This is a genomic window from Desulfosoma sp., from assembly GCA_037481875.1.
Classification (GTDB): Bacteria; Desulfobacterota; Syntrophobacteria; order Syntrophobacterales; family DSM-9756; genus Desulfosoma.
This window is the reverse complement of sequence record JBBFKY010000002.1, coordinates 167,264-224,934: the sequence shown is the minus strand read 5'-3', so window position 1 is coordinate 224,934 and position 57,671 is coordinate 167,264. Positions and strand designations below refer to the sequence as shown.

General features: G+C 52.7%; 54 protein-coding genes and 1 pseudogene (1 of these 55 cut by a window edge). 34 read left to right on the top strand and 21 right to left on the bottom strand.

Features of this window, described 5'->3' with window-relative positions; translation table 11 throughout:
• On the bottom strand, positions 1–535 hold the 5' portion of the coding sequence (locus WHS46_03845; protein MEJ5347805.1) for a lysophospholipid acyltransferase family protein. Its footprint begins 239 nt before the window's first position; only the first 535 of its 774 coding nucleotides appear in the window; it begins with the start codon at positions 533–535; the stop codon falls past the left edge of the window.
• Positions 536–914: 379 nt separating this feature from the next.
• Positions 915–1,352, bottom strand: a complete 438-nt coding sequence (aroQ, locus tag WHS46_03840) for a type II 3-dehydroquinate dehydratase (protein ID MEJ5347804.1) — start codon at positions 1,350–1,352, stop codon at positions 915–917.
• A 287-nt stretch (positions 1,353–1,639) separates the two neighbouring features.
• Between aroQ and WHS46_03835 the strand changes: the two genes are divergently transcribed.
• Both WHS46_03835 and WHS46_03830 read left to right on the top strand, forming a co-directional pair.
• On the top strand, positions 1,640–2,200 hold the full coding sequence (locus WHS46_03835; protein MEJ5347803.1) for a shikimate kinase: 561 nt from the start codon (positions 1,640–1,642) through the stop codon (positions 2,198–2,200).
• Positions 2,201–2,282: 82 nt separating this feature from the next.
• Positions 2,283–3,608, top strand: coding sequence for an SEC-C metal-binding domain-containing protein (locus tag WHS46_03830; GenBank protein ID MEJ5347802.1), 1,326 nt, complete (start codon positions 2,283–2,285; stop codon positions 3,606–3,608).
• A gap of 31 nt (positions 3,609–3,639) precedes the next feature.
• Here WHS46_03830 and WHS46_03825 read toward each other — a convergent pair whose 3' ends face one another.
• Positions 3,640–5,172, bottom strand: coding sequence for an ATP-binding protein (locus WHS46_03825; GenBank protein MEJ5347801.1), 1,533 nt, complete (start codon positions 5,170–5,172; stop codon positions 3,640–3,642).
• A 487-nt stretch (positions 5,173–5,659) separates the two neighbouring features.
• Here WHS46_03825 and WHS46_03820 point away from each other — a divergent pair, with 487 nt between their 5' ends.
• The 7 genes from WHS46_03820 (at position 5,660) to WHS46_03790 (ending at position 11,409) form a co-directional block, all read left to right on the top strand.
• Positions 5,660–6,013, top strand: coding sequence for a hypothetical protein (locus WHS46_03820; protein ID MEJ5347800.1), 354 nt, complete (start codon positions 5,660–5,662; stop codon positions 6,011–6,013).
• Between the two features lie 10 nt (positions 6,014–6,023).
• The gene (locus WHS46_03815) at positions 6,024–6,383 is read left to right on the top strand and encodes a hypothetical protein (protein ID MEJ5347799.1); all 360 of its coding nucleotides are present in this window, start codon (positions 6,024–6,026) and stop codon (positions 6,381–6,383) included.
• Positions 6,384–6,515: 132 nt separating this feature from the next.
• Entirely contained in the window at positions 6,516–7,133 is a 618-nt protein-coding gene (gene cbiM / locus WHS46_03810) for a cobalt transporter CbiM (GenBank protein ID MEJ5347798.1), read from the top strand.
• Complete coding sequence (cbiQ, locus tag WHS46_03805; protein ID MEJ5347797.1) at positions 7,130–8,059, top strand: cobalt ECF transporter T component CbiQ; 930 nt, start codon at positions 7,130–7,132, stop codon at positions 8,057–8,059. The genes cbiM and cbiQ overlap by 4 nt, the downstream gene beginning before the upstream one ends.
• A 54-nt stretch (positions 8,060–8,113) precedes the next feature.
• Complete coding sequence (locus tag WHS46_03800; protein MEJ5347796.1) at positions 8,114–9,829, top strand: energy-coupling factor transporter ATPase; 1,716 nt, start codon at positions 8,114–8,116, stop codon at positions 9,827–9,829.
• 249 nt (positions 9,830–10,078) lie between these two features.
• Complete coding sequence (locus WHS46_03795; GenBank protein ID MEJ5347795.1) at positions 10,079–10,996, top strand: ADP-ribosylglycohydrolase family protein; 918 nt, start codon at positions 10,079–10,081, stop codon at positions 10,994–10,996.
• Positions 10,997–11,043: 47 nt separating this feature from the next.
• Positions 11,044–11,409 (top strand): hypothetical protein, encoded by a 366-nt coding sequence (locus tag WHS46_03790; GenBank protein MEJ5347794.1) that lies wholly within the window; start codon positions 11,044–11,046, stop codon positions 11,407–11,409.
• A gap of 758 nt (positions 11,410–12,167) precedes the next feature.
• On the opposite strand, the gene WHS46_03785 is transcribed toward WHS46_03790, so the two are convergent.
• The 3 genes from WHS46_03785 to WHS46_03775 all read right to left on the bottom strand — a co-directional run bounded on the left by WHS46_03785 (position 12,168) and on the right by WHS46_03775 (position 14,365).
• Entirely contained in the window at positions 12,168–12,662 is a 495-nt protein-coding gene (locus tag WHS46_03785; protein ID MEJ5347793.1) for a hypothetical protein, read from the bottom strand.
• Between the two features lie 551 nt (positions 12,663–13,213).
• Positions 13,214–13,870, bottom strand: coding sequence for an HD domain-containing protein (locus WHS46_03780; protein ID MEJ5347792.1), 657 nt, complete (start codon positions 13,868–13,870; stop codon positions 13,214–13,216).
• Between the two features lie 18 nt (positions 13,871–13,888).
• Entirely contained in the window at positions 13,889–14,365 is a 477-nt protein-coding gene (locus tag WHS46_03775; GenBank protein ID MEJ5347791.1) for a hypothetical protein, read from the bottom strand.
• Positions 14,366–14,624: 259 nt separating this feature from the next.
• Here WHS46_03775 and ilvB point away from each other — a divergent pair, with 259 nt between their 5' ends.
• The 11 genes from ilvB to coaD all read left to right on the top strand — a co-directional run bounded on the left by ilvB (position 14,625) and on the right by coaD (position 25,097).
• Complete coding sequence (gene ilvB / locus WHS46_03770) at positions 14,625–16,346, top strand: biosynthetic-type acetolactate synthase large subunit (GenBank protein MEJ5347790.1); 1,722 nt, start codon at positions 14,625–14,627, stop codon at positions 16,344–16,346.
• Positions 16,343–16,849: an acetolactate synthase small subunit gene (gene ilvN / locus WHS46_03765; protein ID MEJ5347789.1), complete on the top strand. Its 507-nt coding sequence runs from the start codon at positions 16,343–16,345 to the stop codon at positions 16,847–16,849. Before ilvB ends, ilvN begins: the two co-directional genes overlap by 4 nt.
• Before the next feature lie 23 nt (positions 16,850–16,872).
• Complete coding sequence (gene ilvC / locus WHS46_03760) at positions 16,873–17,874, top strand: ketol-acid reductoisomerase (protein MEJ5347788.1); 1,002 nt, start codon at positions 16,873–16,875, stop codon at positions 17,872–17,874.
• Positions 17,875–18,235: 361 nt separating this feature from the next.
• Entirely contained in the window at positions 18,236–18,913 is a 678-nt protein-coding gene (locus tag WHS46_03755) for a phosphatidylserine decarboxylase family protein (GenBank protein ID MEJ5347787.1), read from the top strand.
• Entirely contained in the window at positions 18,898–19,734 is an 837-nt protein-coding gene (gene pssA / locus WHS46_03750) for a CDP-diacylglycerol--serine O-phosphatidyltransferase (GenBank protein ID MEJ5347786.1), read from the top strand. The genes WHS46_03755 and pssA overlap by 16 nt, the downstream gene beginning before the upstream one ends.
• Positions 19,735–19,758: 24 nt before the next feature.
• Positions 19,759–21,021 (top strand): 3-isopropylmalate dehydratase large subunit, encoded by a 1,263-nt coding sequence (leuC, locus tag WHS46_03745; protein ID MEJ5347785.1) that lies wholly within the window; start codon positions 19,759–19,761, stop codon positions 21,019–21,021.
• Between the two features lie 196 nt (positions 21,022–21,217).
• Entirely contained in the window at positions 21,218–21,757 is a 540-nt protein-coding gene (locus tag WHS46_03740; GenBank protein MEJ5347784.1) for a 3-isopropylmalate dehydratase small subunit, read from the top strand.
• Positions 21,758–21,764: 7 nt separating this feature from the next.
• Complete coding sequence (locus tag WHS46_03735; protein MEJ5347783.1) at positions 21,765–22,793, top strand: aspartate-semialdehyde dehydrogenase; 1,029 nt, start codon at positions 21,765–21,767, stop codon at positions 22,791–22,793.
• Between the two features lie 43 nt (positions 22,794–22,836).
• Positions 22,837–23,439 (top strand): 16S rRNA (guanine(966)-N(2))-methyltransferase RsmD, encoded by a 603-nt coding sequence (gene rsmD, locus WHS46_03730; protein ID MEJ5347782.1) that lies wholly within the window; start codon positions 22,837–22,839, stop codon positions 23,437–23,439.
• Positions 23,440–23,580: 141 nt separating this feature from the next.
• The gene (locus WHS46_03725; protein MEJ5347781.1) at positions 23,581–24,144 is read left to right on the top strand and encodes a hypothetical protein; all 564 of its coding nucleotides are present in this window, start codon (positions 23,581–23,583) and stop codon (positions 24,142–24,144) included.
• A gap of 452 nt (positions 24,145–24,596) precedes the next feature.
• Positions 24,597–25,097: a pantetheine-phosphate adenylyltransferase gene (coaD, locus tag WHS46_03720; protein MEJ5347780.1), complete on the top strand. Its 501-nt coding sequence runs from the start codon at positions 24,597–24,599 to the stop codon at positions 25,095–25,097.
• A 776-nt stretch (positions 25,098–25,873) separates the two neighbouring features.
• Here the strand turns inward: coaD and WHS46_03715 are convergent.
• Entirely contained in the window at positions 25,874–26,776 is a 903-nt protein-coding gene (locus WHS46_03715; protein MEJ5347779.1) for a lytic murein transglycosylase, read from the bottom strand.
• Positions 26,777–26,943: 167 nt separating this feature from the next.
• Between WHS46_03715 and WHS46_03710 the strand changes: the two genes are divergently transcribed.
• The 5 genes from WHS46_03710 (at position 26,944) to WHS46_03690 (ending at position 32,397) form a co-directional block, all read left to right on the top strand.
• On the top strand, positions 26,944–29,844 hold the full coding sequence (locus tag WHS46_03710) for an insulinase family protein (GenBank protein MEJ5347778.1): 2,901 nt from the start codon (positions 26,944–26,946) through the stop codon (positions 29,842–29,844).
• A gap of 83 nt (positions 29,845–29,927) precedes the next feature.
• Entirely contained in the window at positions 29,928–30,290 is a 363-nt protein-coding gene (locus WHS46_03705; protein ID MEJ5347777.1) for a metalloregulator ArsR/SmtB family transcription factor, read from the top strand.
• Between the two features lie 593 nt (positions 30,291–30,883).
• On the top strand, positions 30,884–31,123 hold the full coding sequence (locus WHS46_03700) for a thioredoxin family protein (GenBank protein ID MEJ5347776.1): 240 nt from the start codon (positions 30,884–30,886) through the stop codon (positions 31,121–31,123).
• Positions 31,124–31,414: 291 nt separating this feature from the next.
• Positions 31,415–31,939: a (Fe-S)-binding protein gene (locus WHS46_03695; protein ID MEJ5347775.1), complete on the top strand. Its 525-nt coding sequence runs from the start codon at positions 31,415–31,417 to the stop codon at positions 31,937–31,939.
• Between the two features lie 26 nt (positions 31,940–31,965).
• Positions 31,966–32,397 carry an arsenate reductase ArsC gene (locus WHS46_03690; protein ID MEJ5347774.1) on the top strand — a complete coding sequence of 144 codons (432 nt, stop codon included), beginning with the start codon at positions 31,966–31,968 and terminating at the stop codon, positions 32,395–32,397.
• Between the two features lie 25 nt (positions 32,398–32,422).
• Here the strand turns inward: WHS46_03690 and WHS46_03685 are convergent, their stop codons facing one another.
• The gene (locus WHS46_03685; protein MEJ5347773.1) at positions 32,423–33,799 is read right to left on the bottom strand and encodes a permease; all 1,377 of its coding nucleotides are present in this window, start codon (positions 33,797–33,799) and stop codon (positions 32,423–32,425) included.
• Between the two features lie 313 nt (positions 33,800–34,112).
• Between WHS46_03685 and arsB the strand changes: the two genes are divergently transcribed.
• From arsB to WHS46_03670, 3 genes are all read left to right on the top strand, one after another.
• Positions 34,113–35,396 (top strand): ACR3 family arsenite efflux transporter, encoded by a 1,284-nt coding sequence (arsB, locus tag WHS46_03680; protein ID MEJ5347772.1) that lies wholly within the window; start codon positions 34,113–34,115, stop codon positions 35,394–35,396.
• A 131-nt stretch (positions 35,397–35,527) separates the two neighbouring features.
• Complete coding sequence (locus WHS46_03675; GenBank protein ID MEJ5347771.1) at positions 35,528–36,031, top strand: rhodanese-like domain-containing protein; 504 nt, start codon at positions 35,528–35,530, stop codon at positions 36,029–36,031.
• A 216-nt stretch (positions 36,032–36,247) separates the two neighbouring features.
• On the top strand, positions 36,248–37,717 hold the full coding sequence (locus WHS46_03670; protein MEJ5347770.1) for a cation diffusion facilitator family transporter: 1,470 nt from the start codon (positions 36,248–36,250) through the stop codon (positions 37,715–37,717).
• Positions 37,718–37,757: 40 nt separating this feature from the next.
• Here WHS46_03670 and WHS46_03665 read toward each other — a convergent pair.
• From WHS46_03665 to WHS46_03650, 4 genes and pseudogenes are all read right to left on the bottom strand, one after another.
• Positions 37,758–38,683, bottom strand: a pseudogene (locus tag WHS46_03665) (ABC transporter permease).
• 134 nt (positions 38,684–38,817) lie between these two features.
• Entirely contained in the window at positions 38,818–39,189 is a 372-nt protein-coding gene (locus tag WHS46_03660; GenBank protein MEJ5347769.1) for a hypothetical protein, read from the bottom strand.
• 82 nt (positions 39,190–39,271) lie between these two features.
• Positions 39,272–39,658: an ATP-binding cassette domain-containing protein gene (locus tag WHS46_03655; GenBank protein ID MEJ5347768.1), complete on the bottom strand. Its 387-nt coding sequence runs from the start codon at positions 39,656–39,658 to the stop codon at positions 39,272–39,274.
• Between the two features lie 16 nt (positions 39,659–39,674).
• Positions 39,675–40,493: an alpha/beta hydrolase gene (locus WHS46_03650; protein MEJ5347767.1), complete on the bottom strand. Its 819-nt coding sequence runs from the start codon at positions 40,491–40,493 to the stop codon at positions 39,675–39,677.
• On the opposite strand from WHS46_03650, the gene WHS46_03645 reads away from it, so the two are divergent.
• Positions 40,413–41,591 (top strand): DUF3108 domain-containing protein, encoded by a 1,179-nt coding sequence (locus WHS46_03645; protein ID MEJ5347766.1) that lies wholly within the window; start codon positions 40,413–40,415, stop codon positions 41,589–41,591. The two genes, WHS46_03650 and WHS46_03645, sit on opposite strands and share 81 nt — an antisense overlap.
• 126 nt (positions 41,592–41,717) lie before the next feature.
• Here WHS46_03645 and WHS46_03640 read toward each other — a convergent pair whose 3' ends face one another.
• Positions 41,718–42,152 (bottom strand): thioesterase family protein, encoded by a 435-nt coding sequence (locus WHS46_03640; protein ID MEJ5347765.1) that lies wholly within the window; start codon positions 42,150–42,152, stop codon positions 41,718–41,720.
• Between the two features lie 58 nt (positions 42,153–42,210).
• On the opposite strand from WHS46_03640, the gene WHS46_03635 reads away from it, so the two are divergent.
• The gene (locus tag WHS46_03635) at positions 42,211–42,762 is read left to right on the top strand and encodes an SRPBCC family protein (GenBank protein ID MEJ5347764.1); all 552 of its coding nucleotides are present in this window, start codon (positions 42,211–42,213) and stop codon (positions 42,760–42,762) included.
• A 567-nt stretch (positions 42,763–43,329) separates the two neighbouring features.
• Here WHS46_03635 and WHS46_03630 read toward each other — a convergent pair.
• The gene (locus tag WHS46_03630) at positions 43,330–44,289 is read right to left on the bottom strand and encodes a sulfite exporter TauE/SafE family protein (protein MEJ5347763.1); all 960 of its coding nucleotides are present in this window, start codon (positions 44,287–44,289) and stop codon (positions 43,330–43,332) included.
• A 611-nt stretch (positions 44,290–44,900) separates the two neighbouring features.
• On the opposite strand from WHS46_03630, the gene WHS46_03625 reads away from it, so the two are divergent.
• The gene (locus WHS46_03625; GenBank protein ID MEJ5347762.1) at positions 44,901–46,004 is read left to right on the top strand and encodes a TOBE domain-containing protein; all 1,104 of its coding nucleotides are present in this window, start codon (positions 44,901–44,903) and stop codon (positions 46,002–46,004) included.
• A gap of 392 nt (positions 46,005–46,396) precedes the next feature.
• Positions 46,397–48,235, top strand: coding sequence for a hypothetical protein (locus WHS46_03620; protein ID MEJ5347761.1), 1,839 nt, complete (start codon positions 46,397–46,399; stop codon positions 48,233–48,235).
• Between the two features lie 47 nt (positions 48,236–48,282).
• Here WHS46_03620 and WHS46_03615 read toward each other — a convergent pair whose 3' ends face one another.
• The 7 genes from WHS46_03615 to WHS46_03585 all read right to left on the bottom strand — a co-directional run bounded on the left by WHS46_03615 (position 48,283) and on the right by WHS46_03585 (position 55,693).
• Complete coding sequence (locus WHS46_03615) at positions 48,283–48,630, bottom strand: DUF4405 domain-containing protein (GenBank protein ID MEJ5347760.1); 348 nt, start codon at positions 48,628–48,630, stop codon at positions 48,283–48,285.
• A 257-nt stretch (positions 48,631–48,887) separates the two neighbouring features.
• A complete protein-coding gene (locus WHS46_03610) occupies positions 48,888–50,006 on the bottom strand; it encodes a metallophosphoesterase (GenBank protein ID MEJ5347759.1) in 1,119 nt (372 codons plus the stop codon).
• A 4-nt stretch (positions 50,007–50,010) separates the two neighbouring features.
• Positions 50,011–50,508 (bottom strand): hypothetical protein, encoded by a 498-nt coding sequence (locus tag WHS46_03605; GenBank protein ID MEJ5347758.1) that lies wholly within the window; start codon positions 50,506–50,508, stop codon positions 50,011–50,013.
• An 11-nt stretch (positions 50,509–50,519) separates the two neighbouring features.
• Positions 50,520–52,367, bottom strand: a complete 1,848-nt coding sequence (locus tag WHS46_03600) for an ABC transporter ATP-binding protein (GenBank protein ID MEJ5347757.1) — start codon at positions 52,365–52,367, stop codon at positions 50,520–50,522.
• A 6-nt stretch (positions 52,368–52,373) separates the two neighbouring features.
• Positions 52,374–54,149 (bottom strand): ABC transporter ATP-binding protein, encoded by a 1,776-nt coding sequence (locus WHS46_03595; GenBank protein ID MEJ5347756.1) that lies wholly within the window; start codon positions 54,147–54,149, stop codon positions 52,374–52,376.
• A 7-nt stretch (positions 54,150–54,156) separates the two neighbouring features.
• The gene (locus WHS46_03590) at positions 54,157–54,813 is read right to left on the bottom strand and encodes a queuosine precursor transporter (GenBank protein ID MEJ5347755.1); all 657 of its coding nucleotides are present in this window, start codon (positions 54,811–54,813) and stop codon (positions 54,157–54,159) included.
• A gap of 286 nt (positions 54,814–55,099) precedes the next feature.
• Complete coding sequence (locus tag WHS46_03585) at positions 55,100–55,693, bottom strand: flavodoxin family protein (protein ID MEJ5347754.1); 594 nt, start codon at positions 55,691–55,693, stop codon at positions 55,100–55,102.
• A gap of 92 nt (positions 55,694–55,785) precedes the next feature.
• On the opposite strand from WHS46_03585, the gene WHS46_03580 reads away from it, so the two are divergent.
• Both WHS46_03580 and WHS46_03575 read left to right on the top strand, forming a co-directional pair.
• Positions 55,786–56,562, top strand: a complete 777-nt coding sequence (locus tag WHS46_03580; protein ID MEJ5347753.1) for a hypothetical protein — start codon at positions 55,786–55,788, stop codon at positions 56,560–56,562.
• A complete protein-coding gene (locus WHS46_03575) occupies positions 56,559–57,311 on the top strand; it encodes an NAD-dependent deacylase (GenBank protein ID MEJ5347752.1) in 753 nt (250 codons plus the stop codon). Before WHS46_03580 ends, WHS46_03575 begins: the two co-directional genes overlap by 4 nt.
• Positions 57,312–57,671: the final 360 nt, after the last annotated feature.

Sequence of the window (57,671 nt, the reverse complement as noted above, 5' to 3'; positions counted from 1 at the left end):
GGTCTGCGAACGGCTTCGGAATTAGGGTGCCGTCCCAACTGGGCAAGCGCCAGGCCTTGCTGGCGGCAAGACTCACAGGAACAAGAGGGAGTCCGGTGATGGAAGCCAACCATACGATTCCTTTTTGAGCTTGTAGTGGTGGGCCTTGGGAACCGTCGGCGATCAGCCCTGCAGGGCAACCTGTTCGAGTCCATCGAAGCATGGCACGCAGGGCTTGAGCTCCTCCACGATGGGAGGAGCCTCGAACGGTCCGAAAACCAAGGCATTCCACAAGCCTCGAAGCCCATTCGCCGTCTCTGGATCGACTGACCATGACGATGCCGTTCAAATGCCGAAAAAAGTAAATCACCGAAGGAAAAGCAAAGTGCCACGTGGTCAAAAGACCGCAAGGACGCCCTTCCAGGACCGAGTGAAGATGATTTCGGCCCAAAAGGAGGAAGCGACATGTTCGATACCATGCCGAAAGAAGTGACGCTCCCCAACAAGGCAGACGCCGTAGCAGAGGATGATCGGGCGATAAAATGTCCCGTCGCACGGATGGGCCCTCAAAGGTTTGAGAAGCAAAACCTATGTTTTCCGCACCCTTCTCCTAGCCGAATCGAGAAGGGGACGTCAAGCAAGAGAAGACGCGGCGCCACAAGCGCGTCTAAGAACGAAGTTTTTCCTGGAAGTTCGAGCGTTCAGCTCAATCCCATGGTGGGCTGAAGGCTTGCGCTCCCAGGGAAAAGCCCCGTCTAGGGTTTTTAAGGGCCAGACGCGCCTCGCCTCTACCATTAACGGCATGCGACGCAGGGGTCATTATGCGCTCTTCGACAAGTTCCTAAGGGCACGGCTCGCCGTGCCTTTGCACTTTTGCTCGGAACGACTCATTCCAAGCTTTCTGACAGCATCCTGGGTGCTGGTCCGATCAACCGTCAAACCAATAGGGACACGGCGGCTCGAAGCCCCAAGAGATAACTTTGTACCCCAAAGCCTGAAATGAGCCCGCTCACCACTGGGGCCAGAACAGATTGCCGCCTAAATGGTTCTCGAGCGTCGATATGGGACATGTGCACTTCCACAATGGGAATGGAAAGCATTTCCAGAGCGTCTCTCAGAGCGTAGCTGTAATGGGTCCAGGCGCCGGCGTTGATCACAATGGCGTTTGTGCCGTCGTCCAAAGCGGCGTGAATGCGTTCCACCATTTCTCCTTCCCTGTTGGTTTGAAATGTTTCCACATGCACTCCCAAAACCGCTCCCAGTTCCACCAAGGCTTGATCGATCTCAGTCAAGGTCCAAGTCCCGTAATGCTTGGAATCCCTTCGGCCAAACATGTTGAGATTGACCCCGTGGAGCACCAAAATCTTTTTCATATGCTGAGACCTCCTTGTGTTCTGATACTCATTTTCATTCGAGACTTTTCTTGTATCTTAGGCAGCTTGTTTACGTCTAAGGAATTTTTGGCTATGGAAAGTCTGCAAGAGTGTGTCTTGAGTGAGAAACTATTGTTGAAGGTTTTTCGACAATGAGGAAAGGCAATGGGTTTCCTGGGAGCGCGGGCCGCCGGCCCGCTCATTGTCAGGGCGGGATAGCCGTTCTGGAACGAAAAAATGGTTCTCAGACAAGCTCTTAGGAATCGGTCCTGAAAGGGGAATGGTTGATGCCGCTAGCACAACGTATAGCCCTCATCGGTTTTCGAGCTTCAGGGAAAAGCACCGTCGGCCCCTTGGTTGCCGAATTCCTGGGTTGGACTTTCGTGGACATGGATGAGGAACTGTCCCGTTCCTTCGGATCCTCCATCGCGGAATGGGTGGAAAGATTCGGTTGGGAAAGATTTCGTGACGAAGAGGCTCAACTTCTGGAAAAGCTCTCCCGCCGGGTGGCCATCGTGGTGGCTACGGGAGGCGGTATTGTGGAAAAGGAAATAAACAGCCAACGGTTGCAAAACGAATTTTTTACCGTATGGCTTCGTTGTGACCTTGTAACCCTTCAAGAACGCCTTGCTACGGATAAAAAATCGAGCACACAAAGACCGTCGCTGACCGGACGGCACATCCTGCAAGAAACCGCAGAAATACTCCAAAAAAGAAATCCATGGTATGCCGCCTCGGCACATCTAACGCTCCATACAGACACCGCGGCTCCCAAAGATCTTGCATCTGAAATCATTCGAGTCTACAAAGCCTTAGCCGATTTTGACAGAACCGTTTCCAGATGGTAGACATGGTGTGAAGTGGTGAATCATGAAATGATGAAGGTGTGAATCGTGAAGGTGTGAGCCATGAAATGAAAGGATTTTGCTGATGGCAGAGACTTTTAGGCCAGCATCCTCGGGTACCACGGAACCAACTCCAAGTCCGTGGCAGCCTGTTTACGATATTTTTCAAGGAGTGAGCCGCGAAACGGTTTGTGCACGCTACGGCCTTCGTGAACAAGATTTGGACAAATTGATCGCCGACTACAAGATCTCGCGACGTCAGATGGCCCTGGCCGACGAATTGGTCGTGCGCAGGGTAGGGCGCAACGATCCTTGTCCTTGCGGCTCCGGAAAAAAATACAAAAAATGCTGCATGCCTCTTCACGAAGAAGCGCGCAAGACTTTGCCCAAAGACGAGCTCCAAAAACTTGAAGAGCGTGTCCAACAAAGGGAAAAACTCCAGAAAGACATTCATACGGGATTTCAAGCTCTTATGGATGAATCCTACGGCAAGGCTCGAAAGCTTGCCGAGCAGCTTCTGGTGACATTCCCGGAAGATGACCGCCTCCACGATATGCTCGTCGCCGCCTGCCTTGGGCAAGGAGACTACGATGCGGCCTTCTATCGGGCCCGCACTCGGTACCAGGTGGCGGTTGAAGAGAAAGAGTTCTTTCAGGAAAACGGCTACCACAAAAGGGAAGGGATAGAACGCACGCAGCTGGTGCATTTTTATTCACCCAGCACCTGGCTTGAAAAGTTATGGATCGCTCAGCGAGCCCGCACCTACGCCAAGGAATTTCCTCAAGACGGTGATAACCGCAAGGCACAGCGCGTGGCTAAACTCAAGGCCGCCAACGACCTCAATCGGTTCCCTCAAAAGGATATGGAAGGTTTCGAAGCGCGCCGTACGGCTCTGGCTTCCGTCGTGGAAGAGATTCAAAGGGACGGCGCGGCGGCGGTCCCGTATCTTCTTCCTTTATGCTACAACTTTTCCTGGGCGAGTTTGTTTGTCCCGGAACTGATCCATTCCGCAGGACATTCGGAATCGATCCGCCTGTTGGCCGAACTGTCCATGTTTCGCTTCCCTTATTTTTCTCAGATGTGCTTGAAATATCTTGAGGAAATAGGGGAAGCCTCGGTACCGGTCATCGAGAAGACTCTTTTTGAAAACACGGCCTTTGACGAATTGAAAACCGGCCTACTCATGGTTCTGGGCGCCATTCCTACGGAACCTAGTTTTCAGATTCTCGTAAGGATGACCGAGCATGAGAACCCCTACGTGGTCAACTGGGCAGCGCAAGCCCTTGGACGACAAAAGAATCCCAAGGCCTTGGCGCCTTTGGAAAAGGCTAAGGAAAGGCTTGGGGCTCTGAGTAAGATTCAAGGGGCTATTCAAGATCTGGTGCAGAGTATGGAAGGCAAGCCTACCTAGAAGCATATGGAAGAGGCGCCGCGTGATGGTTTCAATGTTCTTTTTTTCCAAGCACGCGGCGAATCATTTCCGCCATGTCCTTGATGGCGTAGGGTTTGGGTAAGGCGCCCTGGAACCCGTAGAGCCGGTAATTGTCCAGAATAGGATCCGCCGAATACCCGGTATAGATCACTGCTTTGACCTTTGGGTCAATGCTCAACAGCTGAGCTATCGTGGGAATACCGCCCATGCCCCCTTTGACGGTGAGATCCAGAATCACCATGTCAAAGGGTTCCCCGGCTTCCATGGCTTCCTTGTACTTGGCGATGGCTTCTTTGCCGTGTCGCGCGGTTTCACACTGGTAGCCAAGGTGGTCCATCACAGCTTCCGCCAATTGTCGGAGCATGGGTTCATCGTCCATGACCAGGATCTTGGCACGCAACGGACCTTCCATTTCGGCCAGACGCGCCTCAAGGGATCGACTTTCAGGAACCGCCGGCAAATAGATGGTCACGGTCGTTCCCGCCTGTTCCTGCGTCGTGATGCCAATATAGCCTCCATGGCTCTGCACAATGCCCCAGGCAACGGAAAGGCCCATGCCCATGCCTTTTTGCGTGCCTCGAGGTTTGGTGGAAAAATAAGGATCAAAGACGCGATCTAGAATATCCGCTGGAATCCCAGGACCTTCATCCTGAATGTCAAACCGAACATAACATCCGGGTTTGATGTGGAGGCACAAGGGATCCTCGGGCTTGAGTTGCACGTTTTGCAGGCGTACCAGAATTCGTCCCCCCACAGGGCTGGCGGCTCGAGCGTTGTCCAGCACATTCACCAAAAGGGTGCGCAAGAGCTGCGGGTCGCCTTTCAAGCTCCACAGGCCGTTTGAAAACATCACCTGGCTGGTTACGGGCTTTCCCGACAAGGTCGTTCGGCAAGCCTCTTCGGCCAAAGACCCGGCATGAACGGTGGTTATTTCTTGCAGGCCGCTTCGAGCGAAACACAAAAACTTAAAAGTCAAATCTCGGGCTTCCATGGCCGCCAGGTTGGCGCTACGCAGCATGGGAGTGATGGGATCTTCCGGACGGCACTTGCTTAGGGCCAAATCCAGATTGCCTAATATGATGGAAAGAATATTGTTCCAATCATGGGCGATGCCGCCCGCCATGGTGGACACGGCTTCCAGCTTGGTTCGGTTGGCGATATCCGCTTCCAATCCCTTCCGTGTCGTGATGTCCCTCAAAACCCAGCCCATGAGACCCTGATGTTCCCGTGGAAATTCAAAGGCGCTTATTTCAACCCATAGCAAAGCGCCGTTCGCACTTCTTAGGCGGTATTCCCCGTAACGCGAAGGTAACCTCCTTTGTTCCGAAGCTTCAGCCAAGGCTCGCGTCACGTCGTGTTGACGCAAAAGAAGGCTCACGTGTGATTTTTGTAACTGTTGCTGGTCGTATCCCACAAGGCGGCATGCCGAAGGGTTGGCGTAAACAATAATTCCTTGGGGATCCACAAACAGGACCGCATCACGAGTCAAGTGAAAAAAATCCCGTAGGATCTCTGGAGCTGGATCCAGCCGATCTTGATTCATAAGGTGCACACCTCGTGCACATGAATTTTCCTCTTTATTTGAAGGCATAATTTATAGAGGAAGGCTCAAAAACGCAAGCGATTTTCGCCCGCTGCAATACACCCTTACAGGAAACCCAAGAGCCTTGTTCGAAGTTTGGGGGTGCTTGGAGCCTTCATGAGGTGTAAATCCTTCTTTCCGCCGGCTTGACGGGGCCTGGACTTCGTATTAATGTCCTCGTACTTTAAGATTCCGAGAGAACTCGGAGTTCTTGGGCCGAAGCCCAGCAAGAGCACAAGGCTCAAAGGTTGACCTCATCCCTTACGAAAGCGGTCATGAAGGCCGGCGTCTCGAGGGGGACGTGCGGCCTTTTTTGCGTTCTCCAGGACTTTGCGGCCCCCGCAAAGCACCAAAGCGATGCCCTCGACTGTCCGTGCGGGGTGCTACCGAGCCGTTCCTGAGCCTTGGGTCAAAACTTTGACCTCGATCGGTGAAAGGGGAGGACACCATGGTTGCGAGACGTCAGAGCAGATTACTTAAAACCTTTTGTGTGGCCGGCTGTTTCCTGGTGATGCTCACGGTCTTGGCTTCGGTTCCCGCCTGGGCTCATAAGGTCAACCTTTTTGCCTATGCGGAAGGCGGCGTCGTTTATGTGGAAAGCTATTTTTCTGACGGTTCCCCAGTGGTCCAGGGAAGCCTTCGTGCTATGGACGCCAAGGGTGCCCAAATCTTTGAAGGAAAAACGGATCAGCGAGGAAAGGCTCAATTTCAAGCCCCTCCGGAAAAACAGGATCTCACCATTGAACTCAATGCTTCCATGGGCCATCGAGCGGTGTTCACCCTGAAAAAAACCGACTGGTGAGGGTGCGTCCATGAGAAACTGTCTGTTTGCATTTTTGGTCTTGTGTTTGGCTTTGATCAGTTCGACAGCTTACACACAGCAAACGGTACCGACCGGCACGGAATCGCAGGATGCGAAGGGTTTACCTTCGGCCGACAAGCCATTTCAAGGGCAACAGGAGGCCCTGCGCCTTTTGGAGGCGCTCCAGTCGCAGCAGAGGGAAATGGGCCAGGAATTGCGGGCTATTAAAAGGGAGATTGCAGCCTTGAAGACGGCCATGCAGGAACCCGACTTTAAAGACATTGTGGGAGGAATCGGCTATATTTCTGGAATTTTTGGGATCGCCTTTTATCTGCATGCCCGTCGGGAACGTCGGCGTCAAGCCCCATAAGATTCGGACGTTTTCCTATGGGCTACCGTCCTCAAGGCTTAAGTGATGTGTTGTTGCCGTGGCTTGTGGCGACAGGCATGGTTACCGAAGATGTAGACAACGCTTCTATGACGAAAGAAAAGGTACTGTATCATGCATCTTTCCGACGGTGTGCTTCCCACGGTCGTGGCCGTGGGATCCTTTGTGGCTTCCGGATTGTGTGTCGCCCTGAGCGTTAAGAAAACGGAAGGCGAAGATCTGCCTAAGATCGCCGTCATGACTTCGGCCTTTTTTGTGGCCTCCCTTATTCATTTGCCTCTTGGCCCTACCAGTGTTCATCTTTTGCTTCCCGGCCTGGTGGGGATTCTCACGGGCTGGAGCGCCTTTTTGTCCATTTTCCTGGGATTAGTGCTGCAGTCCTTGCTCTTTCAGTTCGGAGGACTTACGGCTTTGGGGGCTAACGCTCTGATGATGGGTCTTCCTGCGTGGTGGGCTTCATGGTTCTATCGGTTCCTTCAGCGAAGTCTTGGTGGGAGAGCGGCCATCGCGGGGGCTTTAGCTGCGGCCCTCGCTGTAACGTTGGCGGCTTTGATTCTTGCGGGCCTTTTAGCAACAGGGGGTGAGGATTTCTTTGGCGTGGCCAAGATTGCCGTCGTCGCTCATGCGCCCGTGCTAGTTATTGAAGGGGTGGTATCGGGAGGCGTGGTGAGTTTTCTTCAAAAGGTAAAACCGGAACTTCTTATGGCGAGCTTGGGGCGGAGGAGCCTGTGAACCCGATCCTCATCCGATGGCAATGGGTGGCGGCAGGATTGGTGGGAAGTGCCGCAGTTTTTGCCGCCGCCTGGTTTTACGGGCATGTGGCGCGCCGAAGAAAGCTTTCCCGGTGTGAAGCTTCGACAGAATGGGAAGTGGATAGCCCTTTGCCTGAACTGGACGTTGAGGGAACGCACCGTTCTTTTTTTCATCACTGGGACCCGCGCTTAAAGATTCTTTCCCTTTTCTTTTTCGCCTTCATGACGGTCTCCCTCCAACACTGGACAGGTCTCCTTATCTGTTTGACCATAGCCACCGGTTCCATCTTAGCGGCTCGAACACCCATGCATCGGGCACGGCAGCGCCTTGCAGCCATCAGTGGTTTTCTGTTCATGCTTGCCCTCATCATGCCTTTAACGGTTCCGTTTCACGAAGGGGATCGTCATGTTGTTCTGGAGGGCCTTCCTTCGGTGGCTCTGAATCTTCGAGGTCTGGATCTGGCGGCGCGCATCGGCACCAAAGCTGTCATTGTGGCTCTGATGATGGAACCTTTGCTAAGGACGACGCCGTTTCCGGTCACCGTGGCGGCTTTACGAAGGCTGGGGGTTCCTGTGATCTTGTGTCAAATGCTTCTTCTGATGTACCGATATGTCTTTGTGTTTCGACATGAGATGCAGCGTATGTGGGTTGGTATGACCGTTCGAGGGTTTGGCGGTCGAACCGGAATGGAAACCTTCCGCGACCTCGGTTGTTTTTTGGGCATGCTTTTTGTCCGCAGCATGGAACGCACCCAAAGGGTCTATGAAGCTATGCTGTGCCGGGGTTATACAGGAACTTTTCCATCAACGGTACGGTTCGCGGCAAAGCCTAAAGATTGGATATGGGCTTTGACTTGGACGGCGGTGTCTCTGGGCGTGTTCTTGGGTGACCGGTGGCTTGGGTGAGAGACACCACTTTTTGCCCTTAAATGACCGGATGCTTTTCTTTGGGGATTCGACATGCACTGGCAATGGGTACCGGTTGCTTTGCAGACTTCTGGGGAATCGGTTCTTTTTCAACTTGAAGACGTCTCCTACACCTATCCGGGAAGCCGGACCGCGTTGCGCGGTGTCTCGCTGAATATCGGTTACGGAGAAAAAATCGCTCTGGTAGGCCCGAACGGTTCCGGAAAAACTACCTTGGCCAGAATACTCTGCGGTCTTATCAAACCGACGGAAGGCCGTCTCTGGTTCGACGGCCGGCCTGTCGAACACGAGGATCTTTCTTCCCTAAGGCGGCAAGTGGGGCTGTTGTTTCAAGATCCCGACGATCATCTTTTTTGCACTCGATTGGCGGACGATGTGGCGTTCGGTCCCTTAAACTACGGGGTACCTCAGGAAAAGGCTGCGGCCATAGTCACCGAAATGTTGGACCTGGTCGGCTTAAAACGCTACGAAAGCAAGGCGCCTCATCACTTGAGCTACGGCCAACGAAAGAGGGCGGCCTTGGCTTGCATTCTCGCCTGTGAACCTTCGGTGCTCATCCTCGATGAACCTACAGCCAACTTGGATTCCAAAAACACGGACAAGCTGTTGGAAGCGCTTCATCGTTTTTCGGGAACACTCATTTGCATCAGTCATGACCTGATGTTCCTCTATGGCTTATGCCGTAGGGCTGTGGTGCTCGATCATGGCATCCTTCAGCACGACACGGATTTCGATGCCCTGATTTCGCATCGATCCTCTCTCAGAGAACACGGGCTCGATTTCACCTTTCGTTTTCAATGCTGCCGAAAACCCTATGAGAATACAGGAGAACCTAAGGAGGATTGTTCCCATCATCACCGGGCCATAAAAAGCGATTCTGGAAAAACTCAGAAGCTCCATCCTATGCCGGTTTCCATGAGGGCTTCATGCCGTGACAACCATGATTCGGACCTGAGCCCCGGGCACGATGTTCCGGTTTTGGAACTGGAGGACTATTCCTATCGATATCCGGACGGGACATGGGGACTTCGGAAGGTTTCCCTGAAGGTTCATGACGGCGAACGTATTGCCCTTTTGGGTGAAAACGGCGCGGGAAAATCCACGCTGGCCTCGGTCCTTGTAGGGGTTCGTACAGGTTCCGGAGAGTATCGGTTCCAGGGACGCTTTGTCGACAGACGTCTCAAAAAGCAGCTGTGGCGTTCGGTAGGTATGGTTTTTCAGGATTCCATGGACCAGATGGTTACGGCTGCGGTTTATGACGAAGTGGCTTTCGGATTGAAATATTTGGGTGTGAAAGAGCCGGAATTGGGACGTCGAGTGCGGGAGGCTCTACACCGGGTGGGGATGGACGGGATGGAAGATCGGGTTCCTCATCACCTTAGTGCGGGGGAACGGAAGAGATTGTCCCTTGCCGCCGTTCTGGCCATGGAACCTCGTGTCCTCATTTTGGACGAGCCTACAGCCAATTTGGATCCGGAAAGCGAGGAAAAACTTCTACGTATTCTGGATGAACTTTCAACGACACTCATCCTCATCAGTCACGACATCTGCTTTGTGTCATCTCTGACCGATCGCGCGCTGGTGCTGCACAAGGGTTGCCTGGTTCAGGATCTTTCAACGGAACATTTCCTCATGGACGAAGGGCTTCAGTCGCGTTATGGATTAGACGTGACGTACCACAATCGCTGTTGCCGACAGATTCTGGCCATGCACCACGTGAAGCGCGAGGAGGCTGTTCCTAAAACTTAGAATGAGCCATGCCAGGCCAAGACGTAGGGACATGGCGCGCCGTGCCCCGACGTCTCGGACCTTTTTTCCTGGGAGCGCGCGCGTCCCGCCCGCACAAACGGCGGGCCGGAGGCCCGAGCCCCTAGAAAAAAGCACAGTTTCGGGCTTTTAGGGGCGAGTGGCTCCTTGCCCCTGCCTTGCCATGGCAAGGGAACTGGGTATTGCGAGTTCTCGAACGGGCTTCTGAAGGATGGAATGAAAGGAATGCCGATGGACGATAAAAGACATGGAATGTTATGGGCGGCATTCGCGGCGGATGCCTTAGCTTTGGGAGCCCATTGGATTTATGATCCAAAGGTGATCAAGCAACAGTTTGGGCGCCTGGAACAATTCAGGGCGCCTGGACCAGATTCGTATCATCCGGGAAAATCGGCGGGAGACTTCACCCACTATGGAGATCAGATGCTTGTCCTTTTGGAATCCATAGCCGCATGCCAAGGACGTTTTGACCTTCAGGATTTCGCTATCCGTTGGCAAGGCCTTTTCAAGCACTATAAAGGCTATGTCGACAAAGCCACCAAGGCAACCCTTCAACGCTTCGCCGAAGGTCACGGACCGGAGGGCTCGGGCTCTACGTCCACGGATCTTGCCGGAGCCGGCCGTATCGCTCCCGTGATTTTTGCCTTGTCGGATCGCCCCGAAGTATGTGTGGCAGCGGCCCGTGCTCAAACAGCCATGACGCACAACCATCCCATGGTTATTGACGCCGCCGTCTATTGGACTTGGGTGACTCAAAAGGTGTTGAAGGGACAACATCCTGAAGACGCTTTGGAAAGCGCTTTACAGGAACTTTTGCTTCCTGAAGCTTTCACATCATGGGTTGGCCATGGATTGGAAAGTGCTTCCATGGAAACAGAAGCCGCTGTATTGGATTTCGGGCAAAGTTGCGCTGTGGATGGAGCCTTTCCATCCGTAGTGCATCTTATAGCCAAGTATGCAGACGATCTTCGCGAAGGTCTGATTCAAAACGTCATGGTAGGCGGTGATTCCGCTGGTCGAGGCCTTCTGGTGGGCATGGTCTTGGGAGCGCATCACGGGTTTCGGGCAATTCCCGAGGAATGGATCCATGGGCTTCAAGCGGGAGAAAAAATTCAAAGGTGCATTGAAGAAATCGACCGGGCTCGTTAAAGGAAAAAGCGAGCCCAATGACACGTGGTGAGAGGCAAAGAAAATCCATGACACGTGAAGGTGATTTGGTCCTCGTTTACATAGAGGGAAAACCGGCGTTTTTTGCTCGGATTGAAAAGATATCCCCGGACCTCAAACCGGAATGGTGGCAAGTGAAAATGCTGGTCCTTCAAGTGCCTTTGGTCACCGTGACCTGGATTCTTCGGGAACCTTACATTAACGGGGAAGAATTCACCATGGGTGGGCATCCCGTGCGCCTGATCAAGGTGGAAGCCCCTGCGGAAGATGGGTCGGCTTTTCAGGAAGAAGAAAGAGAACCCGTTGAAGGCTCGGGCGGCCGTGACAGTTCGACGCGGGATTCTTCCACCAAGGTGGTTTCCTTGCTGGACCGCAAGCCTAAAAAGAAGTCTTAGTGTTGATCCCTTTTTTCCTGCGATGACGTCCGGTCCACATGTTTCAAGAGGAAAGTTGATTACGGATTTTTCCTTGGCTGGTCCGCAGCCGTAGGGCGCATGGAGGCGTGGCTGAAACGCGGCGTCAGCCGCATTTGGTTTTCACCGAAGATGTTCCAGGCGTGTTTGCCTAAAAGGATTTCTAGCGGTGATGCTGCGATTCCTTCATGAAGAGCATGGTTTCTTCTCAACACCTCGAGCAAGGAGGAAGCATGAGCAGGCGGAGGAAAAGGACCGTGGATATTCGAGGGTTGCGGGGAATTGACTAAACGGCTGGATACCAACCGTGGTTGTTCCAAAACGCATCGGAAGACAGCGTCTGCAGAACCGGACCGCAAGGTGTTTTCTGCTGCACTACGTGCTCTCTCCGGAAACGGGTAACAACCCGTAGGGCGGATGGAGCGGAGCGAAATCCGCCAAAAATGCGAATCCACCTCGAATTCCGTGTATCGCTCCTGGATCCCTGCAAGCCTGCCCTTGTCACAAACCCGGAAGGCAAGGCTCCCTGTCCAGCACCGCCTTACCATAGCGTCTCTGCTAGATCACGATTGTCTTATGCAAACACCAGATCCAGCGAAAAGCCCTCCGCTGGGAAACCTCTGATTCCTGCCGTCGTACCGTGATCTGGAGTGTTCCACATGACGGTAGCTTGCCTCATTGAGTGCTGAATCCGGTGGAAGGATTGACAGAAACAGACAACGATCGCGGTTGGGGTCAGCTTAGCCGAAGATGCGCAGCGTGCCCATAAGCGCGACGATAAGCGTGATGCCTAGACCGATCATCCATTGCATCTGGGAAAAACGTTTGTCCATGGCTTCAAAGCGCTTATCGACCGCCTCGAATCGGGCCACCATTTCACGCTGCAGGGCCTCAAAGCGCTTGTCCATGGCTTCAAAGCGTTTGTCAACGGCCTCAAAGCGTTTGTCAACGGCCTCAAAGCGGGCGACCATTTCACGTTGCAGGGCCTCGAAACGCTTTTCCCAAGCATTGAAGTGAGTGATCTGGATTTCCTTGAGGGCTCGAAGCTCTTCTTCAACGCGCACAACCCTTTCTATAAGGGAAAGTTCTCGGGCGCGTTGTTCATTTTCTTTCACAAAAGCATCGAGCCTTTCCGCCAGAATCTCATCCACTTTCTCTCGAAAGACGTGTTCGACGCTTTGGGTGATCCAATCCTTGAGTTCCCTTTCGCTTATCGAGGAACCAGCGAGGCTCATGGGCAATGCTCCTTCTTTCGGCTTGTTGCGCAAGAACTTTAGCAACCGTTTGTCCTGCTGACAAGATAACCCGGAAGAAATGCTAAACCCACGTTATTCACAGGCAAGCAGTGAAGCCGTCGAAAGCTGTGACGTGGGGGCACTTGGTTCATCATGGCCTATAAAGTTATTCGTACAAGCACAGGGACCTTTTCAAGGGAACGGCCTAACCGCCTTTCGAAATGTAGGCTTTTGTTAGTTCGCGGCTTCTGCGTGGGCCATTGAGTTTCGAAAAGTGTCAGCTGGGCCCTGGATTGGAGGCCGCGGAGGATATCTGTGGGCCCGTAGGCGACGGTTCCTGCGCAGTTTGAAGGCCCTTTTGGGGATATGGCTAAAAATCGGTTGAACGCGGATCTCTAAGGCAAATTTTGGGGCGGCCCCATGGGTCCGCCCCTACGAGAGGATGATGAGGGGCGTGAAACTGTTGGGGTCAACAAGGTCGTGGAGCAGAGAATCCATGGGAGACCGGGCGTGTTGCAGGCAAGCCATTCCGAAACTCCAGGTGCCTTGGGTCAAGGATTTTCACAGCTCCTATGTTTTGAAGTCCACCAATCGTCGTGGCCGTCAAACCACCAGGCGGCGGAATCGGTTTCAAGAACCACTCGAGCCGCCTCGCGACCAATAGGGGTCTGCAGGCGTTCTAGGGCATAACGAATCCACTGGGTGGCATAGGCGTTGCCGAGATCTTGCTGTTGTTTGAGTTCCAGCAGAAGGTCCAACTGGTCTGCATCGTGAGCCAACCTGGCGGCCTGGGTTTTTCCTTCTCGATATTCTTCAATGAATGATCGTAGCTCCTTTCCGAAAGACAGACACTCCGTGAGGTCCCGCACCGCCTTGTCTTCATGCACGGTCACATACTGCTTGTTCACGTAATTCATATCTCCGGTACGGGCTTCGGCCATGTCGTGAAATAAACAGAGGCAGGCCACGCGATAGGGGTCTTCATGGCCGCTGAGGCGTGCCAGCGCAAAACCTATCACCGCCACGCGAAAGGAATGGTCGGCGACGGATTCCTTGCCCGATCCCAAGAATTGAAACCCGGAGCGGGCGGTCCGTTTGAGCATGCCCATCTCAAAAAAGAAATGGGCCACGGCGCGAAGGTTTGTGCCGGAAGGAGCGTCATGCTTGGCATGGGTGCCGGAAGGTTTCTTGTTCTTTTCTGGATTCATGAACATGCTTTCATTGCCTCAATGAAAAGCTCCGTGACGGGCGGCGTTCTTGATTTCATCCAAGGTAGCCCATCGAAGTTTCTCTACACAGACTCGACACAAAAAGGAACGCTCAGCAAAGGGATGGCTAAAATCCGCCCAGACAATCCCTTCGTCCTGCTTGACAATACGAAAGGGTTGAAGTCGGCGTTGATCGTCCATGATATGGCGAATGGATCCTGTTTCATGAGGCCCTTCCTCGGCGATGCTCTGTACCGGCAAAGGGACAAGTCCCTTGGAGGAAGGATCATTGCCAAAGGCTCCAGGGGGCAACAGGATTTCCACGGAGGTCCCTTCTTCCAGTCCGAGAATCGCCTCTTCTAGAGAAGGTAGCAAGACTCCATGGCCCACAAGGCATTCCATGCGAAAGGGTCCTGTAGGAAAAGGGAATGGGCTTTCGTCCGTAGGCTCCAGAGTATAGCGAAGTGTCACCGAACAGTACGGCTGCACCTTCATAAATGTATCCTCAAAATCCTTGCTGGTTTAAAGGTTCCCTTGATCCAGTCTCACCCTTCTTGGAAGCTTAAAATCCTACAGCCTCCATGGTTTGTCAATGCATGGTCGTTGACACTCTCAGGCAATTTCTCTAAAGTGACCCTTCACCCACAGGAAAAGGCTTAAGAAGAGAAGGAGTTAGCTTACATCAAACCCTCTTTGAGGGCATGCAGGCACGGTTTTGTCGCCTTTAAGCCCTCGAGGTCTCTTGAGGACGCCCATGAAACTGACAGGAGCCCAAATTTTTTTCGAGTGTTTAAAAAAGGAAGGCGTGGAAGTCATTTTCGGCTTTCCGGGGGGAGCGGTCATAGACATTTACCATGAGATGCCCAAGCATCCCAGTATTCGCCATATCCTTGTTAGGCACGAACAAGGGGCGGCCCACATGGCCGACGGGTATGCACGAGCCACGGGCAAAGTCGGAGTGTGTCTGGTAACTTCCGGACCCGGGGCTACCAACACAGTGACGGGAATCGCCACCGCGTACATGGATTCCGTGCCCATGGTGATCTTTACGGGTCAGGTCCCGACGCCGCTGATCGGAAACGACGCTTTTCAGGAAGTGGACATCGTGGGAATCACACGTCCATGCACCAAGCACAATTACCTGGTCAAAGACGTCAACGATTTGGCGCGCATTATTCGAGAAGCCTTTTATTTGGCACGTTCAGGCCGTCCCGGTCCCGTTTTGGTGGATTTACCGAAGGATGTCATTCAAGCCTCCACGGAGTTTCGTTATCCCAAAACGGTACATCTGCGCGGGTATAAGCCCACCGTAGACCCACATCAAGGCCAAATCCATAGAGCCTGGGACTTACTAAAGACGGCCAAACGACCGGTGCTTTACGCCGGAGGTGGCGTCATCATCTCCAGTGCTCATAAGGAACTCCTGCGCTTGGCTGAAATGCTTCGCGCTCCGGTGACAACAACCCTCATGGGACTTGGAGGCTTTCCGGCGGTCATCAGGACTGAAGACGGACAAAGGGCCTTGCATCCCCTGTGGCTGGGTATGTTGGGAATGCACGGAACCTTTCGAGCCAATATGGCCGTTCAAAACTGCGATGTGCTTTTTGCCATCGGAGCCCGATTCGATGATCGTGTGACAGGAAAGATTTCCGGCTTTGCTCCCAAGGCGAAGATCATTCACATTGATGTGGATCCCACCAGCATCAGCAAGAATGTGCTCGTGGACATTCCCATTGTGGGCGATTGCAAGAAGGCTTTGCAGAAATTGAATGAACTGGTGGAAAAGGAACCCATTCCCAACCTGGAAGAACTGAGGGCTCCTTGGTTGGAGCAGATCCGTCAATGGAAAGAGACGTATCCTCTGGCTTACAAGCAGGAAGGTGAAACCATCAAGCCCCAGTACGTGGTGGAAAAAATCTTCGAGCTGGCTCCGGAAGATGCCATCATAACCACCGAAGTGGGTCAAAACCAAATGTGGACGGCTCAGTATTTTCATTTCACCAAACCCCGCACACTCCTGACATCCGGCGGTTTAGGAACCATGGGCTATGGGCTTCCTGCGGCCATCGGCGCTCAGGTGGCTTTTCCGGATCGTTTGGTCATCGATGTGGCCGGCGACGGCAGCATTCAAATGAACATTCAGGAAATGATGACGGCCGTCTGTCACGAGCTGCCCGTCAAGGTGGCCATTTTAAACAACCGGTTTCTCGGCATGGTTCGTCAATGGCAAGAGTTGTTCTACAACAAAAACTACTGCGCCACGTGCCTGGACGCCTCACCGGATTTCGTCAAACTTGCCGATGCTTACGGAGCCGTGGGACTTCGAGCCACCAAGCCTGAAGAAGTGGAGCCGGTTCTGAGAGAAGCTTTCTCTACAAAGCGGCCGGTGATCATGGATTTTTGGGTGAATCCGGAAGAGGGCGTTTATCCCATGGTGCCTGCCGGCAAAGAAATTTCGGAGATGTTACTGGTATGAGCATGACACGACAAAACGGCTTAAGGCATACTATAGGCGTGCTGGTGGAAAACCAGCCCGGAGTGCTGTCCCGAGTGGCGGGGCTTTTTAGCGGCCGAGGGTTTAACATTGAATCCTTGACGGTGGCCGAGACCAACGAGCCGGGTCTGTCCCGCATCACCTTGGTGACGACGGGTGATCAGCACATTCTCGAGCAAATTATCAAACAGCTTAACAAACTCATCAATGTGATCAAGGTTTATGATTTTCGAGACACAGAGTTTGTGGAGCGCGAGATGGCTCTGATCAAGGTGCGCGCCGAGCAGCACACGCGCGCCGAAGTGCTTCGTATTGTGGACATCTTTCGAGCCAAGGTCGTGGATGTGAGCCCGCATTTTTACACCATCGAGGTGACGGGCGATGATGGTAAGATCCAGGCGATTCTGGAGCTTCTCGGGCAAATCGGCATTGTGGAAGTAGCGCGAACGGGCAAGGCGGCGCTGGCTCGAGCTAAGAAACACTGACCTTTGAGGAAGGAGGGGCTTTCATGCGGATTTTCTATGAAGCGGATGCCGATGCACGGTTTCTTCAAGGAAAAACGGTAGCCGTGATCGGCTACGGCAGTCAGGGACATGCTCAAGCGCAAAATCTTCGAGACAGCGGCATTACTGTCATCGTGGCACAGCGCCCGGGGTCGGCCAATTACGAAAAGGCGGTGGAAGACGGCTTTCAGCCGGTGAGCGCTCGGGAGGCGGCGGAAAAGGCCGACGTTATTCAAATGCTGGTTCCCGATCACATTCAGGCCAAATTGTATCGAGAAGACGTGGCGCCCTTCATGACTTCAGGAAAGACGCTCCTCTTTTCGCATGGCTTTAACATTCATTTCGGACAGATTGTGCCGCCCAAGGATGTGGATGTGGTGATGGTGGCTCCCAAGGGGCCGGGGCATCTGGTACGCAGTGAATACGTTCGAGGCGCAGGGGTACCGGCTTTGGTGGCGATTCATCAAGATGCCAGCGGCCAGGCGCTGCAAACCGCCTTGGCCTACGCACGAGGTATCGGGGCCACACGAGCCGGTGTCATGGAAACGACCTTTCAGGAAGAGACGGAAACCGATCTTTTCGGCGAACAGGTGGTTTTGTGCGGTGGTGTTTCCGAACTCATCAAAGCCGGCTTTGAAACCCTTGTGGAAGCGGGCTACCAGCCGGAAATCGCCTTTTTTGAATGCATGCATGAACTGAAACTTATTGTGGACCTCATTTACCAAGGAGGTCTTTCCTATATGCGCTATTCGATCAGCGACACCGCCGAATATGGGGACTATACCCGCGGCAAGCGCATCATCACGGAAGAGACCCGCCGTGAAATGAAAAAAATTTTGCAGGAAATTCAAACAGGGGCTTTTGCTCGGGAATGGATTCTGGAAAACCAAGCGGGAACCCCCATGTTCCGTGCCATTCGTCAAAGGGAACGGGCCCATTTGGTGGAACAGGTGGGCAAGAGGCTTCGAGCCATGATGCCGTTCCTGGATGCCAAGGAATTCGCGTAACTCGTATCGGGGAACCTTTACCAGTACGGGGAGGCGACGGCTTTCCTGGTAGCTCGGGCCCGTAGCTCGCTTTTGATGCAGAAGAAAACCCGCGTTCCCAGGATAATCTTCGTTCTTGGATAGAGTGGGAAGCCTGTTGGAGAACTCGCAAGACCAAAATGTTGAGTGGTGTTTGAAGGTGGGGGCGAGGCGGCGCCTCGCCCCTACAAATTTGAAACTGTGTCTTTTCTTGAGAGCGCGTGCCTGCAGTCCGCCGTTTATGGGGGCGGGAGGCCCACGCTCCCACGGAAGTGTTCATTCTTGGACAGGCTCCTGAGCCATGTGTTGCGGTGAGGACCAGAAGTTTTTTGGGGAAAAGCTCATGAACAATCCACTACAGGATGCGGGTTTTCGACGTCTGCGAAACCACGTGCCCTTTATTCCGGAAGGCCTTCCGTATGTGCTTACGGGTGTATTTCTGACTTTCACCTTTGCGATCCTGGGTTGGGCCTTTCCGACCATTCTTTTCGCCGCAGCCACGGTGCTCATGGTCCACTTCTTTCGGGATCCCGTCAGGTGGTCCAACGCGGGACCGGGGGATGTGGTGTCCCCGGCGGATGGGCGTATCCTTTTGGTGGAAGAAGCCAAGGAACCTCGTTTTACGGGACAACCATGTTGGAAAATAAGCATCTTCATGAATGTGTTTGACGTGCATGTCAATCGAGCGCCCGTATCCGGCCGCATTGTCGACATCTTTTACCAAAAAGGAAGGTTTTTGGCGGCGGACAAGGCCAAGGCGAGCCTGGAAAACGAACAGAACTGGTTGCATCTGGAAGCTGAAGCCGGAACATGGGTGGTGGTGACCCAGGTGGCGGGCCTCATTGCCCGACGCATTGTCTGTTGGCCCCAAGTGGGTGATACTGTGTGCCGAGGGGAGCGGTTCGGAATGATTCGGTTCGGCTCCCGTTTAGACCTTTATATTCCTAGAGCTGGCGAAGTTTTGGTCCGAAAGGGTCAAAAGGTTTTCGCCGGGGAGACCATTCTATGTCGAATCCCGTAGACCGATTTTACGCAAAACGGCGGAAAAAACGCCGATGGTCCCAAGACGGTCAAGCCGGCCCGGTGACCTACGTGCTGCCGAACCTCTTTACCACTGGTAACCTCTTTGCGGGTTTTTACGGCATTGTCAGCAGTATCAACGGGCATTACGACAATGCGGCCATTGCTATTCTCGTTTCCTGCGTCTTCGACATTCTGGATGGAAAAATCGCTCGGCTGACCAAAGCCACAAGCCGCTTCGGCCTCGAGTATGATTCCCTGGCGGATCTTGTAGCTTTCGGGGTTGGTCCGGGGCTTTTGATGTACCTGTGGGCCTTAAAGCCTTTTGGGCGTCTGGGATGGCTCGCTGCTTTTCTTTTTGTGGCCTGCGGCGCTTTGCGACTGGCTCGTTTCAACGTGCAGGCAGGAAACGGAAGCAAGAAATACTTTACAGGGTTGCCGATTCCCGGAGCGGCCTGCATGGTAGCGACCACCGTGTTGTTTCTCTTCAAAATCAAGGGAACGGATTTCAGTCCAGTTCATGCCATCTTCCTTTTGGAAACCTTTGTTTTGGGATTCCTCATGGTCAGTAGTATTCCCTTTGACAGCTTCAAGGAATTGGAAGTGGTCAAAGGCAGGCCGGTTCCCGTGCTTTTCGTTTTGGTGCTCCTGGTCACCGTGGTGGCGGCTCAACCGAGTTTAATGCTTTTTGTTGTGTTTACCCTTTATGTGCTTTCAGGACCGGTACGGTATGTTTTTCGTAAAGTCAAACGAGTGAAAACGCTGGAAGACGGCTCCTCACCGTGCGAAGTCCCGAAAGAAAACGGATCTTCGGCCAGTTGAACCTTGAGTGGAAGGAACGATTCCATGCCCATGACTCTTGCGGAAAAGATTCTCGCTGCCCATACGAGCCGATCGGAAGTCCATCCAGGTGAACTGTTGGAAGTGCCCGTGGATTTTTGTTTCGGCAACGACATCACGGCCCCCATTGCCATCAAGGCTTTTCGCGATGCCAGCGCCAAAAAAGTCTTCGACCCTCAAAGAATCGCCCTCATTCCCGATCATTTCACACCAAACAAAGACATCGCTTCCGCCATGCAGGTAAAAATGCTTCGGGATTTTGCGAGGGAATTCGGTCTCGTTCACTACTTCGATGTGGGGCGTATGGGTGTTGAACATGCCCTGCTTCCTGAAATGGGGCTTGTGCTTCCTGGGGATGTCATCATCGGAGCTGACAGCCATACCTGTACCTATGGAGCCTTGGGAGCTTTTGCCACGGGCGTCGGCAGTACGGATTTGGCGGCGGCCATGATCACGGGAACCACGTGGTTTCGAGTTCCAGCCAGCATGAAACTGGTCTATCACGGCCAACTTAAGCCCTGGGTTGGAGGCAAGGATCTGATTCTCTACACCATCGGGCAGATCGGCGTGGATGGAGCCCGTTACATGGCCATGGAATTCACTGGACCGGTGATTGAACGTTTAGGCATGAGTCATCGAATGACCATGGCCAATATGGCCATTGAAGCAGGCGCCAAGGTGGGTCTTATCGCTCCTGATGATATCACGAGGGAATACGTTCAACCTCGAGCCCAAAGGCCCTACAGGTTTTTTGCATCCGACCCAGACGCACACTATGAGATTGTTCATGAATGGGATGTTTCTACTTTGGATCCCGTGGTGGCGTGTCCCCATCTTCCTGAAAACGTGAAACCGGTGACTGAACTTTCCACTGTTTCCATCGACCAGGTGGTGATCGGCAGCTGCACCAACGGCCGCCTTGAAGATCTTCGAGAGGCCGCCTCGGTGTTTAAGGGCCGAAAGGTTCACCCTTCGGTTCGATGTCTTATCATTCCGGCCACCCAGAGGATTTATCAAGAAGCTCTCAAAGAGGGGCTGATCGAGATCTTTTTGGAAGCGGAAGCCGCCGTTAGCACGCCCACTTGTGGGCCCTGCCTTGGAGGGCACATGGGGATTCTGGCCGCCGGAGAGAAAGCCGTGGCTACCACGAACCGAAACTTTGTGGGCCGCATGGGACATCCGGAAAGTGAAGTCTATTTAAGTTCTCCGGCGGTAGCGGCGGCATCGGCTGTTTTGGGTCGGATCGCCCATCCGGAAGAGGTGCGCTGAAGGAAACGCGGGACAAGAGCCCGCGGGTAGGGGAGTTCGAGGAGCTTGTTCGAAAATGAATGGCTCCCCGGGAGCGTGGGCTTCTCGACCGCGCTATAAACCATGGGTCCATTGTGGAACAAGGGAATCGAGAAGCACTCTGAAGTGACGGCTTTTTGCTGCGCAAAGAGAAACTTTGAGAAGCGTGGAGCACGTTATGATGTGTGTAAGTGAATGCGGGAACGGAAAGACCAAGATCAAAGGGCGCGTGTGGATTTTCGGCGACGATGTGGACACAGACGCCATCATACCGGCTCGATACCTAAATACGTCCGATCCCTTGGAACTGGCCAAACACTGTATGGAGGACGCAGACCCTCTGTTTCCTTCCAAGGTTCAGCCCGGCGATATGCTTCTTGCGGGTAAAAACTTCGGGTGCGGCTCTTCAAGGGAACATGCTCCTATTGCCCTGAAAGCTGCCGGTGTGGCTTGTGTCATTGCCGTCAATTTCGCCCGCATCTTTTATCGAAATGCTTTCAATATGGGCCTTCCCATTCTGGAATGCCCCGAAGCGGTGCGAGAAGCTCGAGAGGAAGATGTGTTTACGGTGTGCTTGGAAACGGGCGAAATCTGCAATGAAAGTCTAGCTCGAACCTACCGAGCGGCACCGGTTCCGTCTTTTATGATCGAATTACTGCGATCCGGAGGCTTGATGGCTTACGTAAAAAAACGTTACTTGTCGGAATCCAGGAGCTAAATGGAAAATGAGTGACCAGGGTTATCGTGTGGCTGTGGTCGGCGCTACGGGCGCCGTGGGAACCATGATGATCAAAGTGCTGGAGGAACGTGGCTTCCCGGTCACGACCCTCAAGGCCTTGGCGTCGTCGAGGTCGGCTGGAAAAAAGGTGCCGTTCCGCGACAAACTCATTCCAGTGGAAGAGCTTACCGAGCGATCCTTTGACGGCGTGCAATTGGCTTTGTTTTCCGCGGGAGCTTCCGTGAGCCGCCGTTTTGCTCCCTTGGCAGCTCAGGCGGGATGTGTGGTCGTGGATAACTCCAGTGCTTTTCGCATGGATCCTAACATTCCCTTGGTTGTCCCCGAAGTGAACCCTCATGCGCTTCAAGAACATCGAGGGATTATCGCCAATCCCAATTGCTCCACAATCCAAATGGTCGTGGCTCTGAAACCCATTCACGATGCTGCAAAGATTAAAAGAATTGTGGTCACCACTTTTCAGGCGGTTTCAGGAACAGGCCAAAAGGCTGTGTTTGAATTGGAAGCTCAAGTCCAAGCACTGCTTCATAACCAGCCTTTGCCTCGAGCTGTCTATCCGCACCAGATCGCTTTCAATTGCTTGCCCCATATCGGCGCCTTTGTGGATACGGGATATACCGAAGAAGAAATGAAGATGGTCAATGAGACTCGAAAGATCTTCGAGGATCCCAGTATTCAGGTGTGTGCGACGACGGTGCGAGTGCCGGTTTATTATGGGCATAGCGAATCGGTGGCGGCGGAAACCCATCGGCCGCTCAGTGTTGAGGAAGCTCGGTCGCTCCTGGAAAAAGCAAAGGGTGTGATCGTGGTGGATGATCCAGCGCAGAACAAATATCCCATGCCCCTCGAAGCGGCCGGAAGGGATGAAACCTTTGTGGGACGTCTTCGAAAAGACATCTCCGTGGAAAACGGTCTCGTGATGTGGATCGTTGCAGACAATATTCGCAAAGGAGCCGCCACGAACGCCGTTCAGATTGCGGAGATTTTGGTCAGGGAAGGTCTGTTGCGCGTCCCGTAAAAGACTGCCGACGTCCTAGGAATGAAACGAGCCCATTCGGCCCATGCGCATTATTGCCGGACGTTTTCGCGGAAGACCCTTAATCTCTCCCAAATCTTTGGCTGTGCGCCCGACGACCGACCGTGTCCGTGAAGCACTCTTTAGTATCCTTGGCGAACGTGTCGTGGGAAGTCGGGTTCTGGACCTTTTTGCCGGGACGGGAGCCCTGGGGTTGGAAGCTCTGAGCCGAGGGGCCGCCCATGCCGTCTTTGTGGATACCAATCGAGCGTCGCTAGCCCTGCTTCGATCCAACCTGGAACGCTGCCAGGTAACCTCTTCGGAGGCCGAATGTTTGGGCTTACCTGTGGCGTCGGCCATTTCACGGCTTCAAGCCCAAGGCCGTCGTTTCGACCTCATCTTTATGGATCCTCCTTACGGGCAAGGTTGGATTTCAAAAACCCTTGCCCTTCTTGATCCCATCGCCGCCCCTGACGCCCTCATTCTTGCAGAACATCATAACAAGGAAGACGTTCCCGAGACCCTGCACCCTTGGGGCAAAGTCGACCAAAGGCGTTACGGAACCGTTTGTGTGACCTTTTATGCTCGAGGAAGCGAAGCACCAAGGGCCGATGAAGCGTCCCGCAGAGACCATGTGAAAACCCTTTGAACGCTCTTTGTGTTACTGCTCTTTGTGCCGTTTTAAATTGACGGAGTAGCTTGAAACTCATAGAATTTTCAAGTGACATTGTGATCTTTAGCACGTGCGGTCCATTGGACTAAAGGACGGATGAAATGGAAGGGGCGTAAAATGAAACAAAAAATGCTTGGATCGGCTCTTGTCCTAATTGCGGTGGCCGGATGGTTCGTGGCCGCCGAGGCTGACCATCGCGAAGACCGTGAACACAAGTTTATGCGTGCGCGCCCGGATCATGTGGCTGAACGTTACCGTGAAGACCACGGCAATGAGACGTCAGGCCGGATGGCTGCCTGGCTTTTGGCGTCGGCAAATCTTCCGGTCACGGGAACCGTATTGACACGCTGGTTTCTTCGCAAAAAAAGGACCATAGGTTCCCAAAAGAGGGCAAGAGCGCTATACACATGGTTTAAAGATCTCATGCCCTTCCACTATGTCCTCAATGCAGCGGCCATTGCTATGGCTCTCATTCACTTCAGACTTTCGTGGTGCCTATCGACAAACATTCCGGAATGGGCGATACTTTTGGTGACCTTTCTGGGAACCACGGGAATTGTGATCAAGTTTCGAATACTTCCTCATTCCATGGTGCGATGGGTTCGATCTTTTCATACGAATCCACTCGTTGTTGTGTTGGTTTTTGCGCTTTTGTTTCTCGGACACCGGTACTTGGATTAAAAACACTAAAGGTTCCATCTGCATCAGACACATACAATGAATGTTTGGAAAATTTTCTGGGGAATGGTTCTGGCGATAATGATTTATGAATTCATTGAGCATGTCATCTTTCCTTTGGTTTGGAGCTGGAAGGTGCGGCGTCGGCCGTCCCTTACCGGCGTTGAATCCTTTTTTGGGAAGCATGCCCATGTGGTTCGGTGGCATAAAACCCGTGGAGTCGTCCTGATTGATGGAGAAAGGTGGCAAGCGGAAAGTTCGGTAAGCTTTGCTCCAGGAGATTTGGTGCGTGTTACCGGGGCGCACTCCCTGATTTTGACCGTCACCTCGGCACATGACGGTCAGGAGAAGCTTTCTCGTCTTTGACTTTCATCGGTCAAGGCGCTATGTTCCATCCTTCTTTGCAAGGCGATGAAGCTGCCATGGGGCGTCTTGAGAAACTTGAAGGAGGGGACATGGACAAGCTGGCCGTGTATCCAGGTTCTTTCGATCCCATTACCAACGGACATCTGGATCTTCTCGAGCGGGCGCTGAAAATCTTCGATCGCGTGATCATTGCCGTTGCCAGCAATCCCGCCAAAAATCCCTTGTTTACCCTGGAAGAACGTATGGACATGATCCGCCGTTCCCTAGTGGACCATCCTCTTAGGCAACGTATTGATGTCGACACTTTTGACGGCCTTTTGGTCAATTACGTGGATCGTGTGGGGGCACGGGCCATTTTAAGAGGACTGAGGGCCGTGAGCGACTTCGAGTACGAGTTTCAAATGGCCCTTATGAACCGAAAATTAAACAACAACATAGAGACCCTGTACCTGATGACCGGGATGCGATGGATTTACATCAGTTCCAGGATTATCAAAGAGGTGGTGGTTTCCGGAGGAGATGTGAAAGGGCTGGTGCCCGAGGTGGTGGAAGAAAAACTTATCGAAAGATTGCGAGGCCGAAAATCGTAAAGCCTATTCAAAATTCCAGCCCATGCCGCCTGTCTTCTTAGGCGGGATTGTTGAGGGCAAAACATAGGTCAGGCCCCGAGACGTGTTGGTCATAAAGCGCGATCCCCCTCACAATCGAACATTCCTAATGTCCACCGAGCACGAAGAGCTTTTCCGCGAGCTCGTCAAACCAAGGTTTTGAATGGTCTTTAGCGTAGGGGCGAGGCGGCGCCTCGCCCCCCTGCAACTGTGCTTTTTCCTGGAGGCGCGGGCTTACGGCCCATCATTTCCGCGGGCGGGACGCCCGAGCTTTCATTCAAAAGTTCGTTCTCGGACATGTCCTAGGGAGACTCAAAGGGTGTGTCCAGCCTTGTTTTGGCTTTTTGAACGAGAACGACAACAAAGTGCGCTCCGTCCTTCGCCTCATTGGCATCTTCAATGGTGTATTCCTCTGATTGGAATAAAATCCATATCACCGTAGAGGGCAGGTTCCGGCCCCTCATTAGGCGTAGACATCGATCCATCCAAAGAGGGTGTGATGGTGGGGCAGAGACATCAGTTCACCCATACGGGGTTTGGGTTGTTATTATGGGCAGGTGGGGTCGCCTTTGAGGAGCTTGCTCGAGAGGGGGAAAGGGCGACGGTTTTTTCCGGGAGCTTGGGCTTCAACCCGTCATTTGTGCGACCGGGACGCCCGCCTTTCCAAGAAAACATAGGGGCACGGCGTGCCGTGCCCCTAACTCTCGGCCTGGAATGGCTCGTATTAAATTGTCGGACAGCTCTTGAGGTTTTTTCGCCTATGGTGTAGCTGTGCGCCCATCGCGAAGGCGTCGGGCCGCCTCTAAAATGGTTCGGGCATAAGGGCGGCTGTTGTTGTAATGAAGAATCACCTTTTCTTGATGTTCCATCGAAGCGTCGTTGGTCCAGCCATGGCTTTTAAGATACCGAGCGATGCTTGCAAATGCGTCTTCCGGGCTTTTCAGATCCACTCGACCGTCTCCGTTTCCATCGGCCCCATAGCGCAAAAGACTGGAGGGTAAAAACTGAGGCCAGCCTACGGCCGCCATATACGATCCACGCCAATGGGCCGCATCCATGGAGCCCTTTTCAATAAGGTCGACCAGTGCTCGAAGCTCATCGAGCGCCCAGGAAGCTCGTTGTTTCAGTTTGGTATGGAAGCGGTCTCGAGTCCACCGAGCACGATCCTGTTCTGAAAGCATTCCCCAAATGCGTTCCCGCTCCTCGGGATCGAACATCAACGCAAAGGTGGCCAGGGTTGTCGCCACAGGGTGCTCCCCCGTTTTTTCTCCCAGGGCGCTTTCCACCAATAAAATGGCCACGATGACGCTGGGATCCACCTGGTAGGCTGTCCCGATGCTTTTCAGCGTTTCCTCGTGAACTCGCCAAAATTGCCTGGCCTTGGCCAAAGCTGAGGGTTCCAAGAAGGCGTCGTAATTTAAAGCGGATTCTCGAATTTTCATGGAAAGTGCTACGTTTCTGTAAGCGGGGCTTTCCATCGAAGAAAACAACAAAGAAAGAGCCGTCTGTGAGCAACCTTCAGCCTCCAAAATCTTCTGCACTCGATCAAAGGGTTCCTCCGCAAGCACACCTGAAGGACTTAGGCACAAAAAGCAGGAGAAAGCGAAAGCCAGCACCAGTATCCACAACAACAGGTGGGATCTGAAGCGGTGCGCGAACACTCAAAGCCTCCTTTCGACAAAACGCTTTTCTTTGCCGCCATCCATGATTAGGCTTCTTTTCTACCAGGAATTGTGTTTCAAACAAAGTCTTATGGCACATGAAACCCGCAAAAGGCGGGTAAGATTCTGTCCGGCGGGACACGTTCAAGAAACCAAGGAGGTTCTGAATGAGACACCAAAATCAATTTCAATTGGTTCGAGAAGAGTTCCTGCACGAAACACAAACGACCGCAAAAATCTACACTCATGTTCCCACGGGGGCTCGCATTCTCTCCATGGAAAATGATGACGAAAACAAGGTGTTCGGTGTCACCTTTCGAACACCTCCCAAAGATGCCTCGGGGCTTCCCCATATTCTCGAACATTCCGTGCTGTGCGGATCCCGCAAATATCCGGTGAAGGAACCCTTTGTGGAACTTCTCAAAGGATCTCTGCAAACCTTTCTCAACGCTTTCACCTATCCGGACAAAACCTGTTATCCCGTAGCAAGCCAGAACCTTCAGGATTTCTATAACCTCATTGACGTCTATTTAGACGCTGTCTTTTATCCGCTGATATCCCCATGGATTTTCAAACAAGAAGGCTGGCATTACGAACTGGAAGATCCCCAAAGCCCCCTCCGCTACAAAGGGGTCGTCTACAATGAAATGCGCGGGGCTTATTCATCCCCGGATCGATTGGTGGTGGAATATAGTCAACAGAGCCTCTTTCCCGACACCCCTTACGGGCTGGATTCGGGCGGGAATCCTCAGGCCATTCCAACCCTTACCTACGAACAGTTCAAAGCCTTTCATCAAACATATTATCACCCGTCCAACGCTTGGTTTTACTTTTACGGCAATGACGATCCGGATCGTCGTCTCATTATCCTGCAGGATCTGCTCAAAGATTTTCACCCCAAAGTCGTGGACAGCCACATTCCTCTGCAACCCCGTTTTTCGAAACCGAAGCACGTGCGCAAAACCTACGCGGTGGGGAAAGACCAACCGCCTAAAGCCATGGTAACCGTCAATTGGCTTCTGGTTCCCACAGAACCGGCGGAAACCAATTTGGCCCTGCACATCCTGGAATACATTCTTCTCGGCATGCCTGGATCCCCGTTGCGCCGGGCCTTGATTGAATCAGGGCTAGGGGAAGATCTCGCCGGGGTGGGACTTGAAGGCGAATTGCGCCAGATGATGTTTTCCACTGGACTCAAAGGGGTGGCGCCACAGAACCTGGAAAAGGTGGAACCCCTTGTTCTCCAAGTGCTTACGGATCTGTTCGAGAAAGGGATTCCAAAGGAAACCGTAGAAGCAGCTCTGAACACTTTGGAATTTCGATTGCGCGAAAACAACACGGGCTCTTACCCAAGAGGACTGGCCCTCATGCTTCGATCTCTCACCACCTGGCTCTACGACGGTGACCCGTTGGCGCTGCTGGCCTTTGAAACACCCTTGAACCTCGTGAAAGAGAAAGCTCTGAGCGGCACAGGGTACTTGGAAGATCTTCTGGCCCGATACTGGGTGCAGAATCCTCATCGGACCACCCTCTTTTTGGAGCCGGATGAAACATTGGAAGAACGTCAAAGGGCTGAAGAATCTCGAAAACTGGCCGCCATCAAAGCATCCATGAGTGCGGAAGAGTTGCAACGGATCGTGGAAGAGACCAAGACTTTGAAAAAACTTCAGGAAACCCCGGATCCTCGGGAAGCTTTGGCCAAGATCCCTCGACTGCGCTTGGAAGATCTGGAAAGGGAAAACAAAAAAATTCCTTCCGAGGAACAACTCCTGGCCCAAGTGCCGGTACTCACCCATGATCTTTTTACCAATGGCATTTTCTACTTGGATCTCGCTTTTGATGTCAAAGCTGTGCCAGCAGAATATTTGGGCTATGTGCCTCTTCTGGGTCGAGCCCTTTTGGAAATGGGGACGAGCAAGGAAGACTATGTCACCCTGAATGAACGTATCAGCCGTAAAACGGGAGGGATTGGAGTTCAAACCAGCAGCGGGGCATGTGCCGACGGAGAAAGCGTGGGAAGTTGGCTTTTGATTCGAGGCAAGGCTCTCCTACGCCAGGTGCCGGATCTGTACGCCATCGTTCATGACCTCGTGTGCGAAGTGCAGCTGAACAACAGAGAAAGATTCCGACAAATCGTTCTGGAATCCAAAGCCAGACGTGAAGCGAACCTCATTCCGGAAGGCCATCGCTTTGCGGCGCGAAGAGTCAGGGCCCCTTTACACACAGCCCATTGGGTTGAAGAGAACATGAAAGGCATCGAAGCCTTGTTCTTTTTGAGAAGGCTTTGCGAAAGGGTGGAACGGGACTGGGAAGGGGTTTTGGCTGAACTGGAATACGTCCGTCAATTGATCCTCTCTTCAAAAAACCTTCGAGCCAACGTCACCGTGGATGCATCCTCTTGGAAAGAGCTCGCCTCAGGTTTGGAAGAACTTCTGGCGAGTTTTCCTTCCCATGAGACCAAGGCTGCTGCCTGGCATGTGCAGGACCTGCCTTCCAAGGAAGGCTTTACCGGACCTCTGCGTGTCAACTACGTGGCCAAAGGTGTCAGCTTACGAGAGGCAGGATTTCGGTTTCGAGGATCGGCCTTGGTGGTCAGCCATTACCTGCGTACCGCTTACCTTTGGGACCGGATCCGTGTTCAGGGAGGCGCCTATGGAGCCTTCAGTCAATTGGATAGATTTTCCGGTGACTTGACTCTGGTTTCCTACAGGGATCCCAACGTGGACAGAACTTTGAAAACCTACGACCAATGTGCCGAATTTTTAAGAACCATCGATCTTCACCAGGACGAACTCACCAAAGCCATCATCGGGGTCATTGGAGACCTGGATCGACACTTGTTGCCCGATGCCAAGGGATTGACGGCTTTTATGAGGTATCTTGCCGGGGATGATGAAGCATCCCGACAACGCATGCGCGAGGAAGTGCTGGCTACCACACCGGAAGACTTTCATTCCTTCGGCGAAGTGCTGGCTGAAGTGCGTCACACAGGCCGCGTGGTGGTGCTGGGCTCTTCGGAATCCTTACAAAACATCGATACTGCTTTTCATATCACACCGGTGCTCTGAAAGCCCGTTGCACAAGAATCCCTTGACAGGATTCTTCATTCGGTATATTGCCATATCGGCATGTGTAAAAAGAGGGGTTGCGCATGAGGGACTTTATTCGAGTCATGAAGGCCCTTTCAGACCCTAATCGAGTCAAGATTCTCAAGATGCTCAATCGTCGGGAATTGTGTGTCTGCGAAATTCAAGCTGCACTTGGATTGGCGCAGCCTACCGTTTCCAAGCACCTCAAGATCCTCGAAGATGCAGGGCTTGTGGAAAAAAGAAAAGACGGCCTCTGGGTCAATTATCGGCCTGCCGACGGACACAGCAGCCCTTATGCCGCCACGCTTCTCGGAAGCCTCAAGCATTGGCTTAACGAGGATCCCGAAATTCAGGCGCTTTTACGCAAAGTTCCCCATCTGGATCGTGAAGCCATTTGCTCCCGACAAGGAACAGGGGCCCAATGAAGTCTATAAGGCGGCTTCGTATAGGGGGACAGGGGGTGGGCTTGGTCGGTCTTGATGAGGCTCTCTAGGAACTGGCTGAATCCTTTGCAGGTCGCCCTTTCGACAGGTTCAAGAAACATTGCTGCAGAGACTGGCGCAAGACTACTCAATCCCTTTGGGGGCCCGAAAGGCCTATGCGGAGGCTTTGTTTCGAGAATGGCAGCGGTTTGTGGGGCAGCTTGTAAAGGAAGACCCGATGGCGGAAACCCCATCGTTCTCGTAGTGGGGCCTGGATGCGCTCAGTATGATGCTTTGGAAAAGACGGTGATGTAAATCCTGAGTGAGGAAAAGCTTTCCGTCAACGTGCATCTCGTTCGGGATCCTGTGGCCATAGGAGAAATGGGAATTCAGAGCGTCCCTGGTTTGGTGGTGAAGGGTCGGGTGTTGTTTTGCGGGCGCATTCCCATGAGACCGCAATTGAAAAAGAGGCTGCTGCAGGCTCTTAAGGAAGCTGGAGACTTTACTTGAAGTCCTGCTTTTTCGGTGCGGCTTTTTTCTTGAACGAGTCTCAAGAACGGCGGGAGGCGAAGGCGGGGCGTGTGAGGAGGTGACGCATGGAGATTAAAGTCCTTGGGCCTGGTTGCAAGAAATGTCAGCAGACGGAAGCCGTGGTCAAAGAAGCTGTGGCCGAATCCGGTGTGCAGGCGGCCGTTGCGCATGTCACCGATGCCATGGAAATCGCTGGCTATGGGGTTTTCGGCACGCCGGCTGTCGTCATCAACGGCGAAGTGAAATCCGTGGGCAAGATCCCGAAAAAAGAGGAGGTCTTGGCGTGGATTCAGGCGGCTTCTTGAAGAACACACCGAAGTGCCTTTGAAGGCCTATGGGGTCCTCACGGATCTGGGAATCGAAAAGAAAAAGAATTTTCACCTCGAACGGGAAACCCAAAACTCAAGGCGGCCGTCGGGGAGGCCTGTAAACGTCTTTCACCAGACGCCCTTTTTCAGGCCTGCATGCTGCGGTTGACTTCCGCTTTTTCGTGCTGCGTTATGAATTTTTTGGGAAACGGCCTGAAAGGTTCCCTTCTAGTGCCTTTCAAGGAGCCGTTTCCACCTGGCGGGTGCCTGGAACCAAGGAGGTGCCTTATGCTACTTCGAAGCTACCGCAAAGAAATCTTTCGTCCCGAATGCAATCCAAGCTTTCAGTCGCTTCATTGCATCGCGCATTTGGATCAGGACGTGGGGAAAGTGATTCCGTACCTCAACGCCGTCTTAGGAGGATCCCAATTTACGCGAGAACCTCCGTCCGTGACCTTCAAGGCGCATGGCAAGCTCATTACCGTCCACCCTCGAGAAATCGCCATCAACGCCATCAAGGAACCGGAAGAAGCGGACAAGATTCTTCAATGGCTACAGGATGAGATCAACAGCATTTGGGAAAGACGATCACAACTCACTCCCAAGTATGAACCGATCAAGAAACCGCAGGTTCTTACCATTTTAAAGCACCTTCCCAAGACCAATTGTCGCGAATGCGGATATGCCACATGCACCGTTTTTGCCGTTCAGGTAGCGGAAGGAGGCCGCGGTCCTGAAGACTGTCCGCACCTGAGTTCGGAACAGCGGCATGCGCTACAAATGTACCTTGAACCCTTTGATTTCAACGAGTGAAACCAACTAAAAGCAAAGGAGGCACCGTGGCGGAACGCAAACGGATTCTGTTTTTGTGTACGGGAAATTCCTGTCGAAGTCAGATGGCGGAAGCCTGGACGCGCGTGTTGAAAGGCGACCTTTTTGAACCGTTTTCAGCGGGGCTGAATCCCCAAAGGCTGGATCCTCGAGCCGTCAAGGCCATGGAGGAAGTGGGGATCGATATTCGAGGGCAAAAACCCAAATCGTTGGATGAGCTTCCGGTCCAAAATTATGATTATGTGGTGACTCTGTGCAGCCATGCTCAGGAAGCCTGTCCTTTCTTTCCGGCCAGTGTTCGACGTATGCACGTGCCTTTTGACGATCCTCCTCTTCTGGCGGCCGGAGCCGCCACGGAAGAGGAGGCCATGGTGCCTTATCGGCGTGTTCGAGACGAAATTCGAGCCTTTGTGGAAAGCCTCAACCCGGAGCCTTCATGAAAACATTTGGCCACTGGTGAGAAGCTTAGAAATAGGCTCCAAAAACGAGACCTGCGATGGTGGACATGACGATCACAAGGGACACAAACACCGCGGTCTTCCAGGTTCCGAGAACACTTCGAATCACCAGCATGTTGGGAAGGCTCAACGCCGGGCCGGCAAGCAGCAAGGCCAAAGCGGGCCCCTTGCCCATGCCGGCTCCCATCAATCCCTGCAGAATAGGCACTTCTGTCAAGGTGGCAAAATACATGAAGGCGCCGACGACCGCGGCGAACAGATTCGCTCCCAGGGAATTGCCCCCCACAAGACCGCTGACCCATCGAGAAGGAAGGAGACCCTCATCACCGTGGGGACCACCGAGCAAAAGCCCGGCCACAAGGACTCCGCCAAAGAGAAGGGGTGTAATCTGTTTGGTGAAGTCCCATGTGGCGAGGAACCAGGTTTCGGTCTCTCCACGAGTCGTGACCAGATTTATGGTGAAAAGGACAATACCCGCCGAAAACGCGATGGAAGGTTGATGAGGAAAGACCAAGCCCAGGGCTGCCACCACAACCGCGGAAAGCACGATCTTATAGACCTTTACGTGAAACCACTGCACCAAAAGAAAGCCCAAAAGCAAGGCAAAAGCCCCGCAAATGGACCATTTGATGCTGTAGACGACGTTCCAAAAACCCACGGGCGACGTCGGTTGTCCCCATGTGGCAAAAATGAGCACCCCGACCATGGTGGCAAAGAAGAGCACATTTTGCCACAAGGGTCTTTCCACTTCCGGAGTGGGCATGTGAAGGGCCGCAACCGCCTTGGCTTTTTCCTCTTTGAGAAAGATGAGATGCATCAAAAGCCCAATGATCATACTGAAGAGGACGGCTCCCACGGCTCGGGCGATTCCCAAAGGAAGGCCAAGGATACGGGCCGTGAGCACAATGGCCAGAACGTTGATGGCCGGCCCCGAATACAAAAAGGCGATAGCGGGGCCCAGCCCGGCGCCTCGCTTCCAAATCCCGGCGAAGAGAGGAAGCACGGTACAAGAACACACGGCTAGAATGCTTCCGGAAACCGAAGCGACACCATACGCCAAGACCTTCTTGGCGCCTGCGCCCAGATATTTCATGACAGCAGCTTGAGAAACAAAGCAGGAAATAGCTCCGGCAATGAAAAAGGCCGGCACTAAACAAAGCAGGACATGCTCCTGAGCGTACCACTTGGCCAAAGTCAAAGATTCCAAAACGGCGCCTCGAAATCGCTCACTTTCCAGGGGCAGCCAAAAAAGAACAAGAAACGTGATTACTAGAACACTCAAAGGCTTCCAAATTTCCGACCATTGAATCTGACTTTCTTCCTCTTCAGGACTTTGAGCCTGTTCCAAAGAAACCTTGGTGGAGCTGAAATTGATGCGAGCCATGAAGAACCCTCCTGAGCAGACGCCATTCAAAAACCGTTGGCCGCCATGCGGTTGTATTACCATGTAGCAATGTAGACGGCTTTGTCAACCCTCTTTTGTGATCCGGAATCCTAGGATCGTTCAAACAAAAAGGGGTCTTGACAGGAAGTGGCGCTCTTTATATGAAACCTTGGTAATGTGACTTGAAAAATCCGTTCTAGAGTCGAGGAAAAAGCCGGAGGATACCGAAAGATGGCAAAAGCGAAAACGTTCGGAAACACATTCCTAGAATTAAATATACTTAAATTCTTGAGAGAAAATGGGGGCTGAGGTCATGACGGCGGGTGGCAAGATCAAAAAGGAAGGGCGGGGTCTCAGTCTTTTTGAAAAGTATCTTTCCGTCTGGGTTCTTTTGTGCATTGGGGTGGGCATTCTTTTGGGGCGGCTGGCTCCTGGCGTGGCGCGCTCCTTGGATAGGCTGGCCATCTACGTGGGGGAGGCGCCGGTGGTTTCCATTCCCATTGCTGTGTGTCTCTTTTTCATGATGTATCCCATTATGGTTAAGATTGACTTCGGCGAAGTTCTCATGGCCGGCAAGAATTTGAAGCCCGTAGGGCTGACGCTTTTCGTCAATTGGGCCGTCAAGCCTTTCACCATGTATGGCATTGCCTTGTTTTTTTTAGGTTACGTTTTTAAGGGGTTCATAGGCCCCAACGCCGTGGATTATGTCAAAATGCCCATAGGATTGAATCTACCCGTCGGGGCCGCTCATGGTGTGGGCACGGTGGTGCTTCATGAAGGTGTCAAGATGTTGGAGGTGCCCCTTTGGCGAAGCTATTTGGCGGGCTGCATTCTATTGGGAATCGCCCCGTGTACGGCCATGGTTTTGGTCTGGGGCTATCTTGCTCGAGGCAACGACGGCCATACCCTGGTGATGGTGGCCATCAATAGCCTCACCATGCTCTTTCTCTACGGCCCTTTGGGAGGCTTTCTGCTGGGGGTGGGGCGCCTTCCCGTGCCTTGGCAGGCCTTGGTGCTTTCCATCGGCATCTATGTGGCCTTGCCCTTGGTGGCCGGTTATTTGTCCCGAAAACTCATTATCAGTGCCAAGGGGGTCGAATGGTTCGAAACCAAGTTCCTTCACATCCTTACCCCCGTAACCATTATCGCTTTGCTCATCACGCTGATCTTGCTCTTTTCTTTTAAGGGTGACGTCATTGTGGGCAATCCGCTCACCATTCTCTGGATTGCCATTCCCCTTTTCATTCAAACAAATTTCATTTTTTGGGTTGCCTACGGACTGTCAAAACTCTTGAAACTTGATTATCAAGATGCGGCGCCTTCGGCCATGATCGGTGCCTCCAATCATTTTGAAGTGGCTATCGCGACGGCGACCCTTCTTTTCGGCTTGTCTTCCGGAGCAGCTCTGGCCACGGTGGTCGGTGTCTTGATCGAGGTTCCGGTGATGCTCATGTTGGTCAAGATTTGCCTGGCAACCCGGCATTGGTTCACCGATTATCTCAAAGGTATGAACCTTCACGAAGCCGTAGCGCGCCTTATGGACGACGTGGTCTGCATGCGCCGGGAATTGGAGGAGTTAAAAACCAAAATCCGCTGACAGAAAGAACCGTCAAGGTGACCTTGAGGCACTTTTAAAGGCTCTTGACTTCCGGCCTTTACGGTGCGCTTATTTTGGAACCGGCTCATCTTTTCAGAAAGCGCCTCAAGGTAAACTCCAAAGGTAAAACCATGGTCGTGGACAATCGTAGGTTTTGGGTAAATCCATGGAGCCGAGCTCTCCGCCAAGCTCTGGGGCTTATGGGTGTGGCTTTGGTTTTAGCCTTTGTGGTGAACAGCTTTCGATCCGACAGTCTTCCTTGGTTGGGTGACCGGGTTCAGCCATCCGCAGATGTCCAGATGGGTGGTTTGGAAATTTCCCTTGAAGAAGCCCAGCTCCTTTATTTTACGGAACAGGCGGTGTTCTTGGACGCTCGACACCCCGAGGCCTACCAAAGCGGGCATATTGAAAAGGCTCTAAACCTTCCCTGGATGTTTTTTGAAGAATGGACTTCGAGGGTTTTGGCAAACATTCCCAAAGAGACGCCCATTATCACTTACTGTGATGAGGGCTGTAATTTGAGCCGACAATTGGCGGCGGCCCTGATGGCTCAAGGGTATACTCAGGTAAGGGTCTTGGTGAACGGATGGACCGAATGGCTGAAAAACGGGCTTCCCGTGGCTTCGCAGCCGTAATGGATGCTGTAACAGGCTTAAACTGGGACTTGAGTATGAACGGAGTCTGTTAAAAGATAGCCCATGGGTCTGGTCAGACGGCCTTGGTGATGGGGCGGCCGCATCGTTCGCCCTGTAGATGGGATGCGCATGGCTGAAGACAGAAGGTGTTCCGTCTAGGTTCTTGTCAATGGGGCGGACACGTTGGTCCGCCGTTGAAGAGCTTCGGAGGAAATAGTGTCAAGTGAGCATGTTTGTTCGAATGGGAGAGAGGTTTCCGGAGGACGCTTGCTTTTGACCATGCTCCTCAACCTCCTCATCCCATCGGCTCAGGTGGCCGGCGGCATTTTGGCCAACAGCGTGGCCCTTCTTTCCGATGCCACTCACAACTTCAGCGACTTCGCTGCGCTGCTGATCGCCTACATCGCGTGGAGAGTCGGACGAAAAGGAGCGACCACGCGCCATACCTTTGGTTTTCGGCGTGTGGAAATACTCGCCGCCCTCCTGAATGTCCTTATCCTTGTCGGCGCGTGCTCCGTCATTTTCGTTGAGGCTTTGCAAAGATTCCGCCATCCTCAGGAGGTCTCCGCTCCATGGGTCATAGCCTTGGCGACGGTAGGCGTCTTTGGAAACGGCCTGTCTGCGCTGCTGTTACATCGGGATGCAGCGCACAACCTGAACGTGCGCGGGGCTTTTTTGCATATGCTGGGGGATCTTTTAACCTCGGTCGCGGTCTTGATCAATGGAGCGGTCCTTCTTTTTAAACCGTGGGCCTGGCTGGACCCCTTGCTTTCCATCATTATCGTGGCTTTGATTCTTCGAAACTGCTGGGGCCTGCTTCAGGAAGCTGTTGCTGTGCTTATGAACGCTGCACCACGCCATGTGGACGTCACGGCGGTCAAGAAAGCTCTCGAGGCTGTGCCGGGTGTACTCAACGCCCATTACCTCCATGCCTGGTACGTCAGCTCTTCCAGCATCGCCTTTTCTTGTCATTTGGTGATTCCGGATCAAAAGCTCAGCGAAGGTGAAAATGTACGACGTCTGGCCGAAGAGGCCTTACGGCGCCAATTCGGCATCGATCACGCTGTCATTCAGTTAGAAACCGATCGGTGCGGCAACGGATCGCTGCTGTGTGAAGGATCTTGCCAAGGGACGGTCCAGGCCGAGACTAAGCCTCGAACACCTTCCATAAACCTTGATGAGTCTTTAAAAGGGATCCATGAGACACAGGGAGACGGCCTCAAAGCAAAGTCCGTCCGAATTCAAGAAAAAGCCTTGATGGCTATGCGCCTTGTGTTAGGGCTTGTGTTTCTTTACGCTTCTTACGAAAAAATCCTTTATCCATTGGATTTTGCTCAAACGATTTACAATTATCGGATTTTGCCATCCTGGGCTGTGAATCCCGTTGCTCTGGTGCTTCCATGGCTGGAAGCGGTGCTTGGGGTTTGTTTGATGGCCGGATTATGGCTTCCCGGCGCTCTCACAACAACTACGGGACTTTTGTTCATATTTTTGGTCTCTCTCCTATTGAATATCCTTCGCGGGGTAGATGTGGATTGCGGTTGTTTTGGTGGGGGTGAAGGGAGTGGATTTTCTTCCATGAAAATCAGTGCTCTTCGAGATGCCGTGCTTCTGGTCTTGGCGGCGGCGGCGACGTGGCGGGTCATGAAGTCCGAGAGCACGACTCACGGCTGGCTTTCAGGCTGACACCCCGGTCCGAGAAAATGTGGACAGTAAAGCTGCAGTTTCAGCGTAGGGTGAGCCTTCCCGACTCTCTTCCGGTCGAGGTGCCGGCGCAAGCCCCACCACTAAAACACCTCCACAAGGAGGAAGGTTCCTTCCTCAAGGCGTTTCCAACGATGGTGAAGAGGCTGTCCCACAATTGAGAATGAGCCATTTCAGGCCAAGTGGTAGGGGCACGGGATGTGGCGCCCTCTTGGAGAATCCATTTCCTCTTGATATTCCCAAGGCTTGCCAAAAAGAGCGCCGCACGGAAAAGAGCCAGCACCGAAAGAATCAAGGCCACGGGTCGGACCGCTCGTCCGTTGACAGCTCCGTGCAGCACATCCGCGCCGTACGTGAGCGGTAGGAGATAGGACACGGGTCGAAGCAGCAATGGCAGACGTTCCACAGGAAAGAACAACCCGCACAAAAAGATCATGGGAAACCGAAAGAAGTTGGAAAAGGTCTGAGATTTAAAGACGTCCCTGACAGCACCGCGATGAAAAGCCCCAGAAAAGTCGAAGCCACGGCGATCAGGACCACGGCGGCTCCAAAAAACCACCAAGACACCAGGGTTAGATCGGTAACAAAGGCGGCAAGAATCACAGGAACGAACGCCTTGGCAACGCCGAAAAGAATGGCGCCGCTTGTCTTGGCAAGCATGAGATGCATCAAGGAAATGGGAGCCAAAAGCAGGCGTTCAAAGGACCGATTCTTCTTTTCAAAGGTGACGGTGACCGCCGGCATGGAGGTGGTGCCGAAAAGAATGGAGACCGCCACGATACCGGGAAGAATCTGGCGAATGTGATGCAGGCTTTCGCCGGTTTTGATGAAAAACATGGTGGTCCACGCCAAGGGAAAAATGATTCCCCAGCTGATGTTGGGGGGCTTGAGGTAATAGGTGCGCATGTCTTTCAGCAGAATGTTCCAGAAGGCAACGGCCGTTCTCATTGCAATGCCTCCTTCCATAGCTTTTTCTTTTTCCCTTTTCAGAGCTTCCGCGGCCAGGCCGGTCACCTGCACAAAGACATCTTCCAAAGACGGTCGACCCAGTCGGACTCCCAAAACTTCCACGCCACCGTCTTTCAGCGCACGCACCAGAGGCCCGACACGAATGGGTCGGCGGCTTCAAGACGCAAAAGCTTCCCGTTTTCCAAGGAAAAAGTGACTCTGGAAAACATGCCGCGACCATCTTCAAGGAGTGCGCCTGAAATATCCTGAACACCGTGGACGTTCAGCACAAAATGATCCTTGACCGGCTGCAACAGGTTGGCGACCGAATCCATTCGGACGATGCGACCCGAGACGAGAAAAGCGATGCGGTGGCAGACCCCTTCCGCTTCTTCGATGTAGTGGGTGGTCAGAAAGATGGTCGTGCCGACTTCATGGAGATGGGCGATGAGCTGACGGACATGGCGAGCACTGGCTACATCAATTCCCTTCGTAGGTTCGTCCAAAAAAAGAATGGCAGGCCGATGAATGATCCCTGCCGCCAGGGTCAGTTAGCTTTTTATCCCTTTGGAATAACCGCCGAATTTTCTATGAGCGGCGTCCGCCAGGCCCAAAGCCTTCAGAAGTTCTTCCACGTCGTTCCCATTCCCGGCGGGGCATTCCATAGAGCGCTCCACAGAAGCACAGGTTTTGAAAGCCGGTCAATTCCGGATAAAGATTGCTTTCATCCGGCGCCACACCGATCCGATGCTGAGTCGTTTTAGGGTTTCGTGAGTAGTCGTTTTCAGCGATCATCACGGTTCCGGCGTCAAGGCGAGCCAGACCCGTGAGCATATTGACGGTTGTGGTTTTGCCGACCCCGCTGGGCCCGAGCAATCCAAAGATTTCTCCTTCGTCCACATGGAAAGAAATGCCGGAGACGGCTTCCACGGAACCAAAGCTCTTTCGAAGTCCTTCCCCCTGAATCACGGGCACGTCACGATGGTTCCTCTTAGGACTTTGAAAGCCCATGGGTTTCTCGAAGAAACTCCACCATGGCATCAAAGAAGGCTTCCCAATCTGGAGGACAGTCATTATGATCGGCTTCATAAGAGAGAAATCGGCCATGACGGGCGGCTTGGGCCAAGGATTTCCCATGGGAATAGGGAACCACGGAATCGTGGGTGCCGTGGACGATGAGCACGGGCCCCGAGTAAGAAGAGACGACGGACTCATTATCAAAAGGATCTCGCACGAGAAAGCTTGGAGCCAGATACCTACGGGCAAAAGGCCGTAGGCTGGTGAAGGTGGACAGAAGAATGAGAGCTGCAGAAGGTCTTTGGGAAGCTAGAGCACACACGGCTCCACCGCCGATGGATCGACCGAAAAGAATGACCTTGGCTGAGTCCACCTCGGGTCTTTGCCTCATGAGGTCATAAGCGGCGCAAAAAGCCTGGGTGATGGTTTTTTGGGAAGGCCTTCCCGTGGATCGACCATAGCCGGGATATTCCAGAAGAAGCACATGCAATCCGCGACGCGTCAACCCACGAAAGGTATCCGGCCACATATCGATGACTTCTCCGTTACCGTGCGCATAGATCACCAGGGGTTTTGGAACGTTTTCGGAAGATTCGCTTCGCAGCAGCCATCCTTCGACTTTCGCCCCAGGAATATCCACCCAGAGGGGTTCGACAAACTGTGGGACGTAAGAAACATCAGGCGTGCCGACAAACAGCGCGGGAAAAATGAGATGACGTTGCAGAAAAAACAAGAACACGCAGTAAAGCGCATAGAATGCGACACAGGTCAAAATCAACCGAATAACCGACATGCTATGGAGTTCCTTTCTGTTCTCATCTTCGTTCTTCTTGCGACATGCAACGGGATGGCTGAGGTTTACTCCAAGCAGAATACCCAAGGGGCGGTTAAGTGCCCCAGCCTAAATTACAGCATTTTTTGGAACGGAATGCCCGCCGGAAAGGCACAGCTTCAATGCCATCAATCCGACGAAGAAGTCTTGGTGCACCTCAAAGGCGAAACCCACGCCGTCTTGGACGCCCTGTATCGACTAAGAATCACGGCAAAATCCCGACTCCTTGCCGATGGTGCCGTCCCGTTAGAATACCAGGAAAATACCCGAGAAGGTCGAAAAAACACAAAAACCACAACCTTTGTTTTTGCGCCTGAACAAAACATAGTGAATGTGTTCAAAAACGGGAGGCTGCGAAGAACCCTTCAGGTTCCAGCCGGTACCATGGATCCTTTGGGAGGTGCCTATCGTTTTCTTTATCACTTTCGAGAAAATGGCAAGCCCAACTTCCTACGAGTCACGGATGGCAGAAGAATTTTCGAAATAAGCTTTACCTTCAAAGGTAACGAGGCCGTAAAGACCCCATGGGGGAACCACGATACCGAGGTCTGGCAGGCTTCTGTGCGAGTTCTAACCGGCAAGCCGCATGCCCTTGAAAAATCTTCCATACGTCTATGGACTCTCACAGGGAGCCCTTCTATTGTGGTTAAGATGACAGTGGCTCTTCCCTATGGAGAATTTTCCACACAATTGGCCGAGCCTGTGCTGCCGACGCCCCCAGCAAAAATCTCGGGTAAGTTCTTTTGGGGTGGAATGGCCGCGGCTCCAGTAAAAATTCTTGGCCACACCCGTAGGGGTGGAGCGCCTACGGACTTAGCAAAAATTCTCGCAAACGCTTTCAGGGAAGGACCGATGAGTCCGCCCTTAAGGTATTCAGGCGCCCCAAGCCTTGGGGCGGACACGCAGGTCCACCCTTACAGTCGGAAAATGGGGGAAACTTACGAGATTACCCGACAACGATACACGGCCATATCTCTCTTTGAAGCGCACATCTTTGTCACGCTCATGATGCGAACAAGGTCCGCACTCCCGGCAAAGAATTCTCAGGTGCGCTCGTAGGGGCACAACCCCACAGACCCAGAAAAAATCACGGGCAAGCATCAAAGTGCTTAGCCTTCGTGGGCCACAGGCCAAGAGCGACACGCCTAGGAAAACCAGAGCGCCTCGTGACGATTCGGCATCTTTCTAGACCGTTTGCCCCTCGAGGTCTAAAATGTAGCGTCGTACGACTTCCGGGAGCGGGGCTTTGGTGCGCTTTCGATAATCGTAAGAAACAATCGTGGCATCGCCTTCGGCCGCAATTTTTTGGTGACGATGACTGACGATACGGTACTCCATACGGAACCGGTCCACATCCAGGTCGGGCACACGGGCCCCTACGGAAACGGTGTCCGGGTAGGTTAGGGGCATCCGGTAGCGGCATTGTGTGGAGGCGAGAATTGGTCCCAGTCCGGTTTCTTCCATGATTTTCATGTAGTTCATTTTGAGAAAGTAGGCGATACGAGCTGTTTCCATATACCGAAAGTACACCACGTTGTTCACATGCTGAAAGGCATCCATTTCACCCCAAACCACAGGCAGCTCAACGATCACCGGAAAACCACGGAGTAAATCTTCCATGCGCAAGGCCTCCTCTCCAGCTCACCTAAGCTCAAAGTTAAATCGAACTTTTACAATAATGACCCCTCTATCGCAAGAATTCACAAAAACAGTCGCCGAAAGGGGCTTTGGATCGTTAGGTCGAGGCCTGAAGGTACGAATTTTTGAGACAAAAATCCATCTTACCTATCCCATGGAAACCGTTTTTTCTTTTTTTGCCGACGCGGCCAATTTGCAGCGCATCACTCCACCTGCCTTGCACTTTCGAATCCTCACTCCATTACCCATTGCCATGGGGGCTGGAACCCTAATTGATTATCGATTGCGCCTTTTCGGTATTCCCTTCGCCTGGAGGACCCGTATCACCGAGTGGAATCCACCCCATCGTTTTGTGGACGTGCAAATCCGTGGTCCGTATCGACTCTGGGTGCATACCCACACTTTTCATGAATTGCCTGAAGGTGTGTGGATGCATGATCGAATCCACTGGGCTCTTCCCCTGCACCCCATGGGAGAATGGGCCGCCCCCGTTATCGGCGCTTTAATCACTTGGATTTTTCGATACCGAGCCCGCACCATACCTCTTTTGCTGCGAGAGAAGGATTGCAAGAGATTGTGCTTCGCACACTGAGCGCGCGAGAATGAAGGGCAATCCATGAACGAAAGCCCAAAAGCCCATTGGATGCGCACATTTCACCAGATAGCACTCGAATGCTGGCGCCGAGCCTTTTCACGGCTCTGGATCGAGGACTGAGAAGACTGCTTCAGGGTCTGCAAAGAAAGTGGAGCACCCGCAAAAATCTGGGACCGACGAACTTGGGGGCCGGGTTCGCTGAAAGAGGCCGAAGGCTTTTCACTAGGCTCGTTTGCGCCAAGAGCGACCTTGAACGCAACTGGTCGCGCACCTATCAGCGGCGAGTTTCATGAATCGGGAGATCAAAAGCCCTGAAAGGCACCAATTGAGGGATTCCGGCATCGTTACAGAATGGGTTTGCTCTATCAATCCCGCCTTAGCATTACTCCTATACTACCTCTTTCATTGATCCAACCTCTTCCTTCTCAATCTGAAAAGCACCAAGGCATGAGGGCACCGGTGATCTTGACTCGTTGAAATCCGAACACGTGCGCTCTGTGGGGGCTGAAGTTGTGAGCGCGCGGGCCTATGAGAAGCTGGAGAGGTGCGTCGACCGATTTCGTCCTACCGTAAGAAATCCATGACATACTTTGCCGCCGTAGAGACGATGATCCCGGCAAGCATCCATTTGATGGCTCGTGCCGGAACGTATTTTTGGCAGCGGGCTCCAAGATACATCCCCGCCATGCCGCCAAGGCCGAAAAGTAGGCCCAAAAACCAATCCGGCGCTACGGACATGTTGGAATAAAAGGGAGCCATAGCCTGATAAAAAGCTACTCCGGCCACAGATGTAACAAAAGTGCCCATGAGTGCCGCTCCGGCCACCGTGTAAATAGGCAGCTTGAAAAAACTCACGAAGAACGGAGCAATGATGGCCCCACCTCCGATGCCGTAGATACCGCCCACAATGCCCACGATAAAAGCGAGTGCAAAAATGCCCCAAAAGGGCACATCATAGGATTCTTCATAGAAAGTGTAGCCGAGCCGACGGCTGGTAAAATGGGTCACCTTGACTGTTGGAAGCGCCTGCACAGCACCTTCACCGGCTTGAGCCGCCAAGGTTCGGTGACGGCGTACCATTTCCTGAAACCTCGTTTCGGCATTAGCTTTTGTGTTCCCTTTCGAGTCTTTCTTGAGCAGATCCTGCATCATTCTCAGACCGATGTAAAGCAGGACACCGGCCGCAAAAAGCTTAAAGTGCTTCGGGTTGGGAAGGTACGCGACGCGGACCAGAGCTCCAATGAGAACACCGGGGAGCGTGCCGAAGACCACAACCCACGTCAGAGGCCACACCATGCGGCCTTCCCTCCAATAGCGATAAACCCCGCTGGGGATCGCCACGATATTGAACAACTGATTGGTGGCACTTACCGATGGAGCTGTATAGCCCAAAACAGACACCTGAAAAGGCAACAGGAGAAACGCTCCGGAAACACCGCCCATGGACGTAAAAAAAGAGATGCCAAAAGCCACCAGGGGTGGAATCCATGGAGCCACCTCAATGCCTGCCGTAGGAAAAAACATACCCTCTCCCCCTTGTCTAAAAGATCGTCTTCTAGTCTGACACGAAAACGAACTCTTTCGTGTCATTATAGAGGGGGTTCTTTAAAGGATCAAGCCCTGTGAAGTCTGCGGAAGCCTAAATCGAGCAGTGGGTTTCACGAGGGTATTCTTTTCTTTTTCCAGTGCCGTCGTGATCCGCATTGGCGGGGACAGACCCATGCACACGCCCCTGTGAACCCTCTGGATGATTTTAAGGCAAGAACACCGCCTCTGTCCGAACCAGTTTCCCTGACACGTTTCGCCATCGATAGGGGATGTGCTGATGGCGGACATGTCAGTGCGCCGGTGTGGACTGCTGCTGATCAGTCTCCCATGACACAATGCATGACCCGATTAAGTCGTGACAAATCTATCGGGTTGGAAACGCTTTCCCAAGCGGATTCAGGCTTGGCGAAAGCACTGCTGTTTGTGGCGTAAAAAGGGCCAGTTGTGATACATAGGGCGTCCTATGATGTTCAGATGGTAAGAAAGCTGGAACAAAGACTTTTTTAAGAGTTGGGAGAAGAAACAGACATCTTCTTGGTGGCGGGTTCCAGGCAAAAAGGAAGGATGTTCGGAAAGAGGAACTCCTCATGAGCCCCAAATCCCGAGTGAAGCATCCCGATGGCCGTCAAACCGAGAGCCGCCGTACGACTGTCCGTTCCAGTCGCACGGAATGCTTGGATACGGAAGGGCTGCGGCGGTTGGAGGAGTCCTTCCGCCGATGGGTCGAGGAGACTTCGACCCATCGTACGGCAAGACTGCGGATCTTTCTTATTTTCCTGCTCATTCGCCATACGGGCGCCAAACTTAATGAGGTGCTTCGTTTGAATCCTTTTGAGGATATCGACTGGGAAAATCGATCCGTGGTTCTCCGAGGTGAGAGGAGCCGCCATGGTTCGTTTGAGCGTCTTGTCGATGTTTCGCGTCACGGCCTTCAAGACATTCGAGCTCTTGTGGAAGACCCTGGGTTTCAGGGGCAGGTGAAAGGATCTCTGCTGCTGGATGCCGCTTTTGTTCGCCGAAAATTTTACGAGAGAGCCCAAGCTTGCGGCTACGCTCCATATCTGGGTGGGCCCGAGATGATCCGCAAAGCTCGTGCCATGGAACTTCTCAAAGGCCATATTCCTTTACCGGTCGTGCAAAAAATTCTTGGGACGACCGTCTCCAAAGCGCCTTTGCCTTATCCGTCCTTTTCCGACAAAGACATTCACCACGTGATGAGACTTTTTCTTGAACGGGAGTCGGCCGGACAAACCAGTGCTCGAAACGCCTTTTACGGCCGAGTGGACAAGGTTCTTTGCGGAGATATTCAGGCTACGGTGAATCTGCTCACCATTGGAGGCCACCGCATTCATACGGTCATCACTTTGGACAGCCTTCGTCGCCTTGGTATTCGGGAAGGAACCTTTATGGTCGCAGAAGTCAAGGCTCCTTGGCTGATCCTTGTCCAGGGGCTTAACGAACCTTTGGTGAGCTGTGAAAATCGATTCCATGGAACGATTCGTCGAATCCTTGCGGGACTGGTGACAACGGAAGTGACTGTGGAACTTGCCGACGGCACGGAATTGTGCGCTATTGTCTCTTCCGAGAGTGCCCGCCGCATGGGCGTGAAGGAGGGGAATCCGGCCTGGGCGGTTTTTTCGGCTCACGCCGTGGTGCTGCATGGACACAGTGGCGATCTGCCGTGGTCATGAGAATTGGGATTTTCGATAAGGATTTTTCTGACTCTTAAGAACTTAAGACGAGCCCAGAAGACAGGTGAATAAAATCTATGGGAAGAGGCAAGCAAAAAGTAGGAAAGATTGACATTTATGTCCTTGCTGAGTGGGAACAAGGCTGTCGTGGCAAAGGACCGATTGAACACGCAGATTTGCCCCGACAGGGTCAAGAAGTGCGGGGTAACATCAGCGCGTCCGTTCAAGCACTTGGAAGTGTGTCTGTGAAGGCATTTGTTCCTCGAAGCACGGGGGTCCCCTTCGTACATATGGCGGGTCGGAGGCCCTCGCTCCGAGGAAAACCATCACCTTTTTTCACTCTTGGACAAGCACCCAGCTGTAGGGGAAACGAGGCGACAAAGGGATGCCACGTGCGCCTTGGAAGCATTCTATGTTTTTTGATCCTCTGGGTCGGCCTTATGATCGTGGGTCCGGTTGCCGTGGCGGTACCTTCCGCGTACGCCCAACAACTTCAAGAAAGCCCCGACCAACGTCTTCAATTACAGGTACTCCAAGCCTTGAATCAGATCGCCATCTCTTTAACCCATATTCTCACCTACAACGACAAAGTGGTCCTGGACCAGGAATACAACACCATTATTAACAACCTGAACCTCAACAAGATACCCGACGCCGACATTATCAGCCTGCTTCAGGAACTCATGGATCTACTCACCACTTCCAAAATACAGGAACACGAAAGGAACTACCTTGCACGCAGCTATGAAAAAACCGTTCAATCCGAACTGAAAAAGCGCCTTCGAAAACGCATCTTGGAGAGCGACCTGCTCCTCAACCCTTACATGGGTGTCCTTAGCGCTATGCTCAATGTGGGCTCTTTTTACTTCAACTACCGTGACCACATGGATGATTACAAGAAAGAGCGCGAAGAAGCCGCGTGGAAAATCGAAGCGACCATCCTGCAAGGCATCAACAACTTTTACAAGAAGCTGCTCAAATACTCGTGGGACCTTATGCGTCGATACAACCTACCCGACGAATGGCGCCTTAACGAAAAGCAGCTGACCGATTACACGGCTATCCTGAAAGAACCCGATATCGAACGCCGTTTCCGTAAATTGGAAAGGCTGGAAAGCTCTTTTCAGATGTTTCCCCCTTATTGGTATTACCGTGGACAGGCCGCCTATGAAATGGGAAACCACAAGGAGGCTTTGAGCTGTTTTCTGCGCTTTCAAAGCATTCATCAGGGCATTCTCAGAAAAGATCCTTTCGCGGCCTCTACCGCCATGCATAAGATCATGCTGAAAATTCAGGAAGCTTCCCGGGAAGAGATCCGTCACGACCTTGAAGTGATTTTAGCCAATTCGGACAATGAGGACTGGGGGAACATTCTCTTTGCCGCTCTGCACTATGCGCGCTTAGGAGATCACCACAAGGCAGGGCGACTCATCTTGCAGAACATGGACAACGGGTACATGGCCTTCATTGAAGATCCTGAATTGATGCGCGCCGTTGGCCCTGCCTTGCTTCTAGAAGCACGGGATGAGGTGTTTCATCGCGTCATGGACGTTTTGCTGAAAAACGATCGTATCAAGAACTACGATGTGTTATGGCTTTACGGGCAGCTTCGAAACCGCGATATTCTTCGAAAGATTCAGCCTGAATTTGACCGTGTGCTGCTTCTTGCCGAAAATAAATCGTGGCTGAACCCCCTCAACGTCTTTCGAGGCGACAACCTGGCTCTGCTGTTGCCCACGCGCTGGATAGCCGACAACTTAAGAATTCAGCTGCGAGTTATCGATGAAGAAGGGGAAAGAAAGTTCGAGCCTTCCGAAATGGCTCCTTTACCGCATCATCCCGAAGTCACGGTGCTGACATTCAAAGACGCCCTTTCCACAAAGAAGTTTCTCAAGAAAAAGCGGCAAGGACAAATTGCGGTTTCCTTGGTTCGAGAAAAGCTTGCAGAGGACAGAAGCCCTCAGGAAGTCTACACAATCAGCATGATCTTTTCGGTGACGGTGATTTCTGCCGATGAGCAAGTCCGAAGAATCCATAAGTACGCTCAATACCTTATGAATCGTGCCGAAGATGGGAAAATTTTCAGCAAGTCTTCCACCGAAAAAGGTAAAAGCGAGGATTCGACCGCGAAGAAAAGCGACGCCGACGAGGAGGCCTTGTGGTTCACCAAGGAAAGACTGGTTTTGAACGGGGAGAGTTTTTCTTGGAACGATGAGGGTCTTCGGCTTTAGAAGCCTCTCTTCCCGCCGACGTCAGCATGGCGGTTGTTGTTGATCGTTCAGAATCGGGAGGCGATCCAGCTTATGAAAACCACCGGCACCCACAGCACACTCATGATCATCAGAGCCTTGGCCCACTTGTCTTGGAAGTAGCGTTTGGAGGATTGCACCACCCAATTCCAGTTCAGGACGATATGCACGACGGTGAGCACCACGAAAAGGATTCCCAGGGTTCCATGAATATCGGACCAGCTATGGCGGGCCAGCCCCAGAAAGGTGGGAGGCCCTCCCATGCCTCGACTTCCTGTGGGGATCACAAATTTGAGCAAAAGGCCAAGGACAAAAAGCGTCGTGACATTGACGTAAAGGAGTGCGCCGATAAGGTAAAGCCATCGATTCTTGTCCACGATTCCTTCCTCCCTGTGTCAAAGTCTAAGCTTAGAACCATGTCCAGTGCCACGGCATGAAGCTCCTAGCGTGTTCGAAAACTTGAAATACCAAGGTGTTTAATGCCCTTGCAAGGGAGGGGCGAGGCGCCGCCTCGCCCCTACAGCCCGAAACTGTCTCTTTTCTTGAGATGGCTGGCTTCTGGTCCGCCATTTGTGTGGGCGGGACGTCCGCGCTTTCCGGGATCAATTCGTTCTCGGACAAGTCCCAAAGCACTTCACGGCTTTCGCACCAGCTCCACAAGGGTGATTTCCGGCGCGGCCAGGAGGCGCATGGGAGGTCCCCATGTGCCGGTGCCTCGATTCGTATGAAGCACGGACCCCTCTCCCAGTTCGTAAGTTCCGTTGAAAAAAGGATACATCAGAGCGACAAAAAGAGAGAAAGGGAAAATCTGGCCCCGGTGCGTATGACCAGAAAGCTGAAGGTCAAACAGCCCAAGAGTGGCTTTACTTACCTGAGGTCTGTGTTTGAGGTAGAGCGTAAAAAGTCCATTGGAAGCAGATTTAAGCAGGCTCGATTCCGTCTCAGGCCTATCTCTCCATGTGTCGTCAACGCCAACCACATTCAAAGCTCCACCTAACGTCGTTGCGTTATCCCTGAGGAGAAGAAACCCGGCCCGTCGTGTCCATTCCATGGATTCTTGAAGTCCCACGTAGTATTCATGGTTTCCCACGATGGCCACCTTGCCCAAAGGAGGACGAAGCTCCTGGAACAAAGGAAGCAGGGGGTCAAGGGAATGAGGTGTTCCATCCACAAAGTCCCCCGTGGAAATGATAAGATCAGGACGGATGTTCCGTAAAAGTTGAACGATCCTTTCCGCGCGGGCATATGCACCGTTGAGGCCCAAATGCACATCCGATATTTGAGCGAGAAGCAAACGAGGCACATGAGCAGGGAGTTTTTCCGTCTCCAAGCGCACTCGTTCCAAGCGGATATTTTGAGCTTCCAAAGTGCTGTAGATGCTAAGAATACCCCCAACGATAAGAACAAACCATGCGGCCGGCTTGTCCGGCATCTGAGCCACACCGGTATAACCAAAACGGTGCAGAAACCATAAGAAACCGTTGACAACTCCCACAAAAAGGGAAAGCCAGAAGACCAGGAAGAGAAATCCCATCCATGGATAACCCACATGGGCGACAAGGCGTGCCTGGGTTTCCCAACCCGTTCGTTCCAGAAGACGACATACCATGGGCGCAAGAATCATGGCCATGGAAAAGATGACAAGGACCGCCCACAAAACCTTTCGGCCTTCAAAAAGGCTATGCACGCGATAAAGAAAAACCGCGTGCATGGTGGTGTAGACGGTGACAAAGACGAGCAGAAAGGTGATCATCGGCTCATTCTTTTTCGGTCTCTTTGGCCAATTCCTCTGGACTCATGGTCCAGAACGGTGTCCCGTCCTTGGTGAGTCGAACCTTAAATTCAAAATGATCGCCTTTTTTCACCTTGGATGCCATGAACACTTCTTGGCCTTCCACATCGGCCCAGCATCCGGACACTTTGACTGTATCCCCCACCTGTAGGCCCATGGTTTTGGGATCGATAAACCATCGTGGACCTAAGTGCACCACGGTTTTCGCTCCATCTTTGTCCTCCAAAACCAGAGCCACCCCGGGACTCATGCCTTTCATAGGGACGACCTCTTGAATCTTCACGATGGTGCCCTTGATCTTGTCCCGTTCCTGGGCCTTATACAATTGGTTATAAGCGCTTCCCTTCTCCCACCCTCCCATTTGTTCCAGGGCGGGTTGCGCCAGGGAAGAGCCGGCCATTCCAAAAGTGAGGCACAAAAGTGGGAAGAAAAGCTTAAGCGGGTTCAACTTTTTGCCAGCCATGGCATGCTCCTTTACTTTGAGAATGAAAACCGGTTTGAAGATTCAAAATCTCCATTAACCTTCGTCGAGCGACACACCAGACTGCTGTGGAGGAGTCTGGCGTAATAACCGTTTTGTCGAAGCAGATCTTCGTGGCGCCCCGATTCCATCACGCGGCCGTTTTCCAGCACAAGTATTCGAGAGGCTCTTTGAACCGTGGAAAGCCGGTGCGCAATAAGAATCGCCGTTCGACCCGTCAACACCTTTTCCACGGCAGCTTCTATGTCTCTTTCCGTGGATGAATCCACATTAGACGTAGCCTCATCAAGTATAAGGATCCTCGGGTCTCGTGCCAATACGCGCGCAAACGCCAAAAGTTGCTTCTGTCCCGCCGAAAGATCTACGCCTCCTGGACCGATGAGAGTCTCCAATCCTTGAGGAAGACGGCGAATCAGGGAGCCAAGCTGAGCGAGTTCTACGATGCGATCCAATGACTTGGCATCCAAGGTTAAATCCAGGCAGATGTTTTCACGAAGTGTTCCCGGCACAAGAAAAACGTCCTGCATGACCAAACCGATTTGCCGACGCAGCCATCGCACATCCAAACATCGCATATCATGGCCATCCAAGAGAATCCGGCCATGCGTGGGTTCGTAAAACTTTTCCAGTAAATGAATCAAGGTGGTCTTGCCGGCTCCCGTTGCCCCGACAATCGCCAAAGTTTCTCCTGGATCCACATGAAAGGAGACATCTTGAAGCACGAACCGGTCATCATCGTAGCTAAAATAGACGTGCTCAAAGGTAAGCGCACCGCGTACGTGAGGGAGGGTCTTGGGAGCGGAGGGTTCGGAGAGTGATTTTGGGGTGTCCAGCAATTCAAAAATTCTCTCGGCAGAGGCTAAAGCCGATTGCACAATGGAATACTTTTGGGAAAGTTCCCTTAGAGGCTGAAAACATAATCTCACATAAGACAGAAAGGCAATCAAAGTTCCTAGAGTCATGGATTCGTTCAGAATACTTCGACCACCATACCAGATCATGATGGCCACGGTGGTGGAATGGACCACTTCAATGAACGGCATGAAAACACCAAACACGTGAATTTGCCGAAAAGCAGCCAGACGGTGGGCTTCGTTGAGGCTTTCAAAGCGGGAGGCTGTGTCTTGTTCCCTTTGAAAAAGCTGCACAATGAAAAGACCACTTAGAACTTCCTGTAAAAAAGCGTTGATGCGTGCCAGTCGTGTTCGAAGCTCTCGAAAGGATTCTCGAGCCAGGCGGCTGAACAACAAAGTCACCACAACCATCAAGGGAATGACTGTACAGAGCATACCGGTTAGGCGCCAATCCATCCAAAACAGGATGACCAGGATACCGAAAAGCTGAAGAAAATCATTAAAAACGGTCACCACGACCGAGGTCATGGCTTCATGCATGTTTTGAATGTCGTTGGTCAATCGTGTTACCAGTTTCCCTACGGGATGTCGGTTGAAAAAGGCCACGTCCAGATGCACCACATGATGAAAAAGGCGTTGTCTGAGGTCGTGCATCACTTGCTGGCCGGCCCACTCCAGAAGGACGACTTGAAAAAAGTTCGCCAGAAACCCCAAAAGCATAAGACCAATAAAAAGCAAGGCGAGCAGGCGTAGGCCATGCAAGCGGTCTGTCCAGGCCAAATTTTCCGCAGTAATGTATCGATCCACGCCCACCCGGACTAGATACGGAATGATCAAGCCGGCTGCGGAAATCACAAGGGAGAGCAAGGCCGCTCCCAGAATGGGTTTCCAATACGGCCGTAGGATTTTCAACAGACGCTTCCACAGTTTGAGATCTCGAATGCGTCCCAGCTGAGCTTCTTCAAAGTATCCGTAACCGTAATGCATAAAACCTCAACGCACGCACTCGGAGCGAGTCTGATGCTGGTAAATGGTTCGGTAAAAGGCATTTCGGACCAAAAGATCGTGGTGGGTGCCGGCATCCACCATACGGCCGTTTTCCATGACAAGGAGTCTGCCGGCGTCCATGAGCTGGGCGATTCTGTGAGAAATAATCAAACAGGTTTTGCCTCGGCAATAACGTCTTAGATGCTCCAGAATCAGGTGCTCTGTTTCGGTATCCACCGCGGAAAGACCGTCATCGATAATGAGAACCGGCCGGTCGAGCAGAAGGGCTCGAGCCAATGCAATTCGTTGACGCTGCCCACCGGAAAGCAGCACCCCTTTTTCCCCAATACGTGTGTCATACCCTGAAGGCATGGCAAGGATTTCTTCGTGAATGGCGGCGGCTCGAGCTGCCGCTTCGATATCCTTTCTTTCGGCGTAGGGTTTGCCAAAAGCGATATTGGCCGCCACCGTGTCTGAAAAAAGAACCCCTTCTTGAGGCACATAGGCAATGAGAGATCGAAGGTCGGTGAGGCTCAGATCGTTGACGTCGCGGCCGTTCACCGTGTAAGTGCCTCGAGGCACGGGATAGAGTCGAACCAGAAGATGACATACGGTGGATTTGCCGGCACCCGTCGGTCCCACGAGTCCCGTAATGCCGGGTTCCAAAGTAAGGGAGCATTCATGGAGCACGGGAGATTCCATGCCTGGATAGGTGAAAGTGCATTCGTGAAGCCTTAGGATCAGAGGCGCCGCAGGAACGCAAACAGACTTCGGGGGATCGCTTAAAGCAGGGCGGTCGTTTAGAAGATCCTGAATCCGTTGCAAGCTCGTCAATCCTCTTTGGAATAGATTAGCCACCCAGCCGAAAGCCATCATAGGCCATGTGAGCAGGTGCAGGTATGTGATGAAAGCAACGAAATCACCTGTCGTGATGGTCCCTTTCATGGTAAGGAGGCCACCGAAGTAAAGGACAAGCAGCACGCTGGTGTTCCCTACCAGACCGGCAAAGGGGAAAAGCGTCCCCTCCACCATGGCCGCTCGCAGATTGTGATGCACATAGGCTCGCCCCAAAACATCAAACCGTTTTGTTTGCGCCTCTTCCTGATTGTATGCTTTGAACAGTCGAATCGAGGCGAGAGTGGTGCGAGCGCATTCGGTCAGTTCTGAAAATTTTTCCTGGACCTTGACAAACCTTTCATGCAATCGACTGGACAAGAACTGTGTGGCCAGAGCCAAGAAGGGTAGGGGAGCCACGGCGATGGCTGTGAGCTTTCCATGCAGAGCCGCCATAAAAGCCAGAGTGGCCAGGCTCATGAAAACCGCATCCACAAAGGCTACCAGGCCCATGCCTGCGGCAAGTTGCACAGAGGCAAGATCATTGCCGGATAGGGCAAGAATGTCGCCGGAACTTCGTTTGTGCAGGGCGATTCGGTCCAGCGTAAGCACATGCACCACCATGTCCCGGCGAATGTCTTTTTCCAAAAATCGAGAAAAACCGAGAAGAAAATGTCGCCAGAAGTACCTGAGGACGGCAATAAGAAGGGCAAGGGCAATAATTTGAGCCGCCCGGAATGCCAATTGGTCGGAATCATGGCCCAAAGAAACGCCGTCTATGGCGTGTTTCATGACACGAGGAATCCATAGTTGAAGGATATCCACCGCGGCTAAGCACAGAAAACCCACCGTGAGACGCCAGGCATACCGACGCACCAAAGGTTCAAGGAACCTCAGAGCACCCAGAACATCTTGACTCCGGGGCCTTCTGGCCGGGTTGCGGTTCACATGGCCCTCACCGACTTGAAGAAGCCTGAAGCACCGGCGACGAAGGGGCCCATCGCCGGGTTTTCAAAAGCCAGACGGCGGCATAGACCACGGGGGTATCTATGAGCGCAATGGCGAGTTTGATGACCCACTGGCCAAAGATTAGTGGCGTTATGGGCATCAGGCCGTAAAAGGCAATGGTGATAAAGACCACGGTGTCGATAAGTTGTGACAGGGCTGTGGAAACATTGTTTCGAACCCATAGGAATTTTCCCCCAGTGAGGCGCCGTAGCAGGTGAAAAGCCCACACGTCATGGTATTGACTCAAAAGATAGGCGGTCAAGGAAGCCACAATAATCCTCGAAGTACTGTCCAAGACCGTTCGAAAGGCGGGATCATGAGGCCAAAAAGGAGCTGGTGGCCATAGGATGGCCAGACGTACCAGAATCAAGGAAAAGACAAGGGCGACAAAGCCTCCCAAGACCACTGTGTTGGCCTTGTCTCGTCCCCATAATTCGCTCACCACATCCGTCACCACAAAAGTTACGCAATAGGCCAAAACGCCGGCTGGAACCACTAGGTCAAAAACCGTAATGATTTTGCTAGCCAGGACCGACGCAATGACCAAACTACCGACAAAAAGGCTGTTGAGAAAAACAAAGGCTTTCTGACTTTTATCTTCCATGGCATTCCTCTTTTTTAGACCAATCTGAAAGCAGGCCAGCCACTCCGTAAGCAAACCATCTGTCCTGGAGGATAGGCTTGCTTGCCCGTAACCATCTGTTGGGGTATGCCAGCATGGCAGCCCCAATCCATCTGTGGGGGCGGAACGATGTGTCTGCCCCACAACTCAGTCGCCCTTACAACCATGGGCGAGAGAAACCTAATCCCAAAGGCGCGGCCCTTCGGCCCATTGATGATGCGGGTGGAACGCCCGCACTCCTGAAAAAGAGCCCTTCTCGGGGAAGCTGTTAAGTCCCACCCATCAGAATTCGAGCGAACTCTTTACCTTTTTCACGAGCGGCGATCAAGTCCTCTGGGTGTTTGAGGATATCGCCTTCAGCATCTACACCGCGCACCAGAAGGCTATCCCACAGATCGGCTCCCAAAGCGTCAAAGAAATAGCGGGCGGTCAGCAGCACGCCGTCAAAGAGTTTTTTACCTCGAGTAGCCCCGGCGGCGATAAAGAAGCCTCGACGAGGATAATCTTTGGAACCAAATGGAATTTCATCGATCCAATAACGCTTTACCCACAAGGATTGGCATCGATCCATGAAGATCTTGGTGTGTGCAGAAACCGTGTAAAAGAACACGGGCGAGGCGAGCATAATGCCTCGGGATGCCACGATGGCATCTGCTACCTTTTGAAAATCATCATTGATGACGCACCGCCCCGAAGTCTTGCAACCGTAAAGTTCGAGGCATGGAGAAATGTTAAGGTCACGCAAATAAAAGCAATCCACGACGGCTCCGGCTTCGCGAGCGCCTTCGACGGCATGGGAAAGCAGGGTGGAGGTGTTTCCAGATTTTCTCGGGCTACCGTACAAAGCCACGATGTGCACCATGGAATGACTCCTTTTCCTGAAAGGTATGGTTGCGAAAATTTTGACATGAGAAATGACTTTATGTCACATAAAAATCGTGAAGGGAGAAGAAGATGTCCGAGGAACGCCTGTCTCTTGGAAAACGCCTTCGTCAATGTTCCTCTGTGCGCTGCGTTGGCGTGCAGCCTAACTGGTTCGACTATTCCCAAGACGTCCGAGAAAGAATCGTCCAAAGTCCAAAGGTTTATTATCCAAGCCGTTTGTATGAAGATCTCTTCCGGTCTCTGGGAAAAATTGTTTTTCCTCGAAACTACTACGCTTTCATGGGCCATAAGATTCGGCAAACGTCTCTTTTTCAACTTCTGAATGTGCCGCACCCTCGAACCAAACTCTACTACGGCACAAACCGAATGAAAAAGATTCTTCGAGATTTTAGTTTTCCCATGATCGCCAAGAAGCCCGTCGGCTCATCTCAAGGTGAAGGAGTATGGCTGCTGCGTTCCAGAGAAGATCTCGTCGTGTATCTTGCCGATCATCATCCGGCATATATACAAGAATATCTCCCCATCGACAGGGACCTTCGGGTTGTGCTCATCGCTCAACAAGTGGTTCATGCTTATTGGAGGCTGGCTCCTTCGGGTGATTTTCGAAACAATGTGTCCCGAGGCGGCACCATCAGTTTTGAAAACATACCTAAAGAGGCTTTGGATTTCGCACGATGGACCGCTACCGTGTGCCGCTTTGATGAAGTCGGCTTGGACATTTGTTACGCCCATGACCGCTGGTGGGTCCTTGAAGCCAACATGGTCTATGGGCTGGAAGGATTCCGGCGCCGAGGGCTCGACATATACGGCATTTTTCGATCCTTGGATGAAGGAGGGGCTCTGTGACTCGACCGGAACAAATAACGAAAAATGTGGCCCTGGTTCGAGAAAAAATACGAGAAGCCCGTCACCTTGTGGTGCTCACGGGGGCGGGCATTTCTGCAGAATCCGGCGTTCCGACTTTTCGTGGAGCAGGAGGTTTGTGGCGCAGCTACCGGGCGACGGATCTGGCCACACCGGAAGCCTTCGCCAGAAATCCTCAACTGGTGTGGGAATTCTACAACTATCGTCGTGAAATCCTCAAACCCTTGCAGCCTAATGCAGCCCATAAGGCCCTTGTAACCTTGGAAAAACGCATTGAACGGTTCCTCCTTCTCACTCAAAATATTGACGGACTGCATCAGGCGGCGGGATCCCGCCAAGTTTTGGAACTGCACGGCAATATTTGGTGGGTTCGGTGCACCCAATGCGGTCGCAAAACCGAAGATCGGCGTGTGCCTCTGCCGTTTCCGCCCTTATGTGACGGCTGCGGGGGGATGCTCAGGCCCGATGTGGTCTGGTTCGGTGAAACCCTAGACCCCGAAGTGCTCCACAAGGCTTACAATACTTTGGAAAATTGTGACTTCATGATGGTCATCGGGACCTCCGGCGTGGTCCAGCCCGCCGCTTCTATGGGCCTCTATGCTCAGCAGCATGGGGCCTTCGTCGTGGAAATCAACCTGGAACCCACCCCTTACAGCCGCGCCTTTAACGTGAGCCTGCAGGGAAAAGCCGGAGACCTTGTCCCTCAGGTGGTGGACGAAACATCCAACTAGAAGCCTGCTCGAGAACCCGCGATACCAAGGTCTTTAATGCCATTTCAAGGGAGGGGTGAGGCGGCGACTCGCCCCTACAAAGGCGAAACCGGGCTTTTTCCTGGGACTGCGGGCCTTGAGCCCGGCTTTTGCGCGGGCGGGACACTTGCGCTCCCAGGGACAAATCGGTTCTCGAACACTTTCGTAGGGAACCGTCTCGATTTCCCTAAACCCGTTTCCACGAACCACTACAATGACTTAATGACCCAATTTTCTCTTATCCCAACCCATTTCCACAACCCACTTCACTAACTCAATGACTCTATAACTCAATGACTCAATAACTCAATAACTCACTAACTCGATGACTCAATAACTCAA

Coding starts and splice junctions, on each gene's coding strand:
- WHS46_03740 (MEJ5347784.1), top strand. CDS start 21,218: ATGATGTGTGTAAGTGAATGCGGGAACGGAAAGACCAAGATCAAAGGG.
- WHS46_03675 (MEJ5347771.1), top strand. CDS start 35,528: ATGGTCGTGGACAATCGTAGGTTTTGGGTAAATCCATGGAGCCGAGCT.
- pssA (MEJ5347786.1), top strand. CDS start 18,898: ATGTCGAATCCCGTAGACCGATTTTACGCAAAACGGCGGAAAAAACGC.
- WHS46_03790 (MEJ5347794.1), top strand. CDS start 11,044: ATGACACGTGAAGGTGATTTGGTCCTCGTTTACATAGAGGGAAAACCG.
- WHS46_03725 (MEJ5347781.1), top strand. CDS start 23,581: ATGAAACAAAAAATGCTTGGATCGGCTCTTGTCCTAATTGCGGTGGCC.
- WHS46_03590 (MEJ5347755.1), bottom strand. CDS start 54,813: ATGGAAGATAAAAGTCAGAAAGCCTTTGTTTTTCTCAACAGCCTTTTT.
- aroQ (MEJ5347804.1), bottom strand. CDS start 1,352: ATGAAAAAGATTTTGGTGCTCCACGGGGTCAATCTCAACATGTTTGGC.
- WHS46_03735 (MEJ5347783.1), top strand. CDS start 21,765: ATGAGTGACCAGGGTTATCGTGTGGCTGTGGTCGGCGCTACGGGCGCC.
- WHS46_03780 (MEJ5347792.1), bottom strand. CDS start 13,870: ATGAATCCAGAAAAGAACAAGAAACCTTCCGGCACCCATGCCAAGCAT.
- WHS46_03755 (MEJ5347787.1), top strand. CDS start 18,236: ATGAACAATCCACTACAGGATGCGGGTTTTCGACGTCTGCGAAACCAC.
- WHS46_03785 (MEJ5347793.1), bottom strand. CDS start 12,662: ATGAGCCTCGCTGGTTCCTCGATAAGCGAAAGGGAACTCAAGGATTGG.
- WHS46_03610 (MEJ5347759.1), bottom strand. CDS start 50,006: ATGATCACCTTTCTGCTCGTCTTTGTCACCGTCTACACCACCATGCAC.
- WHS46_03580 (MEJ5347753.1), top strand. CDS start 55,786: ATGTCCGAGGAACGCCTGTCTCTTGGAAAACGCCTTCGTCAATGTTCC.
- cbiM (MEJ5347798.1), top strand. CDS start 6,516: ATGCATCTTTCCGACGGTGTGCTTCCCACGGTCGTGGCCGTGGGATCC.
- WHS46_03685 (MEJ5347773.1), bottom strand. CDS start 33,799: ATGGCTCGCATCAATTTCAGCTCCACCAAGGTTTCTTTGGAACAGGCT.
- WHS46_03700 (MEJ5347776.1), top strand. CDS start 30,884: ATGGAGATTAAAGTCCTTGGGCCTGGTTGCAAGAAATGTCAGCAGACG.
- ilvN (MEJ5347789.1), top strand. CDS start 16,343: ATGAGCATGACACGACAAAACGGCTTAAGGCATACTATAGGCGTGCTG.
- ilvB (MEJ5347790.1), top strand. CDS start 14,625: ATGAAACTGACAGGAGCCCAAATTTTTTTCGAGTGTTTAAAAAAGGAA.
- WHS46_03800 (MEJ5347796.1), top strand. CDS start 8,114: ATGCACTGGCAATGGGTACCGGTTGCTTTGCAGACTTCTGGGGAATCG.
- WHS46_03640 (MEJ5347765.1), bottom strand. CDS start 42,152: ATGGAAGATTTACTCCGTGGTTTTCCGGTGATCGTTGAGCTGCCTGTG.
- WHS46_03825 (MEJ5347801.1), bottom strand. CDS start 5,172: ATGAATCAAGATCGGCTGGATCCAGCTCCAGAGATCCTACGGGATTTT.
- WHS46_03775 (MEJ5347791.1), bottom strand. CDS start 14,365: ATGAAGGTGCAGCCGTACTGTTCGGTGACACTTCGCTATACTCTGGAG.
- WHS46_03835 (MEJ5347803.1), top strand. CDS start 1,640: ATGCCGCTAGCACAACGTATAGCCCTCATCGGTTTTCGAGCTTCAGGG.
- leuC (MEJ5347785.1), top strand. CDS start 19,759: ATGCCCATGACTCTTGCGGAAAAGATTCTCGCTGCCCATACGAGCCGA.
- WHS46_03710 (MEJ5347778.1), top strand. CDS start 26,944: ATGAGACACCAAAATCAATTTCAATTGGTTCGAGAAGAGTTCCTGCAC.
- WHS46_03820 (MEJ5347800.1), top strand. CDS start 5,660: ATGGTTGCGAGACGTCAGAGCAGATTACTTAAAACCTTTTGTGTGGCC.
- WHS46_03635 (MEJ5347764.1), top strand. CDS start 42,211: ATGACCCCTCTATCGCAAGAATTCACAAAAACAGTCGCCGAAAGGGGC.
- WHS46_03630 (MEJ5347763.1), bottom strand. CDS start 44,289: ATGTTTTTTCCTACGGCAGGCATTGAGGTGGCTCCATGGATTCCACCC.
- arsB (MEJ5347772.1), top strand. CDS start 34,113: ATGACGGCGGGTGGCAAGATCAAAAAGGAAGGGCGGGGTCTCAGTCTT.
- WHS46_03650 (MEJ5347767.1), bottom strand. CDS start 40,493: ATGTCGGTTATTCGGTTGATTTTGACCTGTGTCGCATTCTATGCGCTT.
- WHS46_03625 (MEJ5347762.1), top strand. CDS start 44,901: ATGAGCCCCAAATCCCGAGTGAAGCATCCCGATGGCCGTCAAACCGAG.
- WHS46_03585 (MEJ5347754.1), bottom strand. CDS start 55,693: ATGGTGCACATCGTGGCTTTGTACGGTAGCCCGAGAAAATCTGGAAAC.
- WHS46_03795 (MEJ5347795.1), top strand. CDS start 10,079: ATGGACGATAAAAGACATGGAATGTTATGGGCGGCATTCGCGGCGGAT.
- WHS46_03600 (MEJ5347757.1), bottom strand. CDS start 52,367: ATGCATTACGGTTACGGATACTTTGAAGAAGCTCAGCTGGGACGCATT.
- WHS46_03695 (MEJ5347775.1), top strand. CDS start 31,415: ATGCTACTTCGAAGCTACCGCAAAGAAATCTTTCGTCCCGAATGCAAT.
- ilvC (MEJ5347788.1), top strand. CDS start 16,873: ATGCGGATTTTCTATGAAGCGGATGCCGATGCACGGTTTCTTCAAGGA.
- rsmD (MEJ5347782.1), top strand. CDS start 22,837: ATGCGCATTATTGCCGGACGTTTTCGCGGAAGACCCTTAATCTCTCCC.
- coaD (MEJ5347780.1), top strand. CDS start 24,597: ATGGACAAGCTGGCCGTGTATCCAGGTTCTTTCGATCCCATTACCAAC.
- WHS46_03815 (MEJ5347799.1), top strand. CDS start 6,024: ATGAGAAACTGTCTGTTTGCATTTTTGGTCTTGTGTTTGGCTTTGATC.
- WHS46_03605 (MEJ5347758.1), bottom strand. CDS start 50,508: ATGGCTGGCAAAAAGTTGAACCCGCTTAAGCTTTTCTTCCCACTTTTG.
- WHS46_03830 (MEJ5347802.1), top strand. CDS start 2,283: ATGGCAGAGACTTTTAGGCCAGCATCCTCGGGTACCACGGAACCAACT.
- WHS46_03705 (MEJ5347777.1), top strand. CDS start 29,928: ATGAGGGACTTTATTCGAGTCATGAAGGCCCTTTCAGACCCTAATCGA.
- WHS46_03645 (MEJ5347766.1), top strand. CDS start 40,413: ATGACGTTGCAGAAAAAACAAGAACACGCAGTAAAGCGCATAGAATGC.